42 protein-coding genes are annotated in these 56,843 nt (G+C 71.2%); 26 read left to right on the forward strand and 16 right to left on the reverse strand.

All coding sequences use genetic code 11. From position 1 onward, the window contains the following. The first annotated feature begins 224 nt into the window (after positions 1-224). Together ACTZWW_RS10675 and preA are read left to right on the forward strand one after the other, a co-directional pair. Positions 225-1,583, forward strand: coding sequence for an NAD(P)-dependent oxidoreductase (locus ACTZWW_RS10675; protein ID WP_444780938.1), 1,359 nt, complete (start codon positions 225-227; stop codon positions 1,581-1,583). Between the two features lie 14 nt (positions 1,584-1,597). Next, the gene (preA, locus tag ACTZWW_RS10680; RefSeq protein WP_444780939.1) at positions 1,598-2,938 is read left to right on the forward strand and encodes an NAD-dependent dihydropyrimidine dehydrogenase subunit PreA; all 1,341 of its coding nucleotides are present in this window, start codon (positions 1,598-1,600) and stop codon (positions 2,936-2,938) included. Between the two features lie 24 nt (positions 2,939-2,962). On the opposite strand, the gene rutR is transcribed toward preA, so the two are convergent. Beyond that, on the reverse strand, positions 2,963-3,628 hold the full coding sequence (rutR, locus tag ACTZWW_RS10685; RefSeq protein ID WP_444780940.1) for an HTH-type transcriptional regulator RutR: 666 nt from the start codon (positions 3,626-3,628) through the stop codon (positions 2,963-2,965). A gap of 524 nt (positions 3,629-4,152) precedes the next feature. Here rutR and ACTZWW_RS10690 point away from each other — a divergent pair. The 6 genes from ACTZWW_RS10690 to ACTZWW_RS10715 all read left to right on the forward strand — a co-directional run bounded on the left by ACTZWW_RS10690 (position 4,153) and on the right by ACTZWW_RS10715 (position 11,149). Next, the gene (locus tag ACTZWW_RS10690; protein WP_444780941.1) at positions 4,153-4,995 is read left to right on the forward strand and encodes an ABC transporter ATP-binding protein; all 843 of its coding nucleotides are present in this window, start codon (positions 4,153-4,155) and stop codon (positions 4,993-4,995) included. Between the two features lie 213 nt (positions 4,996-5,208). Then, positions 5,209-6,150: an ABC transporter permease gene (locus ACTZWW_RS10695; protein ID WP_444780942.1), complete on the forward strand. Its 942-nt coding sequence runs from the start codon at positions 5,209-5,211 to the stop codon at positions 6,148-6,150. Next, positions 6,147-7,130, forward strand: coding sequence for an ABC transporter permease (locus tag ACTZWW_RS10700; protein WP_444780943.1), 984 nt, complete (start codon positions 6,147-6,149; stop codon positions 7,128-7,130). Before ACTZWW_RS10695 ends, ACTZWW_RS10700 begins: the two co-directional genes overlap by 4 nt. 36 nt (positions 7,131-7,166) lie before the next feature. Then, positions 7,167-8,177, forward strand: a complete 1,011-nt coding sequence (locus ACTZWW_RS10705) for an ABC transporter substrate-binding protein (protein ID WP_444780944.1) — start codon at positions 7,167-7,169, stop codon at positions 8,175-8,177. 94 nt (positions 8,178-8,271) lie between these two features. Beyond that, positions 8,272-9,732, forward strand: a complete 1,461-nt coding sequence (gene hydA, locus ACTZWW_RS10710; RefSeq protein ID WP_444780945.1) for a dihydropyrimidinase — start codon at positions 8,272-8,274, stop codon at positions 9,730-9,732. Positions 9,733-9,910: 178 nt separating this feature from the next. Then, a complete protein-coding gene (locus ACTZWW_RS10715; protein WP_444780946.1) occupies positions 9,911-11,149 on the forward strand; it encodes a Zn-dependent hydrolase in 1,239 nt (412 codons plus the stop codon). Between the two features lie 4 nt (positions 11,150-11,153). Here the strand turns inward: ACTZWW_RS10715 and ACTZWW_RS10720 are convergent, their stop codons facing one another. From ACTZWW_RS10720 to uvrA, 4 genes are all read right to left on the reverse strand, one after another. Then, on the reverse strand, positions 11,154-11,531 hold the full coding sequence (locus ACTZWW_RS10720) for a helix-turn-helix domain-containing protein (protein ID WP_444780947.1): 378 nt from the start codon (positions 11,529-11,531) through the stop codon (positions 11,154-11,156). Then, a complete protein-coding gene (locus ACTZWW_RS10725) occupies positions 11,531-11,896 on the reverse strand; it encodes a type II toxin-antitoxin system RelE/ParE family toxin (protein ID WP_444780948.1) in 366 nt (121 codons plus the stop codon). Before ACTZWW_RS10725 ends, ACTZWW_RS10720 begins: the two co-directional genes overlap by 1 nt. Positions 11,897-12,013: 117 nt before the next feature. After that, complete coding sequence (locus ACTZWW_RS10730) at positions 12,014-12,229, reverse strand: hypothetical protein (RefSeq protein WP_444780949.1); 216 nt, start codon at positions 12,227-12,229, stop codon at positions 12,014-12,016. A 101-nt stretch (positions 12,230-12,330) separates the two neighbouring features. Further along, positions 12,331-15,381, reverse strand: coding sequence for an excinuclease ABC subunit UvrA (gene uvrA / locus ACTZWW_RS10735; protein ID WP_444780950.1), 3,051 nt, complete (start codon positions 15,379-15,381; stop codon positions 12,331-12,333). A 414-nt stretch (positions 15,382-15,795) separates the two neighbouring features. Between uvrA and ACTZWW_RS10740 the strand changes: the two genes are divergently transcribed. The 3 genes from ACTZWW_RS10740 (at position 15,796) to grpE (ending at position 20,626) form a co-directional block, all read left to right on the forward strand. Further along, positions 15,796-17,049, forward strand: coding sequence for a L,D-transpeptidase family protein (locus ACTZWW_RS10740; protein WP_444780951.1), 1,254 nt, complete (start codon positions 15,796-15,798; stop codon positions 17,047-17,049). Between the two features lie 95 nt (positions 17,050-17,144). After that, positions 17,145-19,916: a [protein-PII] uridylyltransferase gene (locus tag ACTZWW_RS10745; protein WP_444780952.1), complete on the forward strand. Its 2,772-nt coding sequence runs from the start codon at positions 17,145-17,147 to the stop codon at positions 19,914-19,916. A 68-nt stretch (positions 19,917-19,984) separates the two neighbouring features. Beyond that, complete coding sequence (grpE, locus tag ACTZWW_RS10750; protein ID WP_444780953.1) at positions 19,985-20,626, forward strand: nucleotide exchange factor GrpE; 642 nt, start codon at positions 19,985-19,987, stop codon at positions 20,624-20,626. Between the two features lie 156 nt (positions 20,627-20,782). Here the strand turns inward: grpE and ACTZWW_RS10755 are convergent, their stop codons facing one another. From ACTZWW_RS10755 to metZ, 5 genes are all read right to left on the reverse strand, one after another. Further along, complete coding sequence (locus ACTZWW_RS10755) at positions 20,783-22,555, reverse strand: SulP family inorganic anion transporter (RefSeq protein WP_444780954.1); 1,773 nt, start codon at positions 22,553-22,555, stop codon at positions 20,783-20,785. Continuing rightward, on the reverse strand, positions 22,552-23,019 hold the full coding sequence (locus ACTZWW_RS10760) for a DUF6691 family protein (RefSeq protein WP_444780955.1): 468 nt from the start codon (positions 23,017-23,019) through the stop codon (positions 22,552-22,554). The genes ACTZWW_RS10755 and ACTZWW_RS10760 overlap by 4 nt, the downstream gene beginning before the upstream one ends. A 12-nt stretch (positions 23,020-23,031) precedes the next feature. Continuing rightward, positions 23,032-23,475, reverse strand: a complete 444-nt coding sequence (locus tag ACTZWW_RS10765; RefSeq protein ID WP_444780956.1) for a YeeE/YedE family protein — start codon at positions 23,473-23,475, stop codon at positions 23,032-23,034. Between the two features lie 110 nt (positions 23,476-23,585). Beyond that, entirely contained in the window at positions 23,586-24,491 is a 906-nt protein-coding gene (locus ACTZWW_RS10770) for a methylated-DNA--[protein]-cysteine S-methyltransferase (RefSeq protein WP_444780957.1), read from the reverse strand. A gap of 85 nt (positions 24,492-24,576) precedes the next feature. Next, on the reverse strand, positions 24,577-25,785 hold the full coding sequence (metZ, locus tag ACTZWW_RS10775) for an O-succinylhomoserine sulfhydrylase (RefSeq protein ID WP_444780958.1): 1,209 nt from the start codon (positions 25,783-25,785) through the stop codon (positions 24,577-24,579). A 189-nt stretch (positions 25,786-25,974) separates the two neighbouring features. On the opposite strand from metZ, the gene ACTZWW_RS10780 reads away from it, so the two are divergent. The 9 genes from ACTZWW_RS10780 to hisS all read left to right on the forward strand — a co-directional run bounded on the left by ACTZWW_RS10780 (position 25,975) and on the right by hisS (position 47,000). Then, complete coding sequence (locus ACTZWW_RS10780) at positions 25,975-27,012, forward strand: Glu/Leu/Phe/Val dehydrogenase dimerization domain-containing protein (protein WP_444780959.1); 1,038 nt, start codon at positions 25,975-25,977, stop codon at positions 27,010-27,012. 277 nt (positions 27,013-27,289) lie between these two features. Continuing rightward, the gene (locus tag ACTZWW_RS10785) at positions 27,290-30,598 is read left to right on the forward strand and encodes a maltotransferase domain-containing protein (RefSeq protein WP_444780960.1); all 3,309 of its coding nucleotides are present in this window, start codon (positions 27,290-27,292) and stop codon (positions 30,596-30,598) included. 1 nt (position 30,599) lies between these two features. Beyond that, positions 30,600-33,878: a maltose alpha-D-glucosyltransferase gene (gene treS, locus ACTZWW_RS10790; protein ID WP_444780961.1), complete on the forward strand. Its 3,279-nt coding sequence runs from the start codon at positions 30,600-30,602 to the stop codon at positions 33,876-33,878. Continuing rightward, on the forward strand, positions 33,878-36,085 hold the full coding sequence (gene glgB, locus ACTZWW_RS10795; protein ID WP_444780962.1) for a 1,4-alpha-glucan branching protein GlgB: 2,208 nt from the start codon (positions 33,878-33,880) through the stop codon (positions 36,083-36,085). The genes treS and glgB overlap by 1 nt, the downstream gene beginning before the upstream one ends. A 7-nt stretch (positions 36,086-36,092) precedes the next feature. Continuing rightward, positions 36,093-38,201: a glycogen debranching protein GlgX gene (gene glgX / locus ACTZWW_RS10800; RefSeq protein ID WP_444780963.1), complete on the forward strand. Its 2,109-nt coding sequence runs from the start codon at positions 36,093-36,095 to the stop codon at positions 38,199-38,201. 359 nt (positions 38,202-38,560) lie between these two features. Beyond that, complete coding sequence (gene treZ / locus ACTZWW_RS10805) at positions 38,561-40,324, forward strand: malto-oligosyltrehalose trehalohydrolase (protein ID WP_444780964.1); 1,764 nt, start codon at positions 38,561-38,563, stop codon at positions 40,322-40,324. Then, the gene (malQ, locus tag ACTZWW_RS10810; protein WP_444780965.1) at positions 40,324-42,345 is read left to right on the forward strand and encodes a 4-alpha-glucanotransferase; all 2,022 of its coding nucleotides are present in this window, start codon (positions 40,324-40,326) and stop codon (positions 42,343-42,345) included. Before treZ ends, malQ begins: the two co-directional genes overlap by 1 nt. A 322-nt stretch (positions 42,346-42,667) precedes the next feature. Continuing rightward, positions 42,668-45,415 (forward strand): malto-oligosyltrehalose synthase, encoded by a 2,748-nt coding sequence (gene treY / locus ACTZWW_RS10815; protein ID WP_444780966.1) that lies wholly within the window; start codon positions 42,668-42,670, stop codon positions 45,413-45,415. A gap of 82 nt (positions 45,416-45,497) precedes the next feature. Continuing rightward, entirely contained in the window at positions 45,498-47,000 is a 1,503-nt protein-coding gene (gene hisS, locus ACTZWW_RS10820) for a histidine--tRNA ligase (protein WP_444780967.1), read from the forward strand. 27 nt (positions 47,001-47,027) lie between these two features. On the opposite strand, the gene ACTZWW_RS10825 is transcribed toward hisS, so the two are convergent. Further along, entirely contained in the window at positions 47,028-47,471 is a 444-nt protein-coding gene (locus ACTZWW_RS10825) for an iron-sulfur cluster assembly scaffold protein (RefSeq protein ID WP_444780968.1), read from the reverse strand. Positions 47,472-47,662: 191 nt separating this feature from the next. Between ACTZWW_RS10825 and folE the strand changes: the two genes are divergently transcribed. From folE to ACTZWW_RS10840, 3 genes are all read left to right on the forward strand, one after another. Then, a complete protein-coding gene (gene folE, locus ACTZWW_RS10830) occupies positions 47,663-48,301 on the forward strand; it encodes a GTP cyclohydrolase I FolE (protein WP_444780969.1) in 639 nt (212 codons plus the stop codon). 141 nt (positions 48,302-48,442) lie between these two features. Next, complete coding sequence (hisI, locus tag ACTZWW_RS10835) at positions 48,443-48,877, forward strand: phosphoribosyl-AMP cyclohydrolase (protein WP_444780970.1); 435 nt, start codon at positions 48,443-48,445, stop codon at positions 48,875-48,877. A gap of 244 nt (positions 48,878-49,121) precedes the next feature. Next, positions 49,122-50,147, forward strand: coding sequence for a patatin-like phospholipase family protein (locus ACTZWW_RS10840; RefSeq protein WP_444780977.1), 1,026 nt, complete (start codon positions 49,122-49,124; stop codon positions 50,145-50,147). Positions 50,148-50,166: 19 nt separating this feature from the next. Here the strand turns inward: ACTZWW_RS10840 and ACTZWW_RS10845 are convergent, their stop codons facing one another. The 3 genes from ACTZWW_RS10845 to ACTZWW_RS10855 form a co-directional block, all read right to left on the reverse strand. Beyond that, on the reverse strand, positions 50,167-50,469 hold the full coding sequence (locus ACTZWW_RS10845; RefSeq protein WP_444780971.1) for a hypothetical protein: 303 nt from the start codon (positions 50,467-50,469) through the stop codon (positions 50,167-50,169). Between the two features lie 57 nt (positions 50,470-50,526). Then, positions 50,527-51,018: a methyltransferase family protein gene (locus tag ACTZWW_RS10850; RefSeq protein WP_444780972.1), complete on the reverse strand. Its 492-nt coding sequence runs from the start codon at positions 51,016-51,018 to the stop codon at positions 50,527-50,529. A 103-nt stretch (positions 51,019-51,121) separates the two neighbouring features. Continuing rightward, positions 51,122-51,823 carry a PhoH family protein gene (locus ACTZWW_RS10855; RefSeq protein ID WP_444780978.1) on the reverse strand — a complete coding sequence of 234 codons (702 nt, stop codon included), beginning with the start codon at positions 51,821-51,823 and terminating at the stop codon, positions 51,122-51,124. Between the two features lie 466 nt (positions 51,824-52,289). Here ACTZWW_RS10855 and ACTZWW_RS10860 point away from each other — a divergent pair, with 466 nt between their 5' ends. After that, complete coding sequence (locus ACTZWW_RS10860; RefSeq protein WP_444780973.1) at positions 52,290-52,523, forward strand: hypothetical protein; 234 nt, start codon at positions 52,290-52,292, stop codon at positions 52,521-52,523. Between the two features lie 12 nt (positions 52,524-52,535). Here the strand turns inward: ACTZWW_RS10860 and ACTZWW_RS10865 are convergent, their stop codons facing one another. Together ACTZWW_RS10865 and crtD are read right to left on the reverse strand one after the other, a co-directional pair. Beyond that, positions 52,536-53,375, reverse strand: coding sequence for a carotenoid 1,2-hydratase (locus ACTZWW_RS10865; RefSeq protein ID WP_444780974.1), 840 nt, complete (start codon positions 53,373-53,375; stop codon positions 52,536-52,538). 47 nt (positions 53,376-53,422) lie between these two features. Continuing rightward, positions 53,423-55,006: a 1-hydroxycarotenoid 3,4-desaturase CrtD gene (gene crtD, locus ACTZWW_RS10870; RefSeq protein ID WP_444780975.1), complete on the reverse strand. Its 1,584-nt coding sequence runs from the start codon at positions 55,004-55,006 to the stop codon at positions 53,423-53,425. A 121-nt stretch (positions 55,007-55,127) separates the two neighbouring features. On the opposite strand from crtD, the gene ACTZWW_RS10875 reads away from it, so the two are divergent. Next, the gene (locus ACTZWW_RS10875; protein ID WP_444780979.1) at positions 55,128-55,997 is read left to right on the forward strand and encodes a polyprenyl synthetase family protein; all 870 of its coding nucleotides are present in this window, start codon (positions 55,128-55,130) and stop codon (positions 55,995-55,997) included. Positions 55,998-56,034: 37 nt separating this feature from the next. Further along, positions 56,035-56,843: methyltransferase (locus tag ACTZWW_RS10880; RefSeq protein ID WP_444780976.1), on the forward strand; the 809-nt coding region annotated here is incomplete at its 3' end.

Consider the following 56,843-nt stretch of genomic DNA (forward strand, 5'->3'; position numbering starts at 1 on the left):
CGTTGTGACAGGGGCCGGGCCTCTTCGGCATACCCTGCCCATCCCCACGCCACCCCCTGCCTCCCATTTCACCCTGCCGCGAAATTGACAGCCGCCCCGGCATTTGATCACATGGTCAAAACTAGAGCCGGTCCAAGAGAGACCGGCCGAGGGTGAACGTGTCCGACCACTTCGCGATCAGGCCCGCGCGTCGAGTATCCGCGCGGCCGAGGGAGGCTCATGCCGTGAGCACGCATCCTGACATCGGCGCCGGCCGGCTTCCGGCGGAGGCCCTGGAGGCCGGCTTCGCCGACCTGCATCCGGCCCTCGACCGGAACGAGGCACGCGTCGCCTCCGAGCGCTGCCTGTTCTGCTACGACGCGCCCTGCATCCAGGCCTGCCCGACGGGCATCGACATCCCGCTGTTCATCCGCCAGATCATGGCGGAGAACCCGCAGGGCGCGGCGAAGACCATCCTCGACGCGAACATTTTCGGCGGCATGTGCGCCCGCGTCTGCCCCACCGAGACGCTCTGCGAGGAAGCCTGCGTGCGCATGGCCGAGGGTAAGCCCGTGGAGATCGGGCGGCTCCAGCGCTACGCCACCGACGCGTTGTTCTCCGCCGGCCGCCAGCTCTACCGGCAGGGCCCGGCGACGGGCGCGCGGGTCGCGGTCGTCGGCGCCGGTCCGGCGGGCCTCTCCTGCGCCCACAAGCTCGCGACGCTCGGCCACGCGGTCGACGTCTACGAGGCGCGCGAGAAGGCGGGCGGGCTCAACGAGCACGGCATCGCCGCCTACAAGACCACCGACGGCTTCGCGCAGCGCGAGGTCGACTTCGTCCTCGGCGTCGGCGGCATCACCATCCATCACGGCAAGCGGCTCGGCCGCGACGTCACGCTGGCCGCCCTCGCGGCCGATTACGACGCGGTCTTCCTCGGGCTCGGCCTGCAGGCGGTGAACGCGCTCGGCATCGACGAGGCGGGCCTCGCCAACATCGAGGACGCGGTCGCCTTCATCGAGCGGCTGCGCCAGACGCCGGATCTCTCGACGCTGCCGATCGGCCGCAAGGTCATCGTGGTGGGCGGCGGCATGACGGCGATCGACGCCGCCGTGCAGGCCAAGAAGCTCGGCGCGGAGGAGGTCACCCTCGTCTATCGCCGCGGCGCCGACGCCATGCCGGCCTCGCGCTACGAGCAGGAGGTGGCGCTCACGAACGGCGTCGTCATCCGCCACTTCGCGCGGCCCTACGCGGTGAAGGGGGAGGGCGGCACGCTCGCCTCGGTGCTGTTCATGCGCACCGCCCTCGATGGCGGTACGCTCGTCGACACCGGCGAGACCTTCGCGCTTCCCGCCGACCAGCTGTTCAAGGCGATCGGCCAGGTCTTCCTGCCCACCGACGTCGCCGACGAGAGCGCCGTGCTCGAGATGGACGGCGCCAAGATCGAGGCGGATGCGGAGGGGCGCACCTCCCTGCCCAAGGTCTGGGCCGGCGGCGACTGCACCCGCGGCAAGGACCTCACCGTCGTCGCGGTGGAGGACGGCAAGCAGGCCGCCCTCTCCATCCACCGGGCGCTCGCCGCCAGCATGCCCATCGCGGCAGAGTGAGGGAGGACGAGACCATGGCCGACCTGTCCGTGAACTTCTGCGGCATCAAGGCGCCCAACCCCTTCTGGCTCGCCTCCGCGCCGCCCACCGACAAGGCCTACAACGTCGAGCGCGCCTTCCGCGCCGGCTGGGGCGGCGTCGTCTGGAAGACGCTCGGCGAGGACCCGCCGGTCGTCAACGTGTCCGGCCCGCGCTACGGCGCGATCCACGGCCCGGACCGGCGCGTCATCGGCTTCAACAACATCGAGCTGATCACCGACCGTCCGCTCGAGGTGAACCTGCGCGAGATCAAGGAGGTCAAGCGCAAGTGGCCCGACCGGGCGATGGTCGTCTCGCTGATGGTGCCCTGCACCGAGGAGAGCTGGAAGGCGATCCTCGCGCGCGTCGAGGAGACCGAGGCGGACGGCGTCGAGCTCAATTTCGGCTGCCCGCACGGCATGTCGGAGCGCGGCATGGGCTCGGCGGTGGGGCAGGTGCCCGAGTACGTCGAGATGGTCGCGCGCTGGTGCAAGCAGCACACGCGCATGCCGGTAATCGTGAAGCTCACGCCCAATGTCGGCGACATCCGCAAGCCCGCGGAAGCCGCCAAGCGCGGCGGGGCGGACGCGGTGTCGCTGATCAACACCGTCAACTCGATCATGCACGTCGACCTCGACGCGATGTCGCCCTGGCCGCACACGGACGGCAAGGGCACGCACGGTGGCATGTGCGGGCCGGCGGTGAAGCCCATCGCGCTCAACATGACCGCCGAGATCGCCCGCTCGGAGGCCACCCGCGGCCTGCCGATCTCCGGCATCGGCGGCATCGAGACCTGGTCGGACGCCGCCGAGTTCATGGCGCTCGGTGCAGGCACCGTGCAGGTCTGCACGGCGGCGATGGTCTACGGCTTCAAGATCGTCGAGGAGATGAAGTCGGGCCTGTCCGACTGGATGGACGCCAAGGGCTATTCGCGCGTCTCCGACTTCGTGGGCAAGGCGGTCCCCAACGTCACCGACTGGCAGTACCTGAACCTCGACTACGCCGTGAAGGCCCAGATCGACCAGGACGCCTGCATCAAGTGCGGGCGCTGCCACATCGCCTGCGAGGACACCTCCCACCAGGCGATCACCAACATGGTCGACGGCGTGCGCAAGTTCGAGGTGATCGAGGAGGAATGCGTCGGCTGCAATCTGTGCGCCGTCGTCTGCCCGGTGGAGAACTGCATCACCATGGTGCCGCTGGAGAACGCGGTCGACAAGCGCACCGGCCGCTTCGTCGACGGCTCCTACCGGAACTGGACGCAGCACCCCAACAACCCGATGGCGAAGCAGCCGGTGGTCTACGACACCGACGCCGCGCTGGAACCCGCGGAGTAGGGCGCGCGGCCCGCGCGGGGCGTCTCACCCGTGCGGCATCGCCCCGTCGAGCAGGAGGCGCACGAGGCCCGCGCGCGTCTCCTCGAAGAACCCCTCGTCCGCCAGCGTGCGGCCCGTCACGGCCGCGACCTGCGAGGAGAAATCGGCGTAATGCTGCGTCGTCGCCCAAATCGCGAAGATGAGCGTGTGCGGATCGACGGGCGCGAGCCGCCCGGCGGCGATCCAGCCGCGCAGGATCGCGGTCTTCTCGTCGACGAGCAGCTTCAGCGGACCGTCGAGGACGCGCCCGAGCAGCGGCGCGCCCTGCAGGATCTCGAGCGCGAACAGCTTCGAGGCGGCTGGCATGTCGCGGGAATAGGCGAGCTTGCGGGCGACATAGGCGGCGAGCGCCGCGCGCGGGTCGCGTCCTTCGTCGAGCTCGCGCAGCGGTTCGAGCCAGAGCTCGAGCGTGCGGCGCAGAACGGCGAGGTAGAGCGCGTCCTTGGTCTTGAAGTAGTAGAGCAGGTTCGGCTTGGAAAGTCCTGCGGCGGCTGCGATCGCGTCGATGCGCGCGCCGTGGAAGCCGCGGCTCGCGAAGGCGTCGAGCGCCGCGTCGAGGATGCGCTCCTCGTTGGCCTCGCCCGCCCGGGTGCGCAGCCCGTTGCGTCCCGTCGCCGTCTCGTCACCGTCCACGCGCACCGCCTCGTCCATCCCGCCCTCCCGGCTCGGCCCGACGGTATGGCGTGGATGCGGGGGGAGGCAAGCGCGGATGGTCGCGCTTTCGATGTGGTTTCCGATGTGGTTTCCCTGCCGCGCCGCGCGGCGGGATGCCGAAGGGATGGGCAGGGATGCGGCGCAGCCGGCCGAACGGAGCGAGGGAGGTCGATGCAGGCGCTCCCCTCTCCCTCGTGGAGAGGGGCCGGGGGTGTGGGGCGTGCAGGATGGTCTCGGCGTCGATGCCGTCCTGCATCGCCGCGGCGGCCGGTTCGGCGAGCCCGCCCGCTGCCCGACGCCCCACACCCCCACCCCTCTCCACGAGGGAGAGGGGAGTTCCGTCGCGCACGCCTTCGCGCGGCGAGAGCGACCTGCGACGTCGGGGCGGCTCCCGCGGCACGCGTCTTGCCGGGGAGGCGCGCCGTGACGAGCGGTGAACCGTACGGATCGCGCTCTTGCGCCGCCGGCCCGGGCGGACGAAGCTGAAGAGGTCACGCAGGGACATGCGTCTGGAGGAGTACATGGCCGGATCCGCCGCCCCGCTCGGCGCGCACGCGGTGGCGCCCGTCGCCGCCGCGGCGGGCGACGCGTCGGTGATCGACGTGCGCGGGCTGTCGCTCACCTTCCAGACGGCGGACGGGCCGGTCTACGCGCTCTCCGACGTCGACCTCCAGGTCGCCGAGGGTGAGTTCGTCTCGTTCATCGGCCCCTCCGGCTGCGGAAAGACCACGCTTCTGCGCGTCATCGCCGATCTCGAGCGCGCCACCGGCGGGTCGATCACGGTCAACGGCATGACGCCGGAAGAGGCCCGCCTGAAGCGCGCCTACGGCTTCGTCTTCCAGGCACCGGCGCTCTATCCGTGGCGGACGGTGGGCCGCAACGTCGAGCTTCCGCTGGAGATATTCGGGCTCCCGAAGGCGGAGCGGCGGGAGCGCGTGGCGCGGATGCTGGAGCTCGTCAACCTCGCGGGCTTCGCCAAGAAGTACCCCTGGCAGCTGTCGGGCGGCATGCAGCAACGCGCCTCGATCGCCCGCGCGCTCTCCTTCGACCCGCAGCTCCTCCTGATGGACGAGCCCTTCGGCGCGCTCGACGAGATCGTGCGCGATCACCTGAACGAGCAGCTGCTGCAGCTCTGGGCGAAGACGAGGAAGACGGTCGTCTTCGTCACGCATTCGATCCCCGAGGCGGTGTTCCTGTCGACCAAGATCGTGGTGATGTCCCCGCGCCCGGGCCGGATCATCGACGTGATCGACTGCGACCTCGGTCCCGACCGCCCCCTCGACATCCGCGAGACCCCGGAATTCCTGAAGATCGCCCACCGCGTGCGCGAGGGGCTGCGGGCGGGGCATTCGTACGATGATTGAGGGGATGCGCGCCGCTGTCATCCCGGGTCGCGAAGCGGGCCCGGGACCCAGAACCGCCGCGGCGTCCCGAGCGGCGTGCAACGCCGCGTCCCCGCACATCGATGCCGGCGCGAGCGTCGCGGGACGCGCGCGCTTCGCGCACGCCGAGGGAAACGTCGGAGGTTCTGGGTCCCGGACTTGCTTCGCAATCCGGGATGACAGGGGAGGGCGCCCATGACCGCCGGAACCAGCTCCTCCACCACCGTCCCCCTCGTCGGCGCCGCCCGTCCCGGCCTCCTCGGCAGGCTGTGGCGCGGCAATGCCGGGCCGGTTCTCGCCGTCGTCGCGGCGATCCTGGTGGTCTGGTACGTCGCGGCGATCCTGATGAACTGGACCGGCGTCTCCGAGCGCTTCGCACGGATGGGGCAGGAGGCGACGACGGGCACGGTCTTCTGGCAGACCATGGCCGAGGACCGGCCGATGCTGCCGGCACCGCACCAGATCCTGGTCGAGCTCGACAAGACCATCCTCGACGTGGCGCCGACCTCCCGGCGGAGCCTCGTCTACCACGCCACCGAGACCATCTCGGCGACGCTGGTCGGTTTCCTGATGGGCTCGGCGCTCGGCGTGCTGCTCGCGGTCGGCATCGTGCATCTGCGCACGCTCCAGAAGAGCCTGATGCCGTGGGTGATCTCCTCGCAGACCGTGCCGATCCTCGCCATCGCGCCGATCATCGTCGTGGTGCTGGGCTCGATCGGGCTGCGCGGGCTGATCCCCAAGGCGATCATCTCCGCCTATCTCTGCTTCTTCCCCGTCACGATCGGCATGGTGAAGGGGCTCGAGGCGCCCGACCGCATCCAGCGCGACCTGATGCGCACCTATTCCGCCTCTTCCTGGGAGATCTTCTGGAAGCTGCGGCTGCCGGCCTCGCTGCCCTACCTGTTCGCGAGCCTCAAGGTCGCGATCGCGATCTCGCTCGTGGGCGCCATCGTCGCCGAATTGCCGACGGGTGCGCAGGCCGGGCTCGGGGCGCGGCTGCTGGCGGGCTCCTACTATGGGCAGACGATCCAGATCTGGTCGGCGCTCGTCGTCGCCGCCGCCTGCGCGGCGCTCCTCGTCGTGGCGGTCGGGCTCCTCGAGAAGGCGGTCATGCGCGCCATGGGAGGCCGGCCGTGAGCGGCTTTCTCGCCCGCCGGCTGGCGAGCCCCGCCAAGGTCGCCTGGCTGATCGCGCTGACCTGGGTCGGCTGCGTCTACGCGGTCGGGCTCGTGCATCAGCCCGACGTCGCGGGGAACGCGGGCGGCGGCTTCTGGGCGCTGGTGATCGCGCTGTGGGCGACGGCGACGCTGTCGGTCTCCGGCCTCGCCGGGCTGAAGACGCGCTCGAAGACGGCGCAGGCGGCGATCGACCTCTTCACGCCGCTCCTGTTCGGCGCCTTCCTGTTCTTCCTGTGGGAGGTCGTGGTCGTCGGCCTCGGCGTGCCGGGCGCGCTGATGCCGCCGCCGTCGGCGATCTTCGCCCGCTTCATCGCTTCCGCCGACCTGCTCTGGGCCGATTTCCAGCAGACCTTCCTCAAGGGCGTGCTGATCGGCTACGCCATCGGCTGCCTGTCCGGCTTCGCGGTGGCGATTCTCGCCGACCGCGTGCCGTTCCTGCGCCGGGGCCTGCTGCCGGTGGGCAACTTCGTCGCCGCGCTCCCCATCATCGGCATCGCGCCGATCATGGTGATGTGGTTCGGCTTCGACTGGCCGTCCAAGGCGGCGGTCGTCGTGGTGATGACGTTCTTCCCCATGCTGGTCAACGTCGTCGCGGGCCTGGAGGAGGCCTCCCGGATGGAGCGCGACCTGATGCGCTCCTACGCGGCGGGCTACTGGGAGACGCTCGTCAAGCTGCGCATCCCCGCGGCGCTGCCCTTCGTCTTCAACGCGCTGAAGATCAACTCGACGCTGGCGCTGATCGGCGCGATCGTGGCCGAGTTCTTCGGCACGCCGATCGTGGGCATGGGCTTTCGCATCTCGGCCGAGGCGGCGCGCCTGGGCCTCGACATGGTCTGGGCCGTGATCGCGCTCGCCGCGATCGCCGGCTCCGCTTTCTATGGTCTCGTCGCGCTCGCCGAGCGCGCCGCGACGTTCTGGCATCCGTCGATCCGCAGATAACAGGGGCGCGGCGACGGCAGTGGAGGAGAGAGGACGATGCTGAAGAAGACGGTGCTCACCGGGGCCGCGGGTCTCGGGCTGCTCGTGGGCCTGACGGCCGGCGCGCAGGCGCAGATGACCGACATCACGCTCCAGCTGAAGTGGGTCACGCAGTCCCAGTTCGCGGGCTACTACGTGGCGCAGGACAAGGGGTTCTACGAGGAGGAGGGCCTCGACGTCACCATCAACCCGGGCGGCCCGGACATCGCGCCCCCGCAGCTGATCGCCGGCGGCGGCGCGGACGTGATCGTCGAGTGGATGCCCGCGGCGCTCGCCGCCCGCGAGCGCGGCGTGCCGCTCGTCAACATCGCCCAGCCCTTCGAGCGCTCGGGCATGATGCTGACCTGCCGCGAGGACACGGGCATCGAGAGCCCGGAGGACTTCCCCGGCAAGACGCTCGGCGTCTGGTTCGCGGGCAACGAGTATCCGTTCCTCGCCTGGATGGCGCGGCTCGGCCTCGCCACCGACGGCTCGGACGGCGGGGTGACTGTGCTGCGCCAGGGCTTCAACGTCGACCCGCTGATCCAGGGCCAGGCGGACTGCGTCTCGACCATGACCTACAACGAGTACTGGCAGGTCATCGACGCGGGGTTCACCCCCGAGCAGCTCGTCGTGTTCCCCTACGCGGACCAGGGCGTGGCGACGCTCGAGGACGGACTCTATGTCGACGAGAACCGGCTCGAGGATCCCGAGTTCGTCGAGGCCATGGGCAAGTTCGTGCGCGCCTCGATGAAGGGCTGGGAATACGCCCGTGAGAACCCCGAGGAGGCGGCCATGATCGTCCTCGAGAACGACGCCAGCGGCGCCCAGACCGAGGAGCACCAGGTGCGCATGATGGGCGAGATCGCCAAGCTGCTGGCTTCCGGCGACGGCGCGGGCCGTCTCGACCCGGCCGCCTACGAGCAGACGGTGGAGACGCTGCTCTCCTCGGGCGGCGACAGCCCGGTGATCTCGCAGGCCCCCGAGGGCGCCTGGACGCACGCGATCGTCGACGCCGCCGGCCTCTGATCGGCGCATGACACGGGGATCGGCCGGCGCAGGCGCGGCCGATCCCGCACCATCGGCAACGAGCACGAACAACGGGATTGCAGGGGAGGACGTCATGGCCTTCGTCATCAAGGGCGGAACCGTCGTCAACGCGGACATCTCCGAGCGCGCGGACGTGCTCGTGGAGGGGCAGACCATCGTCGCTGTCGGCCCGGACCTCGACGTGCCCGCGGGTGCGGAGGTGATCGACGCGACCGGCGCCTACGTCATGCCCGGCGGCATCGACCCGCACACGCACATGGAGTTCTCCTTCATGGGCACGGTGTCGGCCGACGACTTCGAGTGGGGCACGAAGGCCGCGCTCTCCGGCGGCACGACGATGATCGTCGACTTCTGCATTCCCGGCCCGGGCCAGAGCATGGTCGAGGCCTACCGCGACTGGCGGGCGAAGTCCGAGAAGGCCGCGGGCGACTATTCCTACCACCTCGCCGTCACGCACTGGGACGAGCAGGTGTTCGACGACATGGCGGCCATCGTCAACGAGCACGGGGTGAACACCTTCAAGCACTTCATGGCCTACAAGGGCGCGCTGATGGTGGAGGACGACGTGCTCTTCCATTCCTTCAAGCGCTGCGCCGATCTCGGCGCCATGGCGATGGTGCACGCCGAGAACGGCGAGGTCGTCGCGCAATTGCAGGAGGACTACATGGGCCGCGGCATGTCCGGGCCCGAGTTCCACGCCTATTCGCGCCCGCCCGAGGTCGAGGGCGAGGCGGCGAACCGCGCCATCATGATCGCCGACATGGCCGGCTGCCAGCTCTACATCGTGCACGTGTCGTGTAGGGAGGCGCACGAGGCCATCGCCCGTGCCCGCGCCGCCGGCAAGCGCGTCTACGGCGAGCCGCTGATCCAGCACCTCACGCTGGACGAGACCGACTACCACAACGTGGACTGGGACTACGCCGCGCGCCGCGTGATGTCGCCGCCCTTCCGCCCGAAGAAGCACCAGGAGAGCCTCTGGACCGGGCTGCAGGCGGGCTCGCTCCAGGTGGTGGCGACGGACCACTGCTCGTTCACCAGCGAGCAGAAGCGCATGGGGCTCGATGACTTCCGCAAGATCCCCAACGGGACGGGGGGGCTCGAGGACCGCATGCCGGTGCTGTGGACGAAGGGCGTCTCGACCGGCATCCTGACGCCCAACGAATTCGTGGCGGCGACCTCCACCAACTCGGCGAAGATCCTCAACTGCTATCCGCGAAAGGGCGCGATCAGGAAGGGCGCGGACGCCGACATCGTGATCTGGGATCCGGAGGCGACGAAGACGATCTCGGCGGCGACCCAGGTGTCGCGGATCGACTACAACGTCTTCGAGGGCGTCAAGCTGAAGGGCCTGCCGGCGAAGGTGTTCCTGCGCGGGCGGCTCGCCGCGCAGAACGGCGAGGTCCTGGCCGAGCGCGGCTGGGGCACGTTCATCGCCAGAAAGCCCTTCCCCGCGCCCGCCCGCGCGCTCGCCACGTTCAAGGCGCTCACCGCCCCGCGGCCGATCGCGCGCGAGCACGGCACGGTGGTGCCGTAGCTCCCTCCCTGTAGGGGAGGGGACGATCCGCGAAGCGGATCAGGGGTGGGGTCCGTCGCCTGCATCTCTTCCGCTTCGCGGAATGCGCCTTCGGCGCGCCCCATCCGTCTCGGCGCTGCGCGCCGATCCACCTTCCCCTGCAGGGAAGGGAAAGACGCATCCGAGTGAGAAACGTCCCATGCAGAACCTCACGATCGACGCCCAGCGCCTCTGGGACACCCTGATGGAGACCGCCAAGGTGGGCGGGACGCCCAAGGGCGGCATCAAGCGGCTCACCCTCACGGATCTCGACCGCGAGATCCGCGACTGGTTCAAGGTCGAGTGCGAGGCGCTCGGCTGCACCGTCGAGGTGGACGAGGTCGGCAACATGTTCGCGACCCGTCCCGGCAGGCGCTCGGACGTCGCGCCCATCGCCATCGGCTCGCATCTCGACACGCAGCCCACCGGCGGCAAGTTCGACGGCGTGCTCGGCGTGCTCGGCGGCCTCGAGGTGATGCGCACGCTCCATGCGCTCGGCTACGAGACCAACGCACCGCTGATGCTGGTGAACTGGACGAACGAGGAGGGCTCGCGCTTCGCCCCCGCCATGCTCGGCTCCGGCGTCTATGCCGGCGTGTTCGACACCGCATTCGCCGACTCGCGAGAGGACCGCCAGGGCGTCACCTTCAAGGAGGCGATCGAGGCGATCGGCTATCGCGGGACGAAGAAGCCCGGCGAGGTGAAGTTCTCCGCCATGCTCGAGCTCCACATCGAGCAGGGGCCGATCCTGGAGGCCGAGGGCAGGACCATCGGCGTCGTGCAGGGCGTGCAAGGCATGCGCTGGTACGAGGTGACGCTCACCGGCCGCGAGGCGCATACGGGCTCGACGCCGATGCGCCTGCGCAAGAACGCGCTCGTGGGCGCGGCGCGCCTCGTCGAGCGGATCGACGCCATCGCCCACGCGCACGCGCCCGACGCGGTCGGCACGGTGGGCCTGCTCGAGGTGACGCCGAACTCGCGCAACGTCATCCCCGGGCAGGTGTTCTTCACGGTCGACTTCCGCCACCCGGAGGATGCCGTCCTCGCGCGGATGGAGGCCGAGCTGTACGCCGCCATCGCCGAGGTCGCGGCCGAGATCGGGCTCGAGGTCGAGCACAAGAAGGTGTGGGACTCGCCGCCGGTGAAGTTCGACCCGGACCTGATCGCCGCCGTCCGCAACGGCGCCGAGAAGGCCGGCTTCCCCCACCGCGACATGATCTCCGGCGCCGGCCACGACGCCGCCTACACCGCCCGCGTCGCGCCCACGACGATGGTGTTCGTACCCTGCGAGGGCGGGCTCTCGCACAACGAGGCGGAATCGACGTCGATGGAGGAATGCGCCGCGGGGGCGCAGGTGCTGCTGAACGCGCTCCTGGAGTACGACGCGCGGTTCGCGTGAGGGGTCACCCCGCCTTCGGCCCGCGCTTCCTTCTGGGAGCGCGGGCGTCCGGCGCGTCGTCCTCGCCCCCGAGCGCTGCGAAGCCGGTGAGGATCACGTTCGGGCGGTCGGGAAAGCGCGCGACCAGCTCGAGCCGGCCGCCCATCGCCGCGACATACTCGGAGAGCGTGGAGAGCAGCAGGTCGGAGCGCTGCTCCAGCCGGGATACCGAGTCCTGGCCGATCTCGAGCAGCTCCGCCATCCGCGCCTGCGTCAGCTCCCGCGCCCGCCGCAAGTCGCGCAGGGTCATCTCCTCGCCGATCAGCTCCGCGGCGCGACGCTCGACCTCGGCGCGCTCGTTCGGTGGAAGGCGGTCGATGATCTCTTGCAGGGTCACGTACATCAGCGATCTCCCTCGGCGAGTCGGCCGTCCAGGTGGTCGGCGAAGCGTCGATCCGCCGTCGTGACGAGCCACCGGTAAAATCGGTTCTGAGCTTGCCCCGACTTGTCCCCACCGACCAGCAGAATTGCGTGTCGTTCCGGGTCGAACGCGAACGCAACGCGCCATACGCCACCACCCGCGTTGAAGCGCAATTCCTTCATGTTCCCGTAGCGTGATCCCACCAAGGTATCGACATGGGGTCGCTTCGCCAGCGGCCCGAACCGCTCCAGCCAGCGCGTCTGGGAGACGAGTTCGATGCGCACGCTCCGATCCATGCGCGCGATCTCTTCCGCAAACTCCGGATGAAAAACGACCCGCCAGCTCATGCAGTTTCTTCGCACGGCCGTTCTATGGAGTCAAATACATGTCCTAGTAGAAAGAAAAAGGGGACCTCCGGTTGGGAGGCCCCCATCGATCCGTCCCGCCGCTGCCGTACGCGCCGCTCACGCCTGCGCGAGATGGCTCTCGTCCACCGCGCGCATGTGCGGCTCGCGCTCGCTTTTGATGTGGTAGACGGCCTCGCCGTCGCGCTCGCCGGGGACGATGCGGATGATCTCGTAGGTCAGGGCCATCTGGTTGGGATGGATGCGGATCATCTGCCGCTCGTCCGCCACCAGCTTCACCTTGTCCCCGAGCGAGAACCGCGCCTGCTCCATCATGGTCGTGCCTCCTTGCATGCTGGGCAGACAACGCCTGAGCTTCGGGGAAGTTCGGAGCGGAGCGGGAAGATTCCTCTCCGCAGGAATTTCGGCCGCGCGTCCTACTCGGCCGCCTGGCGCGTCGCGCGCTTGCGTGCCGGCTTCTTCTCAGCGGCGGGCTTCGTCTCCCCGGACCCCGCTTTCTTCCCCACCGGCTTCGTCGCCGTCTTCCCCGCCGTCCCGGCCGCATCCTCGGTCACCCCCACCGTCTTCATCGGACGGCGCGAAAGAACCTCCGCCAGGAAGCGCCCCGTATGGCTTCCCTTCGCGCGGGCGATCTCCTCGGGCGTGCCCTCGGCGACGATGCGGCCGCCGCCGTCGCCGCCCTCGGGGCCGAGGTCGATCACCCAGTCGGCGGTCTTGATGACCTCGAGGTTGTGCTCGATGACGACGACCGTGTTGCCCTGGTCGGCGAGCTCGTGCAGCACCTCGAGCAGCTTGGCCACGTCGTGGAAATGCAGGCCCGTGGTCGGCTCGTCGAGGATGTAGAGCGTGCGGCCGGTGGCGCGCTTGGAGAGCTCTTTCGAGAGCTTCACCCGCTGCGCCTCGCCGCCTGACAGCGTGGTCGCCTGCTGGCCGACCTTGACGTAGCCGAGCCCGACGCGGGCGAGCGTCTCCATCTTCTCGCGGATCGAGGGCACGGCCTTGAACAGCTCGCGCGCCTCCTCGACCGTCATGTCGAGCACGTCGGCGATGGACCGGCCGCGATACTTCACCTCCAGCGTCTCGCGGTCGTAGCGCTTGCCCTTGCAGACGTCGCAGGTGACGTAGACGTCCGGCAGGAAGTGCATCTCGATCTTGATGACGCCGTCTCCCTGGCAGGCCTCGCAGCGCCCGCCCTTGACGTTGAAGGAGAAGCGCCCCGGCTGGTAGCCGCGGGCCTTCGCGTCCGGCAATTGCGCGAACCACTCGCGGATGGGCGTGAACGCGCCCGTGTAGGTCGCGGGATTGGAGCGCGGCGTGCGGCCGATGGGCGACTGGTCGATGTCGATGACCTTGTCGAGGTGCTCGAGCCCCTCGAGGCGATCGTGCGGGGCGGGGTGCTCCATGGCGCCGTTGAGCTTGCGCGCCACGGACTTGTAGAGCGTGTCGATGACGAGCGTCGACTTGCCGCCCCCGGAGACGCCGGTGACGCAGGTGAAGGTGCCGAGCGGGATCTCGACATCGACGTTCTTGAGGTTGTTACCCCGCGCGCCGACGACCTTGAGCGCGCGCCCCTTCTGCCCCTTGCGGCGCATCTTGGGCGTCGCCACCGCCATCGCGCCGGTGAGGTACTTGCCGGTGAGCGAGGCGGGGCTCGCCATCACCTGCGCGGGCGTGCCCTTGGCGATGATCTCGCCGCCGTGGATGCCGGCACCCGGCCCGACGTCGACGACGTAGTCCGCCTGGAGGATCGCGTCCTCGTCGTGCTCCACCACGATGACCGTGTTGCCGAGGTCGCGCAGGCGCTTGAGCGTGCCGAGCAGGCGCTCGTTGTCACGCTGGTGCAGGCCGATCGAGGGCTCGTCGAGCACGTAGAGCACGCCGGTGAGCCCAGAGCCGATCTGCGAGGCGAGGCGGATGCGCTGGCTCTCGCCGCCCGACAGGGTGCCGGAGGCCCGCGAGAGCGTCAGGTACTCGAGCCCGACGTCGAGCAGGAAGGTGAGCCGCTCGCGGATCTCCTTGAGGATGCGCCCGGCGATCTCCGTCTGCTTCGCGTCGAGCCGCGGCGGCAGGTCCTCGAACCAGGCGCCGGCGTCGCGCACGGACAGGCGCGTCACGTCGCCGATGTCGCAGCCGGCGATCTTCACCGCGAGCGCCTCGGGCTTGAGCCGCTTGCCGCCGCAGGCGGCGCAGGGCGTCTCGGACATGTAGCGCGAGATCTCCTCGCGCGCCCAGTCGCTCTCCGTCTCCTTGTAGCGCCGCTCCAGGTTCGGGATCACGCCCTCGAACGGCTTGCGCACCTCGTAGGCGCGCAGGCCGTCGTCGTAGGCCATCCTCACCGGCTCGCCGCCCGAGCCGTGCAGGATCACCTCGCGCGCCTTCGCCGGAAGGTCCCGCCACGCGACGTTCGTCTTGAAGCCGTAGTGCTTCGCGAGCGCGTCCAGCGTCTGGCCATAATAGGGCGAGGTCGACTTCGCCCAGGGCGCGATGGCGCCCTTCCTGAGGGTGGCGCTCTCGTCCGGGACGATCAGGTCCGGGTCGATGCGCATCTCGTGGCCGATGCCGTCGCAGGTCGGGCAGGCGCCGAACGGGTTGTTGAAGGAGAACAGCCGCGGCTCGATCTCGGGAATGGTGAAGCCGGAGACCGGGCAGGCGAACTTCTGCGAGAAGACGAGGCGCCGCGGCGCGCCGGTCTCGTCCTTCTCGTCCGCCCATTCGATCACGGCGATGCCGTCGGCGAGCTCGAGCGCGGTCTCGAGGCTCTCGGAGAGACGCGCGCCGATGTCGCCGCGCACGACGAGCCGGTCGACCACCACGTCGATGTCGTGCTTGAACTTCTTGTCGAGCGTCGGCGCATCCGGGATCTCGTAGTAGGCCCCGTCGATCTTGACGCGCTGGAAGCCCTTCTTCTGCCACTCGGCGAGCTCCTTGCGGTATTCGCCCTTGCGCCCGCGCACGACGGGGGCGAGGAGGTAGAGCCGCGTCTTCTCCGGCAGCGCCAGCGTCCTATCGACCATCTGCGAGATCGTCTGGCTCTCGATCGGCAGGCCCGTGGCGGGCGAGTAGGGCACGCCGACGCGCGCCCAGAGCAGGCGCATGTAGTCGTAGATCTCGGTGACGGTTCCCACCGTCGAGCGCGGGTTCTTCGAGGTGGTCTTCTGCTCGATGGAGATCGCCGGCGAGAGCCCGTCGATCTGGTCGACGTCGGGCTTCTGCATCATCTCCAGGAACTGGCGGGCGTAGGCCGAGAGGCTCTCGACATAGCGCCGCTGGCCCTCCGCGTAGATCGTGTCGAAGGCGAGAGAGCTCTTCCCCGAGCCCGACAGCCCCGTGAGCACGACGAGCCTGTCGCGCGGGATCATCAGGTCGACGTTCTTCAAGTTGTGCTCGCGCGCCCCGCGGACGGAAATCACGCGGGCGGTGGGGTCGCCGGCGCGGGCGCGGTCGAACAGATCGTCGAGATCGGACATGCGGACAGGCTCGTCGGGTGGGAGCGGGCGGGGACTGTGCGCCCCCGTGGACCGCGTCGATATAGTGCGTCGATGCGCGTGCGCCATCGGCCCGGGAGGCCCGTCCCTTCCGATTCTCGGACGCGCCGCCACACACCTTCGAGGACTAGAACGAAACGGATACGAATACAAGGCGGGGGGTTCGGCCGGATGCAAGGCGCGGCGCGCAGGACGCTCACCGTCGCCGGCTCCCGACCGTTGCCTCCGCGCCACAGCGGCGACGCGGCGCACCCGCCGTGCTCGCCAACCCGTGACTTGCCTTAATTCGGCCCGTCGATCATCGTTCGGTAACCGAGACGCAGCATCCTCGCGGGGCCGCGTGCGACGGTCCGCGTCGGCACGCGCCCCGCCCTGCACGAGAGACGACACCGCCCGATGATCACCCGCCGCGCTCTTCTCGCCAACGGCTCGCTCGCCCTCGCGTCCCTCCTCGCCGCCCGCACGGCCTCCGCCCAGGGGCTGCAATACGCGCAGTACCAGGCGGAGTGGGCCCAGAACTACGACGCCGCCACCCGCAGCCGCGTGGAGCGGATCGACACGCCGATCCTCTCGCCGCAGACGCTGGCGGCGACGGAGGAGATGATCGCGCGCTACGCCGACATCGTCGCCCGCGGCGGCTGGGGCCGCATCGGCGACGAGAGGCTCGGGCTCGGCTCTCGCTCACCCGGCGTCGTCGCCCTGCGACGGCGGCTCATCCAGTCCGGCGACCTCGATCCGGCGGCGGGCTCGGCCGACGCGTACGATTCCTTCGTCGAGGCGGCGGTGCGCCGCGTGCAGACCCGCCATGGCCTGACGCCGACCGGCGCGGTCAACGGCTCGACCATCGTGTCGCTGAACGTGCCGGCGGACGTGCGCCTTCAGCAGCTCGAGCTCAACGTCGTGCGCCTGCGCGCCTATTCCGGCAGCCTCGGCGATCGCTACGTGATCGTGAACATGCCGTCGGCCACCGTCGAGGCGGTGGAGAACGGCGTCGTCGCGAGCCGCCACGCCGCCGGCGTCGGCAAGATCGACCGGCCCTCGCCGATCTTCAACTCGCGCATCACAGAGATCAACTTCAACCCGACGTGGACGGTGCCGGCCTCGATCATCCGCCGCGACCTGATCCCGCTGATGCAGCAGAACCCGTCCTATCTGACGGACAACCGCATCCGCATCTTCACCCACCAGGGCCAGGAGATCGCGCCGGAGGCGGTGAACTGGTTCTCGGACGAGGGCACGCGCTACGTCTTCCGCCAGGACCCGGGCGGCGAGTTCAACTCTCTCGGCTTCGTGCGCATCAACATGCCGAACACCGAGCAGGTCTACATGCACGACACGCCGGCGCGCGGCATCTTCGGCGACGACTTCCGCTTCGTCTCCTCGGGCTGCGTGCGTATCCAGAGCGTGCGCGAGCTGGTGGTCTGGCTGCTGGCGCAGGAGCAGGGCTGGGATCGCGCGCGCATCGACGAGACGTTCCGCTCCGGCGAGCGGATCGACGTGCGTCTCTCGCAGAACATCAACAACTACTGGACCTACATCACCGCCTGGGCGACGCCGGACGGCACCGTCCAGTTCCGCGACGACATCTACGAGCGCGACGGCATCGCCGGCGTCCCGATCGCCCGCGCGCCGGGCTCCGAGGACGGCTGAGCGGTCCTGCCCGCCGGCCGCCGCACCGAGGCACCGCCGACGGGGGAGGGGACCTCCCCCGTTCCCCGCCCGTCGCGCCCGTGCTAACACGGGCCATGCCGCAGCCCGCCCTGCCAGAGCCCCTCTCCGCCATCCTCGCGGATCTCGCCGCCGACCCGCCCGACGGGTCCGGTGCTCTTCGGGCGCGCCTCGTACCCGCCCTGCGTGCGGCGATCGATGCGGGGCTCGCACGCGAGGACGAGCGGCTCGTGGCCGAGCGCAACGGCATCGCCTGCGCGGCGCGCATCTGCGCGCTGATGGACGGCGTGGTGCGCGTCGTCTTCGAGGCGGTGACGCGCCATCTCTACCCGCTCGAGAACCCCTCGCGGGCCGAGCGCCTGGCCATCGTGGCGACCGGCGGCTACGGCCGCGGCACGCTCGCGCCCGGCTCGGACGTCGATCTCCTGTTCCTCCTGCCCTACAAGCAGACGGCCTGGGGCGAGAGCATCGTCGAGGCGATGCTCTACGTGCTGTGGGACCTCAAGCTGAAGGTCGGCCACGCCACCCGCTCGGTCGACGAGTGCGTGCGCGAGGCGCGCGCCGACATGACGATCCGCACGGCGCTGCTCGAGACGCGGCTGCTGCTCGGCGAGGAGCCGCTCTACGAGGAGCTGACCCGACGCTTCGACGCGGAGGTGGTGGAGGGGACCGCGGCGGAATTCGTCGAGGCCAAGCTCAAGGAGCGCGACCGCCGCACCGGCCGCGCCGGCGCCTCGCGCTACCTCGTCGAGCCGAACGTCAAGGACGGCAAGGGGGGGCTACGCGACCTCAACACCCTGTTCTGGATCGGCAAGTACGTCTATCGCGTGCGGGACCCGAAGGAGCTCGTCGCCGCCGGGCTGTTCACAGCGGAGGAGTTCCGGCTCTTCGCCCGCTGCGAGGAGTTCCTGTGGCGCGTGCGCTGCCACATGCACTTCGTCACCGGCCGGGCGGAGGAGCGGCTCACCTTCGATCTCCAGCCGAAGGTCGCCGCGCGCATCGACTATTCCGACCGCGTCGGCCTCTCGCAGGTCGAGCGCTTCATGAAGGCCTACTTCCTGCGCGCCAAGGACGTGGGCGACCTCACCGCGATCGTCTGCGCGGCGCTCGAGGCGCGCCACGCCAAGCCCAAGCCGATGCTCGATCGCGTGATCGGCTCCTTCCGCCGGTCGAAGGCCAAGCGCCTGCAGTCGGGCGACTTCGTCGTCGAGAACGAGCGCATCACGGTCAAGGACGCGAGCGTCTTCACCCGCGACCCCGTGAACCTCGTGGCGCTGTTCTGGCATGCGGATCGCAACGACGTTGCGATCCACCCGGACGCGAGCCGGCTCGCCACCCGCTCGCTGAAGCTGATCGGCGCGGAGGTGCGCAAGGATCCGCGGGCCAACAAGCTCTTCCTCGAGATCCTCACCTCCCGCAACGCCCCCGAGAGCGTGCTGCGGCGGATGAACGAGGCGGGCGTGCTCGGCCGCTTCGTGCCGGATTTCGGGCGCATCGTGGCGATGATGCAGTTCAACATGTACCACCACTACACGGTGGACGAGCACCTGATCCGCTCGATCGGACGACTGGCGGATCTCGAGTCCGGCCGGCTCGACGCCGATCATCCGCTCTCCCACAGGATCATCCACACGATCCAGCATCGCCGCGCCCTCTACGTCGCGCTCTTCCTGCACGACGTCGCCAAGGGGCGCGAGGAGGACCACTCGATCGCCGGCGCGCGCATCGCCCGCAAGCTCGGCCCGCGGCTGGGGCTGACGCCGGCGGAGGTCGAGACCGTGGCCTGGCTCGTCGAGCACCACCTGTTGATGTCGACGGTCGCGCAGAGCCGCGACCTCTCCGATCCGCGCACGATCCAGGACTTCGCAGGCGTCGTGCAGACGATGGAGCGGCTCAAGTTGCTGCTCCTGCTCACCGTCTGTGACATCGGCGCAGTGGGGCCGGGCGTCTGGACCGGCTGGAAGGGCGAGCTCCTGCGGACGCTCTACTACGAGACCGAGATGGTGCTCGGCGGCGGGGCGGCGGAGGTGGAGCGCCCGCAGCGCATCCGCATGGCGGTCGAGCGCCTGCGCGCAGAGCTGGTGGGCTGGCCGGAGCCCGACTTCGAGGCCTACGCCGCGCGCCACTACCCGTCCTACTGGCTGAAGGTCGACCTGCGCTACCGGGTCAAGCACGCGAACTTCATCCGCGACGCGGAGGCGCGCGGCGAGACGGTCGCCGTCTCCTACGAGACGGACGCCTTCCGCGGCGTGACGGAGTTCACCGTGCTCTCGCCGGACCACCCGCGGCTCCTCGCCATCCTCACCGGCGCGTGCGCGGCGTCGGGGGGCAACATCGTCGACGCGGCGATCTTCACGACAGCCGACGGCATGGCGCTCGACACGATCTTCGTCTCGCGAGCCTTCGAGCACGACGAGGACGAGCTGCGGCGGGCCGAGCGGGTGGCCCGCTCGATCCAGCGCGCGCTCAAGGGCGAGGTGAAGATCGCCGACCTGGTCGACGGGCGCCGGCAGCCGCGCGAGCGGGTGCGCGTGTTCGACGTCGTGCCGGAGGTGATCATCGACAACGCGCTGTCCTCGCGCCACACGGTGCTCGAGGTGACCGGCCTCGACCGGCCCGGGCTCCTCTACGACCTGACGACGGCGCTCGGGAAGCTCAACCTCAACATCGCCTCGGCCCACATCGCGACCTTCGGCGAGAAGGTGGTGGACGTGTTCTACGTCACCGACCTGACAGGAGGTAAGGTGCTCCAGGCGGCACGCCAGAGCGCCATCCGCAAGGCGGTTATGGACGTGCTCGCCCGCGACCGCGCCGCCCGCCCCAAGGAGCCCGCGCTCGCCCGCGCTTGATTCACGGCGCGTCCGGCCTGATATGAGGGTCGACTGCGCCCACCGGTTGACGAAACGAAGCGGATCCCATGACTCAGCAGACTTCCCGTCCCGAGAATCCCGAGACCGCCGCCGAGGCCGCCTCCGACGAGCACGCCCGCGTCGACGCGACGGCCGCCGCCGCTCACCCCCTCGACGCCGCCGCGCCGGTGCACGCCGTCGAGGGAGGCTCCGAGGGAGGCCGGATCGCCGAGCTCGAGGCCGAGCGCGACGCGCTCAAGGACAAGCTCCTGCGGGCGCTCGCCGACGTCGAGAACATCCGGCGCCGGGCCGAGCGCGAGGTGGCCGACGCGCGCATCTACGCCAAGACGAACTTCGCCCGCGACATGCTCAGCACCGCCGACAACGTGCGCCGCGCCCTGGAGAGCCTGGGCGACGCCCGTGAGGGGCTGGAGGGGCCGGCGAAGACGCTCGTCGAGGGGATCGAGCTCACCGAGCGCGACCTGCTCCACACGCTCGAGCGACACGGCGTGAAGAAGCTCGACCCCGTGGGCGAGCGGTTCGACCCAAACCTCCACCAGGCCATGTTCGAGATCCCCGACGAGAGCAAGCCCTCCGGCACCGTGGTCCAGGTGGTCCAGACCGGCTACGTCATCGGCGAGCGCTGCCTGCGCCCCGCGATGGTCGGCGTCTCAAAGGGCGGCCCGAAGGCGACGAACGGGGAGGGGTGAGGGGGGGCGGCGGTTCCTCCCCGGAGGGGAGGAGTCCGCGCGGAACGCGCGGGCGGTGGGGCCGTTCGACAGCGAGGCGAGCGGCATCGCCACCCTCCCCACCCTCCGGCCTTCGGCCCTCGTCCTCCCCTGCGGGGAGGTTGCGGGTGCCGACCCTCACGCCGCCGCGCTCTCCCCGCGCGTGGCGGCGCGCGTGAGCTCGGGAGCGAGCGCCAGCATCGCCTGATGCTGGGTGAGGAAGACGCGCCCCGTCAGGCCCTCCAGGAAATGGCTGCGGGCGAGGCGGTCCATCACCGGGCCCTTGACCTCGGAGAGGTGGAGCGCGATGCCCTGCGCCTCCAGGCGGTGCATGATCAGCTCGAGGCTCTCGAGCGCGCTCATGTCGATCTCGTTGATCGCCGTGCACTGCAGGACGACGTGGGCGAGCGCCGGGCGCGCCGCGACCTCCTCGAGCACGAACTCCTCGGTGGCGCGGGCGTTGGCGAAGTTGAGGCTCTCGTCGATGCGCAGCGAGAGCACCCGCTCGTCGGTGACGACCGCGTGGCGCTTCACGTTGCGGAAATGCTCCGTGCCCGGCACCTGGCCGACGATGGCGATGTGCGGGCGCGAGGTGCGCCAGAGCAGCAGCGCGATCGAGAGCGCGACGCCCGTCACGATCCCCGCCTCGACGCCGAAGCCGAGCGTGACGAGAATCGTCGCGAGCATGGGCGCGAAGTCGTGGCGCGAGTAGGTCCACGCCCGCTTCAGCGCGCCGAGGTCGACGAGGCTGAGCACGGCGACGACGATCGTCGCGGCGAGCGTGGCGATCGGGAGATAGTGGAGGAGCGGCGTCAGGAACAGTGAGGCGAGGGCGATGCCCACGGCGGTGAAGGCGCCGGCGGCCGGGGTCTCGGCGCCGGCGTCGAAGTTCACCACCGAGCGGGCGAAGCCGCCGGTCACCGGGTACCCGCCGGAGAAGGCGGAGGCGACGTTCGCGGCGCCGAGCCCGATCAGCTCCTGGTTCGGCACGATCGACTGGCGGCGCTTGGCGGCGAGCGTCTGCGCCACCGAGACCGATTCGACGAAGCCGATCACCGAGATGAGCAGGGCCGGGGCGAGCAGCGATACGAACAGGCCCGCCTCCACCATCGGCACGGAGAGCGGCGGCAGGCCCGCCGGGATCGCGCCGACGACGGCGACGCCCTTCGCGTCGAGGTCGAGGACGACGACGGCGAGGATGCTCGCCGCCACCGCGATCACCGGCCCGCCTCGGGCGACGAGGCCGGCCGCGTAGTCCGACAGGCCGAGGCGGCGCAGGGCCGGCTTCAGCCCAGAGCGCACCCAGAACAGGAAGGCGGTCGCGGTGACGCCGATGGCGAGCGTCCACGGGTTCGTCTGCGGCAGCGCTGCGGCGAGCGAGGCGCCGACCTCGACGAGCGTGTGGCCGCCGGCCTGGACGCCGAGGATGTGCTTGAGCTGCGCGGCAGCGATGATCAGCCCCGAGGCCGTGATGAAGCCCGAGATCACCGGGTGCGAGAGCAGGTTGGCGATGAAGCCGAGCCGGAAGACGCCGAGCAGCACCAGCATCACGCCCGACATCAGCGCCAGCGCCGCCGCCGCCACGACGTAGTCCGCGGAGCCCGGCGTCGCCACCTCCGACACGGCGGCGGCGGTGAGGAGCGAGATCACCGCGACCGGCCCGACCGCCAGCGCCCGGCTCGTGCCGAAGATCGCGTAGGCGACGAGCGGCAGGATCGAGGCCCAGAGCCCCACGACCGGCGGCAGGCCCGCGAGCAGCGCGTAGGCGAGCGACTGCGGGATCAGCATGATCGTCACGATCAGAGCCGCCACGAGATCGCTCGTGAAGGTGCGCGCGTCGTATCGCCGGCCCCAGTCGAGGATCGGCAGGTAGCGCGAGGCTTCGGCTCGGAGCCTGCGGGGCGCGGTCATGACTGGCTCGCGCCCGAGGCCTCGCCGCCGGTGCGATCCGCGTTGGAGGGGGCGCGGGATTCGCGGACCTTCACCCCGGCCCACAGGCCGACGAGCATGGCCGGCACGAAGACGAGCGTGCCCGGCGCCATCAGAGGCAGCGCGGCGATGGCGGGCCCGGGGCAGAAACCGCCGATGCCCCAGCCGATGCCGAACACGACCGCGCCCGTCAGAAGCCGCCCGTCGATCAGTCTCGTGCCGGGCAGGTCGAAGCGCTCCATCAGCACGGGCGCCGTGCGGCGCAGGACGATGCGGAAGCCGAGGAAGGTGACAAGCACCGCGCCGCCCATGACGAAGGCGAGGCTCGGGTCGAAGCCTCCGAAGAGATCGAGGAAGCTGAGCACCTTGGCGGGGTCCGCCATGCCCGAGACGACGAGGCCGATCCCGAAGAGGAGGCCCGCGAGGAAGCCGACGAGGCTGCGCATGATCCCTCTCCCTCAGCCGATCACGTGACGCAGGACGAAGACCGTGGCGATCGCGGCGGCCATGAAGGTCACGACCGAAACGAGCGAGCGGGGCGACAGCCGCGCGAGGCCGCACACGCCGTGTCCCGACGTGCAGCCGGAGCCGAGCGCCGAGCCGAAGCCGACGAGGAGGCCGGCGAGCGCCATCACGGGAAGGTCGTCGGAGACGGTCTGGCGGACCGGCTCGCCGGTCGCGAGCCACACGAGCGGCGCGGCGGCCACGAGCCCGGCGAGGAAGGCGAAGCGCCAGTTCCGGTCGACGGCCGGGACCGAGACCGCGCTCAACGCGCGCGCGGCCACGCCGATGATGCCGGCGATGCGCCCGAGGAAGAGCATGAGGAGGACGGAGGACAGGCCGATCAGCCCGCCGCCGATCAAGGCGGCGAGGGGGGTGAACTCGGTCGGGGGAAGTGGCACGGGGGATCTCTCCGGAAGGCACGACGCGTTTGAAAGGGCGCCCGCGAGAGGCGCGCCCGTGCCGACCATCTATGAGATAAATCTAATTTAGTCAAATCTAAACAACAAGCTCACGCCATCCGGGCCGCCTCCCAGCCGAGGATCGCTCGCTTGCGTGTGAGGCCCCAATGGTAGCCCGTCAGCGCGCCCGATCGGCCGACGACACGGTGGCAGGGGACGACGAATGAGATGGGGTTGCGACCCACGGCCGCGCCGACCGCGCGGGCCGCCGAGGGCTTGCCGATCGTCTGCGCCACGTCGGAATAGGTCGTGGCGCGCCCGAAGGGAATGCCGAGCAGGGTGCGCCAGACGCGAACCTCGAAGTCGGTGCCGATCAGCACGACGTCGAGGGGCTGGTCCGGCCGCCAGCGGCCCGAATCGAACACGCGCGCGGCGTAGGGCGCGGTGGTCTCCTGGTCGGCGACCCAGGTCGCCCGGGGCCAGCGTCCGCGCATGTCGGAGAGGGCCGCGCACCGATTGCCGTCGTCGACGAAGCCGAGCCCGGCGAGGCCGCGGGGCGTCGCCACGACGATCACCTCGCCGAAGGGGGAGGGGTGATAGCCGTAGGAGAGCGTGAGCCCCGCGCCCTTGGCCTTGTAGTCGCCCGGCGTCATCGCCTCGTGATTGACGAAGAGGTCGTGCAACCGGCCCGGCCCCGACAGGCCGAGCTCCAGCGTCGTGTCGAGCACGCTCGCCGAGGCATCGAGCAGGCGCTTGGCGTTGTCGAGCGTGATCGCCTGGAGGAAGGCCTTGGGCGAGAGCCCGGCCCAGCGACGGAAGAGATGGTGCACGTGGCTGGTCGAGAGCCCGACGTGATCCGCGATCGTCTCGAGCGAGGGCTGGTCGCGCCAGTTCTCGGAAATGAAGGCGATGACGCGGCGCACGACGTCGTAGTCGGCGCACAGGACGGCGGGCGTGGCCGGATCGCTGGACGTGCGGTCGAGGTCGGTGTCGATGGCGCGGGCGATGTCGAGCATGGCGGATGGGCTCCTTGCACGTGCGAACCCTACGACCGCGCCCTCCGGCGCGACACCCGAAAACGCCGGAGCCCGCGCCTCGTCCTCACGTCGCCGCCACGACCGCGGCCGCCTGCGCGGCGCGCAGGACGTCGGCGACCAGATCCTCGGGGTGCTCCAGCCCGGCGGAGAGGCGCAGCATGCCCTCGCCGATGCCCATCGCGGTCCGCTCCTCCGGCGTGAAGCGCTCGTGAGTCGTGGTGGCCGGGTGGGTGACGAGGCTCTTCGCGTCGCCGAAATTGTTCGACACCTTGATCACCTCGAGCGCCCGGCCGAAGGCGAAGGCGCCGCGCTTGCCGCCGGCGACGTCGAGCGCGAGCACGGTCCCGCCGCAGGTCATCTGGCGGCGGCAGAGATCGTATTGGGGCGAGGAGCGCAGGCCAGGATAGCGCACCCGCTCGATCCCCGGCGCGTTCTCCAGCGCCTCGGCGATCGCGAGAGCGTTCGACGCCTGCTGGCGCACCCGCAGGGAGAGCGTCTCGAGGCTCTTGAGCATGACCCAGGCGTTGAAGGGCGAGAGCGCCGGCCCGGTGTGCCGCAGCCAGGGCTGGATGCGCTCCTCGATGAAGGCCTTCGATCCGAGCACGACGCCGCCCAGACATCGTCCCTGCCCGTCGATGTGCTTGGTCGCCGAGTAGGTGACGACGTCCGCGCCGAGCGCGAGCGGGTTCGAGACGGTGGGGATGCCGAGCGCGTTGTCGACGACGAGGATCGCGGCCGCCTCCCGCGCGATCCCCGCGATCGCCGCGATGTCGACGAGGTCCATCGTCGGGTTGGCGGGGCTCTCGAGGAAGATCGCCGCCGTCTCCGGCCGCACCGCCGCGCGCCAGGCGGCGGGGTCGGTGCCGTCGACGAAGGTCGTGGTGATGCCGAACTTCGGCAGGATCTCCGCCAGGACGAAGCGGCACGAGCCGAACAGGACCGAGCCCGAGACCACGTGGTCGCCCGTCTTCAGCGGCCCCATCAGCGCCGCTGCGACGGCGGCCATGCCCGAGCCCGTGGCGCGGGCGGCCTCGGCGCCCTCGAGCGCCGCCATGCGCTCCTCGAACATCGCGACCGTCGGGTTGCCGAAGCGCGAGTAGACGAACCCCTGCGCGCCCTTGGCTTTGAACCGCGCCTCCGCCGTCTCCATGTCCGGATAGACGAAGCCCTGGGTCAGGAACAGCGCTTCGGACGTCTCGCCGAACGGCGAGCGATGCGCTGCGGCATGAACTGCGAGGGTTTCCGGGCGGAGCGGCGAACGTTGATCGGTCATCGGACGGTCATCTCGTTCTGTATAACGAACGCTCCAACGTTTGCAGGAACCCGCGCCCGAGCGCAAGCCCGAATCAGGGTGTTTCGTTTCCCCCGTACGATTGCGTCGAGCGACCCTCGGCAAGCTTGTGCGTGCGTCGGAACGGGGGCACGGTCCCGGCGGTTTCGCACAGCGAGGAGGACCCGACGCGTGCCCCTATTCGCCCACCCCGAGTTCGACGGCCACGAGCGCGTGCTGTTCGCGCACGACGTCGAGACCGGCCTGAAGGCCATCATCGCCGTGCATTCCACCCGCCTCGGCCGCGCCGCCGGCGGCTGCCGCATGTGGCCCTACGCCAGCGAGGAGGAGGCGCTCGCGGACGCGCTGCGGCTCTCGCGCGGCATGACCTACAAGAACGCGGTGGCGGGGCTCGACCTCGGGGGCGGCAAGTCCGTCATCATCGCCGACCCGCGCAGGGACAAGACGCCTTCGCTGCTGCGGGCCTTCGGGCGCGCGGTCGACGCGCTCGGCGGCCTCTACACCACCGCCGAGGACGTGGGGGTCGGCGTCGCGGACATGGAGATCGTGCGCGAGACGACCGCGCACGTCGCCGGGCTCTCGAGCGGGCCGCACGCGTCGGGCGATCCCTCGCCGGTGACCGCGCGCGGCGTATTCGAGGGCCTGCGCCGGGCGCTCGCGGTGGCGACGGGCTCGGACGCCCTCGCCGGGCGCACCGTCGCGGTGCAGGGGCTCGGCCATGTCGGCCGGCACCTGTGCGCGCTCCTCCACGGCGCCGGCGCACGTCTCGTCGTGGCCGACATCGACGCCGCGCGCCTCGCGGATGCGCAGCGCAGCTTCGACGCCCGCGTCGTGGCGCCCGAGGAGATCGTCGCGGTGGAAGCCGACGTCTTCGCGCCCTGCGCGCTCGGCGGCGTGCTCGACGACTCGACGATCCCGCGGCTGAAGGCGCGGATCGTGGCGGGCGCGGCGAACAACCAGCTGGCGCGACCCGAGCACGCCGAGGCGCTGCACGCGCGCGGCATCCTCTACGTCCCGGATTTCGCGCTCAACGCCGGCGGCATCATCAACGTCGCCCGCGAGATCGAGGGGCGCACGGACGCCGGCTGGCTGGAGGAGCGGCTGGCCGCGATGGTCGCCAACATCGAGGCGATCCTGCGCGAAGCGAAGGCCGAGAACGTCTCGCCCAACGGCGTCGCCGAGGCCTTCGCCCGCCGGCGCCTCGGGTGAGCGGGCGCGGCGCGGCGGGCCGCCGCGGGGTTGCGCTGCGGGCGTCGTCTTGCTTAGCTTGCGCCGAGCCCGTGGGAACCCGCGCCTAGGCGGGGTGTTGACCCGCCATCGGAAGAGCCCGCACCCGCCGGGCTCGAGACGCGCGAAACGAGATTTCGACCTCCCGGGCGGCGCGGCCGCCCGATCCCATTGCGCGCGCGGTCCTCGCGTGCGCCGAGAATCCGACAACGACGCCGACGACGCCACCGACACGAGACGAGTCAACACGCGAGGGACGATGGCCGAGACCCCCATCCTGAAAGCGCCACGCATCTATTACATGCACCACCGGCTCGTCGGGTCGCTCGGGCGCTTCGTCGATCATTTCGAGCGGGTGCGCCGCCTGGGCTTCGACCACGTTCTCGTCTCGCCGATCTACGCCCCCGGGCGCGCGGGCGACGTCTTCTTCCCCGCCGACCACGATGCGGCCCATCCCGGCCTCGAGACCGAATACGGCGCCGCCGACGTGATTCGCTGGCTCGTCGACAAGGCGGGCGAGCGCGGCCTCTCGCTGATGCTCGACATCGCGCCGCAGAGCTTCGCGCTGGAGCACCCCTTCGTCGAGGCGGCGCCGGACTGCTTCACCGTGCGCCGCGAGACGCCGATGGGCATCATCGACCCACGCCATCCGGCGAGCCCCCAGGGCACCGCGATGTCGCGCATCGCGGACGCGTGCGGCGATCGGCTCGCGCGGTTCTGGACGCCGCGGCTCGCCGCATACGCCGAGATCGGGGTGGCGGGCTATCGCGCGCTCAAGCCGGCGGCGCCGACGGCCGATCTCTGGGGTCGGCTGATGGCGGCGGCGCGGGACGTGAAGCGCGACACGCTCTTCGTCGCCGACACGACGGGCGTGCCCCGCCCCGACGTCTGCGGCCTGCGCGGCGTCGGCTTCGATCACACGCTGACCTCGCTCGCCTGGTGGGACTACCGCGCCGGTTGGTACCTCGAGGAGCACGACGCGCTCGCCTCCATCGCGCCGCCGATCGCGACCGTGGAGGCGCCCTTCGCCACGCGGCTGGCGGAGCGGGTGCGCGACAATCGCGGGCTTCGCCCCGCCTACGACCGCGCGCTCCACGCCGCCGCCGCGCTCGGCTGCGGCCTGCTCGCGCCGATGGGCGTCGAGGTCGCCGCGCGCCGGCCGATGGACGCCGTGGTGTCGACGCCGGAGGACTACGACCGTGCCGCCGCGGAGGCGCCCTTCGACCTCGGCGAGATGGTCGAGCGGGTGAACCGGCTCGTCGCGAAGACGCCGCTCCTGCGCGAGCGGCCGATGCTGCGTCCGCTCACCGGCCCCTCCGCCCGCGTCACGGGCTTCCTGCGCACGGCGCGCGACCCGCGCATCGCGGAGGAGGCGCTCCTCGTCGCCATCAATCCGGACCTGTACGAGCCCAACGACGTCTTCGCGGCGAAGCTGCGCGGGCAGATGGGCGGCACGTTCGGCGCCTTCGCGCCGGTGGAGGCGGGCGCCTCGGATCCGACCGCGTCGGCGGGGGACCTGATCGCGCTCCATCCCGGCGAGGCCTTCGTCGCCCGCGCGCCTCGCGCGGCGCCGGTGAAGGTCGGCCGGCAGCCGGGCAAGCGGGCGGTAACGACGGCGGCCACCAAGTGGCCACGCATCCTCGTCGACAACCTCGCGCCCTCCGTCGACGAGGGGCGCTACGCGGTCAAGCGCGTCGTCGGCGACGCGATGGTGGTCGAGGCCGACGCGCTGATGGACGGGCACGAGGTGCTCGGCGTCGCGCTGATGTGGCGCGCCGTCGACGAGGAGACGTGGCGCAGCGCGCCGATGGAGCCGATCGGCAACGATCGCTTCCAGGGCACGCTCTTCCTCGAGCGCATGGGCCGGCACGAGTACGTGATCGAGGCCTGGCACGACGTCTACCAGACCTTCTGCCGCGACCTGACGAAGAAGTTCGATGCCAAGGTCGACTACCAGCTCGACCTGATCGAGGGCCGCCAGCACCTCGATGCGGCCCGCAAGCGCGCCTCGGGCGAGCTCGCCGCCGGGCTCGAGGAGATTCTCGCGCGGTTCGATCGAACCGAAGGAGACGAGCGCGTGCACGTGCTCCTCGCCCCGCAGGCGCGGGCGCTGATGCGCGAGGCGGACGACCGCCCGTTCGCGTCCCGCTCGTTCGTGCAGCCGATCGAGGCCGACAGGACGCAGGCCCATTTCGCGAGCTGGTACGAGCTCTTCCCGCGCTCGATGAGTGGCGACGTCCATCGCCACGGGACGCTGCGGGACGTGATCCCGCACCTGCCGCGGGTCCGCGACATGGGCTTCGACGTGCTCTACTTCCCGCCGATCCACCCGATCGGCAGGAAGAACCGCAAGGGCAAGAACAACACCCTCACGCCCGGCCCGGACGATCCCGGCTCGCCCTACGCGATCGGCGCGCCGGACGGCGGGCACGATGCGCTGCATCGCGAGCTCGGCACCTTCGAGGACTTCCGTGCGCTGCGCGAGGCGGCCGAGGAGCACGGGCTCGAGATCGCGCTCGACTTCGCCATCCAGTGCTCGCCGGACCACCCGTGGCTGAAGGAGAATCCGGGCTGGTTCGACTACCGCCCGGACGGATCGATCAAGTACGCGGAGAACCCGCCCAAGAAGTACGAGGACATCGTCAACGTCGACTTCTACAAGCCCGACGCCGTTCCGGACCTGTGGACAACCTTGCGCGACATCGTCCTCTTCTGGTGCAAGGAGGGCGTTCGCACCTTCCGCGTCGACAATCCGCACACCAAGCCGCTGCCGTTCTGGCAGTGGATGATCGCCGACGTGAAGGCGCAGTATCCGGACGCGATCTTCCTGTCGGAGGCGTTCACGCGGCCGAAGATGATGTACGGGCTGGCCAAGCTCGGCTTCACCCAGTCATATACCTACTTCACCTGGCGCAACACGAAGTGGGAGCTGCGTTCCTACTTCGAGGAGCTGGCGAACGAGGCGCCCAAGGACTTCTTCCGCCCGAACCTCTTCGTCAACACGCCGGACATCAACCCCTACTACCTCCAGAGCTCCGGGCGCGCCGGCTTCCTCGTTCGCGCCTGCCTCGCCGCGACACTCGGGGGGCTGTGGGGCGTGTATTCCGGCTACGAAGTGCTCGAGGGCGAGCCGGTGCCGGGCAAGGAGGAGTACAAGGATTCGGAGAAGTACGAGATCAAGGCGCGCGATTTCTCGATGCCCGGGAACATCGTCGCCGACATCACGCGGCTCAACCGCATCCGGCGCGCCAACCCGGCGCTGCACACGCACACCAACACGCGCTTCTACAACGCCTACCACGACGAGATCCTGTACTGGGGCAAGCCCTCCCGCGAGGGCGACGACATGATCCTCGTCATGGTCAACCTCAATCCGCACGTGGCGAACGCCTGCGACTTCGAGATCCCGCTCTGGGAGTTCGGCCTGCCCGACGACGGCGCCGTGATGGTCGAGGACCTGATCGCCGACCGCGCCTTCGTCTGGCACGGCAAGACGCAGCACATCCGCCTCGACCCGTTCGAGTATCCCTTCGTCATCTGGCGTATCCGACCGCATCAGGGGGCCTGACTTGCCGCGCAAGAAGTCGCTCATAACGAACACCGATCCGCTCTGGTACAAGGACGCGGTGATCTATCAGCTGCACGTGAAGTCGTTTTTCGATTCCAACAACGACGGGATCGGCGACTTCGAGGGGCTGCTGCAGAAGCTCGACTACATCACCGAGCTCGGTGTCACCTGCATCTGGTTGTTGCCGTTCTACCCGTCGCCCCGGCGCGACGACGGCTACGACATCGCGGACTACCGCAACGTCCATCCGGAGTACGGCAAGGCGCGCGACTTCAAGCGCTTCGTCGAGGAGGCGCACGCGCGCGGCCTGCGCGTGGTGACCGAGCTCGTGATCAACCACACCTCGGACCAGCACCCCTGGTTCCAGAAGGCGCGGCGGGCCAAGCCCGGCTCGGCGGCGCGCGACTTCTACGTCTGGTCCGACGACGACAAGAAATATTCCGGCACGCGGATCATCTTCCTCGACACCGAGAAGTCGAACTGGACCTGGGACCCGGTGGCGAACCAGTACTTCTGGCACCGCTTCTACAGCCACCAGCCGGACCTGAACTTCGACAACCCGCGAGTGTTGAAGGAGGTGTTCTCGATCATGCGCTTCTGGCTCGACATGGGCGTCGACGGGCTGCGGCTCGACGCGGTGCCCTATCTCGTCGAGCGCGAGGGCACGAACAACGAGAACCTGCCCGAGACGCACGGCGTCCTCAAGCAGATCCGCGCCGAGCTCGACGCTACCTACCCGGACCGCATGCTGCTCGCCGAGGCGAACCAGTGGCCGGAGGACACGCAGGACTACTTCGGACAGGGCGACGAATGCCACATGGCGTTCCACTTTCCCTTGATGCCGCGCATGTACATGGCGATCGCGCAGGAGGACCGCTTCCCGATCACCGACATCATGCGCCAGACGCCGGAGATCCCCGAGAACTGCCAATGGGCGATCTTCCTGCGCAACCATGACGAGCTCACGCTCGAGATGGTGACCGACAAGGAGCGCGACTACCTCTGGAACACCTACGCGTCGGAGACGCGCGCGCGCATCAACCTCGGCATCCGTCGCCGCCTCGCGCCCCTGCTGCAGCGCGACCGCCGCCGCATCGAGCTGATGAACTCGCTGCTGCTCACCATGCCCGGCACGCCCGTGATCTACTACGGCGACGAGATCGGCATGGGCGACAACATCTTCCTCGGCGACCGCGACGGCGTGCGCACGCCGATGCAATGGTCGCCGGACCGCAACGGCGGCTTCTCGCGCGCGGACCCCGCGCGGCTGACGCTGCCCCCGATTCAGGACCCGCTCTACGGCTACGACCGCGTCAACGTCGAGAGCCAGGAGCGCGACCCGTCCTCGCTGCTCAACTGGACGCGCCGCATGCTCGCGGTGCGCAAGCAGCATCCGTCCTTCGGGCGCGGCACGATCCGCTTCCTGCGGCCCGCCAACCGCAAGATCCTGGCCTACCTGCGCGAGCTCGACGGCGACACGATCCTGTGCGTCGCCAACGTCTCGCGCCAGGCTCAAGCCGTGGAGCTCAACCTCGCGGAGTTCGCCGGGCGCATCCCGGTCGAGCTCTCCGGCGGGGCCTCCTTCCCGCAGGTCGGGCAATTGCCGTACCTGCTGACGCTGCCGCCCTACGGCTTCTACTGGTTCCAGCTCTCCGAGACGGTCGAGCCGCCGCAATGGTCGACCGCGACGGCGGGCATCGAGCCCGAGCACCTCACCTTCGTGGTGCGCCGGGGCGTCTCCGAGGTGGTCGACGGCAAGGCCCGCGACACGCTCCTGCGCGACGTGCTCCCGGGCTATGCGCCGCACCGGCGCTGGTTCCAGCGCAAGGACCAGGCGATCGAGGCGGTCGAGCTGATCGGCGCGATGCCGCTGCCCGGTGCGGGCAAGGACATCCTGATGGCGCTCGTCGAGATCACCACGCAGGCGGGCCCGGAGCGCTACGCGCTGCCGCTCGCGATCTCCTGGGACGACGAGCAGCCGGCGCCCTTCGCGCCTCAGCTCGCGATGGCGCGGGTGCGCATGGGCCGACGCGTGGGCTATCTCACCGACGGTTTCGCCATGCCGGGCTTCGCCCGCGCGCTCACCCAGGGGCTCGCGGAGGAGAGCGTGCTGCGGACGGAGACGGGCGAGATCCGCTTCCGGGCGACGTCGCACTTCGCCGAGCACGCGCCGGACGCCGATTCCGAGATCGAGTGGCTCACGGCCGAGCAGTCGAACTCGACCCTCATCGTCGGCCGCCGGGCGGTGCTCAAGCTCCTGCGCAAGCTCACGCCGGGCGTCCATCCGGAAGCGGAGATGAGCCGCTACCTCACCGAGCACGGTTTCGCGAACGCGCCGCCGCTGCTGGGCGAGGCGGTCCACGTCGCCGCCGACGGCACGCCGACGACGCTCGCCATCGTCCAGGGCTTCGTCCTCAATCAGGGCGACGGCTGGCAGTGGACGCTGAACTACCTCGATCGCACGATCGACGAGCTCTCCGCTCACACGGAGGAGGACGAGGAGGAGAACGGCCACCGCTTCGAGACCTACGCCGCCTTCGCCGGCAATCTCGGACGCCGGCTCGCAGAGATGCACGCGATCCTCGGTCGCGAGACCGACGATCCCGACTTCAGCCCCGAGGCCGCCGACGCGGCGGAGGCGGAGCGCGTGCGCGCCGGCGTGCGCGCCCAGCTCGAAGCGGCCTTCGCCGCCATCGAGGCCTACGGCGCGTGGGAGAACGAGGAAGACGCCGCGCAGGCGCGCACCCTGCTCGGCAACCGCGCGCGGTTGCTCGCGCTCGTCGACGAGAAGGCCGCCGCGCTCGCCGGTACGCGGCGCATCCGCGTCCATGGGGACCTGCATCTCGGGCAGGTGCTGGTGGCCGGCAGCGACGTGATGATCATCGACTTCGAGGGCGAGCCGGCCAAGCCCATCGCGGAGCGCCGCGCCAAGGCGAGCCCGCTGCGCGACGTCGCGGGCGTCATCCGCTCGTTCGACTACGCGGCCTCGAACCTGAAGAAGCATCGCCATACCCCGCAGGGGCCGATGACGGAGGCGCGCGGCGCGCAGCTGCGCTCGCTCTTCCGCCAGGTCGCGGAGGACGCCTTCCTCGCGGCCTACGCCGAGGTCGACCCGGACGGCATCCCCAACCCGGCCCTTCTCGACCTGTTCGTGCTCGAGAAGGCGGCCTACGAGATCACCTACGAGGCGGCCAACCGGCCGGCGTGGCTGGACGTCCCGCTCAACGGGTTCGCCCACGTGGCCGAGCGCCTGCTCAACGCCAACGAGGAGCCATCCTGATGACCCAAGCCACGCACGCACCGGAGATCGAGGGCGTCGAGGCCGCGGCGATGGAGGCGCTCGCCGGGCGCCTCACCGATCCGTTCGCCTTCCTGGGCATGCACGACACGGGGCAGGGCCCCGCCGTGCGCGCCTTCCTTCCCGGTGCCGAGGCGGTCGAGGTCGTCTCGCGCGAGAACGGCGAGGTTCTCGGGCGCCTGAACCAGGTGCGCGAGGGCCTCCATGCCGGGCTCGTCAGCCGTCGCGAGCGCTACAGGCTGCGCATCAGCTGGCCGGGCACGGTCCAGGAGACGGAGGACCCCTATTCCTTCGGCATGGTGCTCGGAGACCTCGACCTGCACCTCTTCTCCGAGGGTGCCCATTGGGACCTCGCCGAGCGCTTCGGCGCGCAGCCGATGACACACGAGGGTGTCGAGGGCGTCGCCTTCTCGGTCTGGGCGCCCAACGCACGGCGCGTCTCGGTGATCGGCGACTTCAACTCCTGGGACGGGCGGCGCCACCCGATGCGGCTGCGCCATTCCGCCGGCGTGTGGGAGCTGTTCGTGCCGCGCATCGGCCCGGGCGAGCGCTACAAGTACGAGATCGTCGGCAAGCACGGCGAGACGCTGCCGCCCAAGGCGGACCCGCTGGCGCGCCGCACCGAGACGCCGCCGGCGAACGCCTCCATCGTCGCCGCCCCCCACGCCTTCCGCTGGACGGACGAGGAGTGGATGGCCAAGCGTGGCGCGCGCCAGGCGCCGACGCAGCCGATGGCGGTCTACGAGGTGCACCCCGCCTCCTGGCTGCGGCCGGAGGGCGAGCCGCAGGGCACGCTCGACTGGGACCAGCTCATCGACACGCTGATCCCCTACGTCGCCGACCTCGGCTTCACGCACATCGAGCTGATGCCGATCATGGAGCACCCGTTCGGCGGCTCGTGGGGCTACCAGCCGCTGTCGCTGTTCGCGCCGTCGGCCCGCTATGGCACGCCGGAGGGCTTCGCGCGCTTCGTCGACGCGTGCCACCGGGCCGATCTCGGCGTCATCCTCGACTGGGTGCCCGCCCACTTCCCCACGGACCCGCACGGGCTCGCCCGGTTCGACGGCACGGCGCTCTACGAGCACGAGGACCCGCGGGAGGGCTATCACCAGGACTGGAACACGTACATCTACAACATGGGCCGCAAGGAGGTGCAGGGCTTCCTCGTCGCGTCCGCGCTGTGGTGGACGGAGACCTTCCACATCGACGCGCTGCGCGTCGACGCGGTCGCCTCGATGCTCTACCGAGACTACTCGCGGGAACACGACCAGTGGATCCCCAACCGCTTCGGCGGGCGCGAGAACCTCGAGTCGATCGACTTCCTCAAGCGCATGAATCAGATCGTGCAGGAGCGCGCCCCCGGCGCGATCACGATCGCCGAGGAATCGACCGCCTTCCCGGGCGTCTCGCAGCCGGTCTCGCAGGGGGGGCTCGGCTTCTCCTACAAGTGGAACATGGGCTGGATGCACGATACGCTGCACTACATCCAGCGCGAGCCGCTGTATCGCTCCTATCATCACAACGAGCTGACCTTCGGGCTCGTCTACGCCTTCTCCGAGAAGTTCGTGCTGCCGATCTCCCACGACGAGGTCGTGCACGGCAAGGGCTCGCTCATCGGCAAGATGCCGGGTGACGAGTGGCAGAAGCTCGCCAACCTGCGTGCCTATTTCGGCTTCATGTGGACCCATCCCGGCAAGAAGCTGCTCTTCATGGGCTGCGAGATCGGCCAGCACCGCGAGTGGAACCACGACGGGGAGATCGAGTGGGCGCTCCTGAAGAACCAGAGCCACGCGGGCCTGCAGATGCTGGTGCGCGACCTCAACAAGCTCTACGCCCGCGAGCCGGCGCTGTTCACGACGGATGCCGAGCCCTCCGGTTTCGAGTGGATCGTGGGCGACGACACGCAGAACTCGGTCTTCGCCTATCTCCGGCGCGGGACGGGGGACGCCAAGCCGCTGCTGGTCGTGCTCAACATGACCCCGGTGCCGCGCCACGAGTACCGCATCGGCGTTCCCGAGGGCGGTACCTGGAGCGAGATCCTCAACACGGACGCGCAGATCTACGGCGGCACCAATCTCGGTAATGCCGGGGCGGTGCGCACGGAGGCGATTCCGGCGCACGGGCGGAGCCATTCGGTCGGTATCACGTTACCCCCGCTCGCGGCGGTCGTCTTCCGCCATCAGGCCTGAGGAATCCATGCCCCTTCTCCCCGACCGGCTCTCTCCCGGCTCCGCCTATCCCCTCGGCGCGACCTGGGACGGGCTCGGCGTGAACTTCGCCGTGTTCTCGGCGCATGCCGAGCGCATCGAGCTGTGCATCTTCGATCCCACGGGCCGACGGGAGATCGCGCGCTACGACCTTCCGGAATGGACCGACGAGGTCTGGCACGGCTACCTGCCGCACGTGAAGCCGGGGCTGCTCTACGGCTTCCGGGCGCACGGGCCCTACGAGCCCCAGCGCGGCCACCGCTTCAACCCCAACAAGCTCCTCGTGGATCCCTACGCCAAGGCGCTGCACGGGGAGACGCGCTGGACGGACGCGCTGTTCGGATACCGCGTGCTGTCCCCGCGCGGCGATCTCTCCTTCGACCGGCGCGACAGCGCGCCGGCGGTGCCCAAGGCCGTCGTCGTCGACGACTCGTTCTCCTGGGGCGACGACCGGGCGCCGAACGTGCCCTGGTCGGAGACGGTGATCTACGAGGCGCACGTGAAGGGGCTCACCAAGCTCCTCGACGACGTGCGCATTCCCGAGCGCGGCACCTATTCCGCGCTCGCGCACCCCGCGGTGATCGAGCATCTCAAGCGGCTCGGCGTCACGTCGATCGAGCTCCTGCCGATCCACGCCTTCCTTCAGGACCGCTTCCTGCAGGAGAAGGGGCTGACGAACTACTGGGGCTACAACACGCTCTCGTTCTTCGCCCCCGAGCCACGCTACATCATGCCGGGCGGGGACAACAACGACCTGCGCATCGCCATCCGCCGCCTGCACGCGGCCGGGATCGAGGTGATCCTCGACGTTGTCTACAACCACACCTGCGAGGGCGGCGAGCTCGGGCCGACGCTCTCCTGGCGCGGGCTCGACAACGCGAGCTACTATCGGCTTCTGCCGGACGACCCGCGCCACTGCATCAACGACACGGGCACCGGCAACACGATGAACCTGTCCAACGCCCGCGTCCTTCAGATGGTTATGGACAGCCTGCGCTATTGGGCGACCTCCTACCGCGTCGACGGCTTCCGCTTCGACCTCGGCGTCACGCTCGGGCGCGAGCCGCACGGCTTCGACCCCGGCGCGGGCTTCTTCGACGCGCTGCGGCAGGACCCGATCCTCTCGCGCAAGAAGCTGATCTCGGAGCCCTGGGACATCGGCCCCGGCGGCTACCAGCTCGGCCACCATCCGCCGTCCTTCGCGGAGTGGAACGACCGCTTCCGCGACGGTGTGCGACGCTACTGGAAGGGCGACGGCGGCCTGCGCTCGGACCTCGCGGCGCGGCTCTCCGGCTCGGGCGACCTCTTCGACCGGCGCGCGCGGCGGCCGTGGGCGTCGGTGAACTTCATCGCCGCCCACGACGGCTACACGCTCGCCGACATCGTCGCCTACGAGGAGAAGCACAACGAGGCCAACGGCGAGGACAACCGCGACGGCCATTCGGACAACCACTCCCGCAATTGGGGCGTGGAGGGGCCGACGGACGATCCCGACATCCTCGCCGTTCGCACCCGCGTGATGCGCTCGCTGCTCACGACGGTCTTCGCGGCGCTGGGCACGCCGATGATCCTCGCGGGCGACGAGTTCGGGCGCACGCAGGGCGGCAACAACAACGCCTACGCGCAGGACAACGAGATCTCCTGGCTCGACTGGAGCGTGGCGCGCTCGGACGCCGGCGAGGCGCTCACCGCGTTCACGGCGCGGCTCGCGGCGATCCGGCGCGAGCACCCGATCATCCGCTGCCGGCGCTTCCTCTACGGCCAGGAGATCGCGGACGGCATCCGCGACCTCGACTGGTTCGACGAGAACGGCGGCACGCCCTCGCCGGAGGATTGGAACGACCACGAGAAGCGCGCGCTCGTCATGCGCCGGGCCATGCGCCGCGACGACGGCGCGATCGAGATCGTCGCCTTCCTGCTCAACGGCTCGGACGAGACGATCCGCTTCACGCTCCCCGGTCCCGCCGACGGCTGGCGGCTCCTGATCGACTCCGCCGACCCGGATCGCCCCGAGGAGAGCCTCGGCGAGCCCGCCTACGACGTGCTCGACCGCGCCGCCGTGCTCGTCGCCGCGACGCTCGCGCCGGAGGGAGGGTGATGAGCGCGCCGGCACGGGGGTACTGCTTCCTCCCCGGAGGGGAGGAGTTCGTGCGAAGCACGGACGGTGGGGCCGTACTCCCAAGCACGCGAACCGCGTCGCCGTCCTCCCCACCCTCCGGCCTTCGGCCTCCGTCCTCCCCTGCGGGGAGGATCCGGTCGGCGGCCTTCATCCGCCGTTTGCGACACACGCGACCTCGCTTCCTCCCCGCAGGGGAGGAGTCCGCGCGCAGCGCGGGCGGTGGGGCCGTTCGGCGCGACGAGCGAGCCGCCCTCCCCATGCCGCGCCCCCCCGTGGGTCGCAGGCGTGCACGGCATGTGCATAGCGGCTGACCCGAACTCCCGACGAGGACACCTCCGATGGCCCGCCATTCCCACCCCACCCTCTGGGGCGCGAGCCTGGTCTCACCGGGCCGCACGCGCTTTCGCCTCTGGGCGCCGATACAGCGGCAGCCGCATCTCGTGATCGAGGGGCGCGCACCCGTTCCCATGGAGAAAGAGGACGCCGGCTGGTTCGCCGTCGAGGTCGATTGTGGCGTGGGCACGCCCTACCGCTACCGGCTCGACGACGGCGTCGCCGTGCCCGATCCCGCCTCGAAGGCGCAGCGGGGCGACGTGCACGACCCCTCGCTCGTGGTCGACCCGCACGCCTACACGTGGAAGAACGACGCCTGGATGGGCCGGCCGCTCGGGGAGCTCGTGCTCTACGAGCTGCACCCGGGCCTGCTCGGCGGCTTCGACGGGGTGCGCGCGCATCTCGCTGCGCTCGCCGACCTCGGCGTCACCGCGCTCCAGCTGATGCCGATCGGCGAGTTTCCCGGCGCGCGCAACTGGGGCTACGACGGCGTGCTGCCCTATGCGCCCGATGCCGCCTACGGCTCGCCCCACGACCTCAAGCGCCTCGTCGACGAGGCGCACGGGCTCGGGCTGCAGGTCTTCCTCGATGTCGTCTACAACCATTTCGGGCCGGAGGGGAACTACCTCCACGCCTTCGCGGAGCCCTTCTTCCGCAACGACGTCCAGACGCCCTGGGGCGCCGCGATCGATTTCCGCCGCCGGGAGGTCCGCCGCTACTTCGCCGACAACGTCCTGATGTGGCTGATGGAGTACCGGGTCGACGGCCTGCGCTTCGACGCCGTCCATCAGATCCGCGAGAAGGACTGGCTCGACGAGATGGCGGCCGAGGTCCGGCGCACGATCGAACCCGGGCGCCACGTGCATCTCGTGCTCGAGAACGAGGAGAACGACCCCGGCTATCTCGGCCGCGAGATCGATGCGCAGTGGAACGACGACTTCCACCATTGCGTCCACGTGATGCTCACAGGCGAGGACCAGTCCTACTACGGCAACTACAGCCGCGACACCGCGGGCAAGCTCGCGCGCGCGCTGAAGGAGGGCTTCGTCTACCAGGGGCAGCCGCCGGAGAACGGGGAGGGCGGGCCGCGCGGGGCGCCGTCGGGGCATCTGCCGCCGACCGCGTTCGTCAGCCACATCCAGAACCACGATCAGGTCGGCAACCGCGCCTTCGGCGACCGCCTCGCCGCGCTCGTCGAGCGGGAGGCCCTCAACGCGGCGGTCGCGCTCCACCTGCTCTGCCCGCAACTGCCGATGATCTTCATGGGCGAGGAAACCGGGGCGAAGGAGCCGTTCCTGTTCTTCACGGACTACCACGACGCCCTCGCCGACGCCGTGCGCGAGGGGCGTCGGCGCGAATTCGAGGCGTTCCCCGAGTTCGCGGACCCGCAGACCCGCGCGCGCATTCCCGACCCGAACGCGCCCGCCACCTTCGAGCGATCGCGCCCGAAGGTGGCGGGGGAGGGCGGCGATGAGGCGGTCCTCGCCCTCTACCGCCGTCTCCTCTCCGCCCGCGCGGAGGAGATCGCCCCGCGTCTCGCGGGCGCGCGGGCGGAGAGCGCGGTGGTCGTCGACGAGAAGGCCGTCCTCGGTCGCTGGCGGATGGGCGACGGCGCGCGGCTGACGCTGCTCGCGAACCTCGGGGCGATCCCCGCGCCGCTCGGGGGGGTGTCCGTGCCCGAGGCCGAGCCCTTCGTCGTCGTCGGCGCGCCGCTCGCCGATGGCGGCGTTCCCGCCCACACCACCATCGCCTGGCTGGAGGCCGCCTGATGGCCGACGCGCTCCACGCGCTCGCCGAGGAGGCGGGCCTGCACATCCACTGGGAGGACTTCAAGGGCCGCCCGCAGCAGGTCTCGCCGGAGACGCTGCGGCGGGTGCTCGCCGCGATGGGCCTCTCCGCCGAGAGCGACGGCGAGGTCGCGGACAGCCGCGCGCGCCTGCGCGAGGAGGCCGGCGCGGGGCTCGCCTGCCTCACGACCGAGGTCGGCCAGCCGACGCCGTTGCCGCCCGCGTTCGCGCAGAGCGCCGTCGCCGTGCTGCGCCACGAGCACGGCGGGCGTCGCGAGATGCGCCTCGCCCCCTCCGCCGGCGGCATGAGCCTGCCGCCGGTGCTGGAGCCCGGCTATCACGGCCTCGAGATCGGCGATCACCACCTCACCCTCGCCGTCGCCCCCGCGCACGGCGTGCGCGTGGAGGACGCCACAGGGGGGCGGCCGATCTTCGGCGTCGCCGCGCAGATCTATTCGCTCCCGCCGCGGGCGGGGGAGGAGTTCGGCGACTTCGGCTCGCTCGCCAAATTCTGCGAGGCCGCCGGACGCGGCGGGGCGGACGTGGTGGCGATGAGCCCGTCGCACGCGGGCTTCGCCGCGGACGCGTCGCGCTTCAGCCCCTATTCGCCCTCGACGCGCCTGTTCCACAACGTCCTCTACGCCGACCCGACCGCCGTGTTCGGCGCGCTCGATCTCCCCGGCGAGGCGCCGCCGCTCGGCGACCTCGTCGACTGGGAGGCCGGCGCGCGCATCAAGCTCGCGCGGCTGCGCGCGGTCTACGAGCGCTTCGCCGCCTCCGGCGATGCCCGACACCGCGCCGACTTCGCCGCCTTCCGCGCGGCGGGCGGCACGCTCCTCGAGAACCACGCCCGCTACGAGGCGCTGCACGCGCATCTCGGCGGGGCGGGCTTCCACGACTGGCCGGAGCCCTACCGCGACCCCGGGAGCGCCGCGGTCGACGCCTTCTGCCACGAGCACGTGGACGAGGTCGTCTTCCACGCCTTCCTGCAATGGCTCGCCGAGCGCTCCCTGTCCGACGCGCAGGCGCGGGCGAAGGCCGCGGGCATGGCGATCGGCCTCGTCGCGGACCTGGCGGTGGGTATGGACGGCGGGGGCAGCCACGTCTGGTCGCGGCGCGAGGACGTGCTCGACGGCCTCTCCATCGGCGCGCCGCCGGACCTGCTCGGGCCGACGGGCCAGGACTGGGGGCTCACCAACTTCTCGCCCCGCGCGCTCCAGGCGACGGGCTTCGCGCCCTTCCTCGCGACCCTGCGCGCGGCGCTGCGCTGCGCCGGCGGCGTGCGCATCGACCACGCGATGGGCCTTCGCCGCCTGTGGGTGGTGCCGCAGGGCATGACACCGCACGAGGGCTGCTACATCTCCTACCCCGAGGAGGACATGCTGCGGCTCGTCGCGCTCGAGTCGCACCGCTCCGGCGGGCTCGTGATCGGCGAGGACCTCGGCACGGTGCCCCCCGGCTTCCGGCCGAGGCTCGATCGCGCGGGCGTGCTCGGCATGCGGGTGCTCTGGTTCGAGCGCGAGTGGGACGGCGGCTATACCCCGCCCGCCGCCTACGCCCGCCACGCCGCCTCGATGACCACGACGCACGACCTGCCCACCGTGGCCGGCTGGTGGCGCGGCAACGACGTCGCCTGGCGTGAGCGCGTCGGCCACGGCGACGCGTCCTTCCACGAGACACAGCTGGCCGAGCGCGACGCCGATCGCGGGAAGCTGTGGGACGCCTTCGTCGCCGCCGGCACCGCGCAGGGCGATCCGCCGCCGGTGGAGGAGACGGACCCGGTCGTCGACGCCGCGCTCGGCTTCGTGGCACGCACGGAATCGACCCTCGCGATCCTGCCGGCGGAGGACCTGCACGGCCTCGTCGAGCAGCCCAACCTGCCCGGAACCCTCGACGAGCATCCGAATTGGCGCAGGCGGCTTCCGTTCCAGGGCCTCGACGACACGCCGGCCCGCCGCCGCATGGCGCTGCTGGCGCAGGCCCGGCCGCGGGGGGAGAGATGAGCCGGGTCGGAGGTCATGAGCGACGCCGACGTACCGCGTCCGCTCCGGCGGACCGGGACGCGAGGCGAGGCGAGACCGTCGCGAAGGCCGCGACGCGGTCCCCCTCTCCCTCGTGGAGAGGGGCTAGGGGTGTGGGGCGTGAACTGCTCTGGGGCGGCCGATGCCGTCCTCCGAGACCGGCCGCCATGGACGGCTTCCGAGGACGGCATCGACCGAGGCGCGCAGTCCTGCACGCCCCCCACCCCCGGCCCCTCCCCACGAGGGGGAGGGGAGACCGTCGGCGTCCTGCATCCGCGGCGCGGCCGCGAGGAAGGCTCGAGCAATGACGCACGACACCCCGAACGCCCCGGCGACGGCCCCGCGCGTTCCGCGCGCCACCTACCGGCTGCAGCTGCGCCGGGAGTTCCCGTTCGCGGCGGCGGAGCGGGTCGTGCCCTACCTCGCGGCGCTCGGCATCAGCCACCTCTACCTCTCGCCGATCCTCGCCTCGCGGCGGGGCTCCGTGCACGGCTACGACGGCGTCGACTTCACCGACGTCGATCCCGAGATCGGCGGCGAGGAGGGCCTGCGCGCGCTCGTCGCCGCTGCGCGCCGGCACGGGATGGGGCTCATCGCCGACATCGTGCCCAACCACATGGCGGTGGGCGGGGCGGACAACCGGTTCTGGCTCGACGTGCTGGAGAACGGGCAGGCGAGCCGCTACGCCCACTATTTCGACATCGACTGGAACACGCCCGACCCCGTGCTGGAGGGGAAGGTCGCGGCCCCCTTCCTCGGCGCGCCCTACGGCGAGGTGCTGGCGAACGGCGAGATCACGATCGTCTTCGATCCACGGATGCGTCGGCTCTGCGCGGCCTACTACCATCACCGCTTCCCGCTGAACCCCGGCGACTACGGCGAGATCCTGCGTGCCGGCGACCCCGCGCTCGTGCCGCTGGCGGAGCGCTTCGACGAGGCGCGCACGCCCGAGGCCTTCAAGGAGGCGCGCCTCGCGCTCGCCGAGATGGCCGGCGAGACGCTGGAGGCGGCGCTCGCGCGGGTGTCCGAGCCCGCGACGCTGCACCCGCTCCTCGAGCGCCAGAACTGGCGCCTCGCCTGGTGGCGCACGGCGGGCGACGAGATCAACTGGCGGCGCTTCTTCGACATCACCGAGCTCGCGGGGCTCAGGGTCGAGGAGGAGGACGTGTTCGAGGGCGTGCACGCCGAGATCTTCCGCCTCTACGCCGAGGGCCTGATCGACGGCCTGCGGATCGACCACGTCGACGGCCTCGCCGACCCCGCCGGCTACGGAAGGCGCCTGCGCGAGCGGCTCTCCGAGATCGCGCCGCAGCGCCCGCCCGAGGCGCCGGAGGGGCCGGCGATCGTGCTCGTCGAGAAGATCCTCGCCCACGACGAGACGCTCGCGACCGACTGGGCGGTGGACGGCACCACCGGCTACGAGTTCATGGACGCCGTCGGCGGGCTCCTGCACGATCCCGACGGCGAGGAGATGTTCACCGACCTGTGGAGCGAGGTCTCCGGCCGCTATCCGGATTTCGCCTCCGAGGAGCTCGATGCGCGCAACGAGATGCTGGTGCGCAACTTCGCCGGCCAGCTCGACGCCGTGGCGCACGCCTTCCACGACCTCGCCCGGCGCGACCTCGAGACCCGCGACGTCACCTACCACGCGCTGCGCCGCGCGCTGGTCGCCCTCGTCGCCGCCTTCCCCGCCTACCGCACCTACGCCACCGCCGGTGCGGCGCCGGGCGCGGACGCGCCGATCCTGGAGCGTGCCGTCGCCGCAGCCAAGGACATGGCGGGCCCCGGCGAGGCGCCGATCGTCGATCTCGTCGCGGGCTGGATCTCGGGCGTCGGCGTCGCCGACCAGGAGATCCGCGCGCGCGCCGTCGTCGCCTTCCAGCAGCTCTGCGCGCCGGTCGCGGCGAAGTCGGTCGAGGACACGGCGTTCTACCGCTACGGCCGGCTCGTCTCGCGCAACGAGGTCGGCTCGGACCCCGGTCGCTTCGCCGTGTCGCGCGACGCCTTCCATGCGCAGTCGCTGGAGCGCGCCGAGCTGTTCCCGCACGGGATGATTGCCACGGCGACCCACGACCACAAGCGCGGCGAGGACGTGCGCGCCCGCCTCGCGGCGCTCTCCGAGGTTCCCGCGGAGTGGGCGGATCGGGTGGGCTCCTGGCTCGACATCAACAAGCGCCACACGCGCGACGCCGTCGATCCGGCGGACGAGTACGTCCTCTACCAGATGCTGCTCGGCGCCTGGCCCTACGGCCTCGCGCCGGACGACGCGGAGGGCGTGAAGCGGCTCGGCGCGCGGCTCGTGCGCTGGCAGGAGAAGGCGCTGCGCGAGGCCAAGCTCAACTCGTCCTGGACGGAGCCGGACGCCGACTACGAGGCCGCCTGCGCCCGCTTCGTCGAGGCAATCACCGATCCGGCGGTGGCACCGGCCTTCCTCGCCTCCGTGCACGCCTTCGTCGAGGCACTGGCGCCGGCGGGCGCGGCGAACGGGCTCGTGCAGGTCTTCCTGCGCTCGACGGCGCCCGGCGTGCCGGACTGCTACCAGGGCCGCGAGTTCTGGGACTTCTCCCTCGTCGACCCGGACAACCGTGACCCGGTGGACTACGAAGCCCGCGAGGCGGCGCTGGCGGAGGGCGCGCCGTTGGCCGATCTCGCAGCGCGGTTCCGCGACGGGCGGATCAAGCAGCGGGTGATCGCGCGCTGCCTCGCGGCGCGACTGGCGCTGCCGGATCTCTTCGCGAACGGGGAGTACGTCCCGCTCGGCGTGCGCGGGCGGCGGGCCTCGCACGTCGTCGCCTTCGCGCGGCGGCATTCCTCCTCGCTCGCGATCGCGGTGGCCGGGCGGCTGATGGGCGGGGCGCTGATCGGCGGCGACGCGATCGCCCCGCCGGCCGAGTGGTGGGGCGACACGCGCCTCGTCGTGCCCGACGACCTGGTCGACACGCGGCTGGAGGAGGCGCTCGGCGAGCGGGCGAGCGCGCGGACCTTCGGCGTCGAGACGCCGGTGGCGGAGCTGCTCGTCCCGCTTCCCGTGAGCCTCTGGACCGCGGCCTGAGCGACGCGCGCCGTCGGCGCGGGTTGCCCCCCGGGCGCGCGCGCGCTATCGCGTGGCGCTCGGATCACGGGCGGGACGCATCATGGCCAAGCAGGGCAAATCGGACGACGCGAAGGCGAACCGGCTGAAGGCGCGGGTGCCGCGAGGCTTCGTCGACCGCGGCCCGGGCGAGCTCGCCGCCGCCGAGCGGATGCTCGCCGAGATCCGCGCGGTGTACGAGCTCTACGGCTTCGAGGCGGTGGAGACGCCCCTCGTCGAGTACACCGACGCGCTCGGGAAGTTCCTGCCCGACCAGGACCGCCCGAACGAGGGCGTGTTCTCGTTCCAGGACGAGGACGAGCAGTGGCTGTCGCTGCGCTACGACCTCACCGCGCCGCTCGCCCGCTACGTGTCGGAGAACTTCGAGTCGCTGGCGAAGCCCTACCGCTCCTATCGCGCGGGCTGGGTCTTCCGCAACGAGAAGCCCGGGCCGGGGCGCTTCCGGCAGTTCATGCAGTTCGACGCCGACACGGTCGGCGCCGCCTCCGTCGCGGCGGACGCCGAGATGTGCATGATGGCGGCCGACACGCTCGACCGGCTGGGGCTCGCCGGCCAGTACGTCGTCAAGGTGAACAACCGCAAGGTCCTCGACGGGGTGATGGAAGCAATCGGGCTCGCCGGCGAGGAGCAGGCCGGGCGGCGCCTCGTCGTGCTGCGGGCGATCGACAAGCTCGACAAGGTCGGAGTGGACGGCGTGCGCGCGCTGCTCGGCGAGGGGCGGATGGACCCGAGCGGGGACTACACGAAGGGGGCCGGGCTCGATGCGGGCCAGGCCGAGAGGGTCGTCGCGTTCACCGAGGCGGCGCGCGCCACGCTCGAGGAGACCTTCGCGGCGCTGGACGCCGTCGTCGCCGGCTCGGAACGGGGCGCGCAGGGCGTCGGGGAGCTGCGCGACATCGCAGCTCAGATCGCAGCGTCGGGCTACGCGGACCGCGTGAAGGTCGACCCCTCCGTCGTCCGCGGCCTCGAGTACTATACCGGCCCCGTCTTCGAGGCCGAGCTGACCTTCCCCGTCACCAACGAGGACGGCGTGCCCGTGCGCTTCGGCTCGATCGGCGGGGGAGGGCGCTACGACGGGCTCGTCGGGCGCTTCCGGGCCGAGCCCGTGCCGGCGACGGGGTTCTCCATCGGCGTCTCGCGGCTCCTCTCGGCGCTGCGGCTCGTGAACAGCCCCATCGTCGCCGGCGCCGAGCCGCAGGCGCCCGTCGTGGTGCTGGTGATGGACAAGGACCGTGTCGTCGACTATCAGCGCCTCGTCGCCACCCTGCGGGGCGAAGGCATCCGCGCCGAGATGTATCTCGGCTCGGCCGGGATGAAGGCGCAGATGAAGTACGCCGACCGCCGCCGCAGTCCCTGCGTGATCATCCAGGGTTCGGAGGAGCGTGACCGCGGCGAGGTCCAGATCAAGGATCTCGTCGAGGGTTCCAAGGCGTCGGCGACGATCGAGACCAACGAGGAGTGGAAGGCCGCCCGGCCCGCCCAGGTCTCCGTCCCGGAAGCGACGATGGTCGACGCCGTACGCGCGATCCTCGCTCGGCACCGGTGAGGCTCGGGCCACGGCTCAGGCCAAGGCTCAGGCGACTTGCGCGGCCGTCCTCTCGATCTCGTCGAGCGCCTTCACCACGGCGTCGAAGGTCAAGAGCGTCGAGGCGTGGCGGGCCTTGAAGGCGCGCACCGGACCGAGCACGGCGCAATCGGCCCAGGCGCCGGCGGGTGGCGGGCCGTCGTGCTCGAGCATCGCCCGCATCGTCTCGCGCAGGGCCCGCAGCGCCTGCGGCGTCTCGCCGACGACGTGGCGCGCCATGATCGAGGACGCCGCCTGCCCGAGCGCGCACGCCTTCACCTCGTGGCCGAAGTCCACGACGTGTCCGTCCGCGACGACGAGGTCGACGGTCACGGTCGAGCCGCACAGCTTCGAGCGCACGGTGGCGCTCGCCTGCGGCGCGGCGAGCCGGCCCAGCCGCGGGATGTCCGCGGCGAGCTCCAGGATCCGCGCGTTGTAGATGTCGTCGAGCATGGCAACGTCCGGCTCGTAATTTCCCCGTCGAGGCACAATATAGGCCGTGGAGCCTCGGAGGGCGAGGGACACGGCGCGTCGGACCGAGCGCGTGCCGCGCGACCTTCGCTGCGGCCATGTGCCGCGAAGCGCCATCCGAGGCGCGAGCCGGCGCGTAAGCGTGGGCGTTATGTGAAGCGGGAGGCGCCACAATGGATGCCGTGGTTAAGACCTTGTCCGCGCGTGTGGATGCGCACGACGCCGGCGAGAAGACGATCATCAGGCCGAGCCGGGAGGAGGCGGAGGCGGCGGTACGCACGCTGATCGCCTATGCGGGCGACGACCCGGATCGCGAGGGCCTGAAGGAGACGCCCAAGCGCGTCGCCAAGGCCTATCGCGAGCTCTTCGGCGGCTACGAGGAGGACGCGGGCGCTGTGCTCGCCAAGGTCTTCGAGGACGTCGAGGTCTACGGCGACATGGTGCTGGTGCGGGACATCCCGTTCCATTCGCATTGCGAGCACCACATGGTGCCGTTCCACGGCTCGGCGCACATCGCCTACTTCCCGTCGAAGGGCGTGGTGGGGCTCTCCAAGCTCGCCCGCGTCGTCGACGTCTTCGCCAAGCGCCTGCAGACGCAGGAGACCATGACCCAGCAGATCGCCGACGCCATCGACGACGCCCTGCGTCCGCGCGGCATCGCCATCCTGATCGAGGCCGAGCACATGTGCATGTCCATGCGCGGCGTGCGCAAGGCCGGCGCCTCGACGGTGACGACGGTCTTCACCGGCGTCTTCCGCGAGGAGCCCGCCGAGCAGGCCCGGTTCTTCACGCAGGTGCGCCTGGGGAAGTGACGGGTAGCGGGCTTCCTCGGGCGGGGTCGGGACCCCGCCCGGGCGGCTTCCGCGCGCGCATGAACCCGGGCGAGCCCTTGACGCGCCGCGCCCGCGCACGCCACCTATCGGCCCGGCCTCCGCCACCGAGATCCGAGCCCGATGACGCACGCGACCTTCCCCGCCGCCCCTGACAAGCACGCCCTCGAGGAGGGCGAGATCCTCGCGCCGCGGTTCGGGGCGGACGGGCTCGTCAGCGCCATCGCGGTGGATGCCGACACGGGCGAGATCCTGATGCTCGCCCACATGAACGCGGACGCGCTGGCGATGACGCTCGAGACCGGCGAGGCCTGGTACTGGTCGCGCTCGCGCGGGGCGCTCTGGCACAAGGGCGCGACCTCCGGGCAGGTGCAGACGCTCGTCGAGATGCGGGTCGATTGCGACCAGGACGCGCTCCTGCTGCGGGTGCGGGTGGGCGGCGACGGCGGCTGCTGCCATACCGGACGGCGGGCGTGCTTCTATCGCCGGGTCGTGACGGGGGACGGCGGGCCGCGGCTCGCGGCGGTTCCTGCGGTGCACGAGCGCAACGATCCCTGAGATACGCTTTTTTCGCGATCTCCCGCATCGATCCACGATCGCGATACGTTGTTCAGATCTCCTTCATCGATCGAAGGAGACGATGGGCGACGGCTCGGGAGAGTGCGGCATGCTTTTGGGTGATCTGGCGCGGAGAGCCTTCGGAGGGTCCGGCGTGGCCGGTGCGGGTCTCGCCGAGACGGCGCTCGGTCTCGCCGCCGCGCCCGCGCCGTCTCCGGCACCCGTCTCACTTCCCGCGTCCCCCGTGCCGCACGCGTCGCCTCCCGCCCCGACGCTCGGCACGAAGCCCGGCGCGAAGCCGCAGCGCAGCTCCCGCCACCGCCTCAAGATCGGCATCGCGCTCGGCGGCGGCGCGGCGCGGGGCTGGTCGCACATCGGCGTGCTGCGGGTGCTCTCGGAGGCCGGCATCGAGCCCGACGTGATCGCCGGCTCCTCCATCGGCGCCGTCGTCGGCGGCTGCTACGCCGCGGGAAAGCTCGACGACGTCGAGGCCTTCGCGCGCGGCCTGACCAAGCGCCGGGTTCTGGGCCTGCTCGACTTCCACATCGGCGCCTCGGGGCTGATCGCGGGGCACCGGCTCAAGCGGCTGCTCGAGGTCGACCTCGGCGCGTTGCGCATCGAGGAGCTGCCGCGCACCTTCGCGGCGATCGCGACCGAGCTCGGCACCGGCCACGAGGTCTGGCTGACCAGGGGCCCGCTCGTCCAGGCGGTGAACGCCTCCTACGCCTTGCCGGGCATCATCGACCCGGTGCGCATCGGCGGGCGCCTGCTGATGGACGGCGCGCTGATCAACCCCGTGCCGGTCACGACGGCCCGCGCGCTGGGCGCGGATCTCGTCGTGTGCGTCAACCTCAACGGCGACCTAAAGCTGCGTGGTACGACCATCCAGTCGCTCGAGCCGCACCCCCAGGGCGAAGAGGAGGACGAGGTGGTCGAGGCGGTGATCGAGGAGCCGCGGCGCTGGGGCCTGTTCGGCCCCGTGCGCGGCGCCGCCGACCGCGTGCGTAATCGCCCGGCGCGCCCACGCATAGGGCCGGGCGTCGCCAGCGTGATGATCGACGCCTTCAACATAACCCAGGACCGCATCTCGCGATCGCGGCTCGCGGGGGACCCGCCGGACCTGATGGTCTCGCCGAAGCTCGGTGCCGTCGGCCTGTTCGAGTTCCATCGGGCGGCCGAGGTCATCGACCTCGGCGCGCAGGCGGCGCGGCGGATGCTGCCCGATCTCCAGGAGCTCCTCGCCGAGGCCGAGCGCCAGACCGGGCGCTGAGCCGGGTCGAGTGCTCCGCTCACGTCTGCGGGCAGGCCTCGCCCGTGGGGCGCCAGTTCATCACGTTGATCGCGATCGTGCATTCCGCGAGCCGGCCCGAGAGGCAGACCCGCTCGCCGGGTTCGAAGGCCCGCCCGAAGGCGCGGCACATGCAGGCGTGCGGGCCGAGCAGGGGCTGCGCGAGGCTCGTCGCCGCGGGCGCGGGGACCGCCGCGGGACGCTCCTGCCCGATCGCGGGGGCCGCGAGCGCGGCGAGGACCAGGCCCGCGGCGCTGGCGTGGGAGAGGCGGCAGGCCAGCCGGCGGTCGGCGAGACGGGTCATCGGGCGGCTCCCTCGTCGGGGACGACGCGCCATGGTCCCGCCGCGGGTCTGCGCCTGTCAAGCGCGCGAGACGTTCGCCCAGCGCCGGCGCGGCAATCCGATCCAGCGCGGCGTGCGCCGCGCCCAGATCTCGAACTCGGCGCCGAAAGCCTCCGCGAGCGCGCGCTCCTCCGGCCGCACGACGAGAACCGTCATGGCTGCGAGGTAGAGCGCCATGCCCGCCCCGGCCGCGAGGGGCGACCAGAGCGCGAAGCCGGCGAGCGGGATCAGGAAGGCGAGGTAGATGGGGTTGCGGCTCACCGCGAAGCTCCCGCTCGTCACCAGCCGGCACGGCTCGCCGAAGCTCGCGGCGCGCAGGGCGAGGCCCATCTCGCGCTGAAGGTAGGCGACGAGGCCGATGAACAGGGCGCCCGTGCCCGCGAGCACCAGGAGCCGCGGCGAGGGCGCCGCGAGGTCCGCCGCGAGGCGCGGGGCGAGGGCGAGCGCGATCACGAAGGTCGCCGCCCAGGAAACGCCGGCGACGACCGCGCTGCGATGGGGCAGGGTCATGGGTTCGTCCTTCCGCGGACCGGGAGCCGGGCCACGTCCCATGCTAGCGCCAGAGCCCTGAAGGAAGGGTGGACGCGCACCCGCTCGCGGGCGCGCGTCCGGGTCACACGGCGGCGTGCGCGCCCTCCAGCGCCCCGAAGGCGCGCACCCACATGGCGCATACGCCCGAGCGGACGATGTCGTCGGCATCGAACTCGACGATCGGCACCGGCAGACCCTGCGCGCGGATCATGGCGATCACCTGCGCGAGGCCGGACGTCTCCTTGAGGTCGCACTGCGAGACGTCGCCGTTGATCACCGCCGTGCAATCCTCGCCGAGCCGGGTGAGGAAGGTCTTCATCTCCTGGAGCGTCGCGTTCTGCGCCTCGTCGAGGAGCACGAACGTGTCCGACCAGGAGCGCCCGCGCATCACCTCGAAGGGCACCATCTCGATCTCGCCGTTCTTCAGCGCGATGTCGAAGGCCCCGCGCCCGATGCGCTCGCGGATCGTCTCGACGACCGGCGCGGCCCAGGGCGCGAACTTCTCCTCGAGCGAGCCCGGGAAGAAGCCGAGCGAGCGGCCGGCGGGGACGTTGGGGCGGGTGAGGACGATGCGGCCGATGCGCCTCTGGCGGAAGAGATCGGCGGCATGGGCGGCGGCGATCCAGGTCTTGCCGGTGCCGGCGGGCCCCAGCACGATCGTCTGAGGGTTGGCCTTGAGGGCCGCGAGGTAGGCGGCCTGCGTCGCGTTGAGGGGCTTGATGGGAGCGAGCGCCCGCTCGTGCTCGAATTTTCCGCTGGCGGGGCCTCCGTGGAGCTCGACGATCTCACCGGATTCGAAGGAGCGACGGGTGCGGCGCTTCTGCTTGTCGTAACGCTTGCTCAACGGCCTGTCTCCTTGGCGGCGACGCGGGACCACCGTCCCGGGCGCCGCGTCGGAGCGTCCGGAACGTCTCGCGAGGAGAGGGGGGTGGCGGAACGGAGCAGGTGCGGTCGAAGGGCAGAACGCCGGGGCGAGCCGAGGGGTTTCGGCGTCTGCCGTGATCGTCGAGAGGAAGGTCTGTGCGACGCTTCACACGATCCTCGTCGGTTCGTGGGCCTCGTCTGTGCGACGGACCCGCTCCGCAAAGCAAGGTGACCGATTCGTGTGACAGTTTAGTTCACGCCGCGCGGAGGTGGCGAGTCCGTCCGCGCCATTCGGACGCGGGCATGGATCACGGCGCGCCCGTCGTCGTTGCCCCGGACGACGCCCGCACCGGCGGGCTCCGCAACGCATTGGTGGAGAACTTCCGATGGACTGGGCGAATTTCCTCGAAGCGCAGAACGTGATGACGATCGGGCTCGTCCTCGTCCTCGCGATCGGCCTGTTCGCGTTCTTCCTGCGCCGCAAGTCGAACCGCACCGCCGCCGCGAACGCCTTCTCGGGCGATCCCGAGCGCTCGGCACTCGCCCGCAAGGCGGAGCGCAGCGAGCGGGAGCCGGGCCCGGCCGACGGCGCGAGCGACACGGCACGGCCGCCGCGGTAGCAAGAGCGGCGATCACCAAACCGTCCGCGGCATCCTGAACGGCAGCAGCATCTGCACCCACCCGCGCGTGAACCGCGGCATCGACAGGCTCTCGTGCATGGCGCGCACGTCCTCGCCGAGGAGGCGCGTGGCGATCTCCGAGCGGGTGTAGAACGGCGTGTCCTCGAAGGTCTTCAGCACCCGGGGCGGGGCGCCGCCGGGCTCGGCGCGGGTCTCGCGGGGCATGCGCCAGATCGCGCCGGGCGGCAGGGCGGCGAGCGGCGGCGTCGCGAGGTCGCGCACCGTGCCGTCGCGGCCGATGTCGAGGGCGAGCACCTGGCGCGAGCCGTCGAGCCGGATCACATCGTAGAGCACGCAGGCGCCGCGAGAGGTCGGCGCGCGCGACCAGTTCCACCAGTCGAAGTCCGCCTCGAGCGGGCGTGCGCCGAAGTTCATGTCGAAATACGCGTCGCCCGAGAAGGTTACGCCCGGATGCTCCAGCGTCACCTCCGCCCGCGAGGCCGGCGCGATCGGCCACCACATGTGCCGCGCCCCGGCGTCGAGGCCGAAGATCTGCGGCGTGAGGCCGGACGGCGAGAGCCGCACGCGGCCCTTCAGTCGCCCGGGGACGGGCATCGTGCGCTCGTCGAACTCGACCACGAGCGCGCCGCCCTCCCAGCGCATCTGCGAGGGGCCGATCGACAGCGTCGTCGTGTCCCGCGAGAGCGCGCCGCGGCGGCGCTCGGTGAGCGCCCAGCGCTTGTGGCCCCGGCCGTAGAGCACGACGTTCATGGCGGGAAAGTCGTGCGGGTCCGCGGGGCGGCCGGCCTTCGCGCCCTTGCGGCGCGCGAAGGCGTAGTAGGGCGAGAACACGTTGCCGATGAAGGCGATGATGGTGAGCCCTAATGTGCCGTCGTCGCTCAGGACGTCGACGTACCACCAGCAATACCCGTCGTCCGCGACCGTGCGGTCGAAGCGGAATCGCGGGATATCAGATGCGCCGCCGTCCAGCCCGAGAGGGCCGCCATCGGCACGCCCGCTCCCGGATGCACGCTCCCCCCCGCCAGGTAGAGCCCCGGCAGCCTCGTGCGCACGCTCGGGCGCTCGAAGCTCGCGTTCCAGCCGTGGCTCGCCCGCCCGTATAGGGCGCCCCCCGTCCCCGGGAACAGCCGCTCGAAGTCGCTCGGCGTCGTGATCCGCGTGGCCTCCCGGGTGCGCTCCACCGACAGGCCGAGGCGGTTCAGATGTCGAAAGGTCGCCGTCTCGCATGTGGCGATCTCCTCTTCGCTGAAGGGGCGGGTGTCGCCGGTGGCCGGCGCGTTGACGATCATGAACAGCCGCTCGGGCGCGTCCTCGGCTGCGCCGTCGATCCGCACGCCCCGGTCGTCCCGATCCTGCGCGCAGACGTAGACGGTCGGCTCGTCCGGCAGACGTCCGCGGCGGAAGATCGCCTCGAACTCCGCCGGGTAGTCGCGCGAGAAGAACACCGTGTGGCGGGTGATCGGGAAACCCCGCGTGCGGGCCCGGAGCGAGACGGTCAGCGCCGAGAGCGAGCGCTGCGCGGTGCCCATGGACGGCACCGCGCGGGCGGCCTCGCGCCCGAGGATGCCGGCGGCGATCGCGCCCGAATCGGCGTTGGCGACCACCCGGGCGGCGGGGATGCGCTCGCCCTGCGCCGTCACGACGCCGGCGGCCCGCCCACCCTCGACCAGAACCTCGCGGACCTCGCAGCCGAAGCGGAACGCGGCGCCCTTCTCCGCCGCGAGCGCCCGGAGCGCGTCGGCCAGGCGCTGCATGCCGCCCTCGACGAGCCACACGCCCGCCTGCTCGACATGGGCGATCAGCATCAGCGTGGCCGGGGCCAGATACGGGGAGGAGCCGGTGTAGGTGGCGTAGCGCCCGAACAGCTGGGCGAGGCGCGGATCGCGGAAGTAGCCCTCGAGCGCCGGCATCAGTGTGGTGAAGGGGCGGATCGCCAGGAGCTCGTGGGCGCCCATCATCCCGCGGCTCGCCATCAGCTTGGGCAGCGAGGGCTCGGGCGCGCGGATGAAGGGCTCGTCGAGCATGGCGAAGACCCGCGCCGAGGCCGCGCAGAACTCCCGGAAGCCTTTCGCCTCCCGCGCGCCGGCGAAGGCGCCGATCGCGTCCGCCGAGCGCTCGACGTCGGCGAAGAGGTCGAGCCGCGCGTCCCCCTCCCAGGCGTGGCGGGCGAGGATCTCCGCCTGCCGCAGGCCCACCCGCTCGTCGAGCCGCGCACCGGCGGCCTCGAAGATCGCGTCGAAGACGCCGCGGAGGGTCAGCACGGTGGGCCCCGAATCGACACGTGCGCCGTCGACGACCACCTCGCGCATCTTGCCGCCAGGGGCGGCGCCGCGCTCGAGCACCGTCACTGGGCGCCCGGACGCGGCGACCAGGACGGCGCAGACCAGGCCGGCGATGCCGGCGCCGATCACGACGGTTCCATCTTGTCCGAAGTCTGCCACGGGGGCGGGTCCGAAGTTCACCGAAGCATCCTGGCCGTTGACACCAGCGAAAGCTATGTCAATCTGACTTGACAGTCCATACAGACAAAACCGGTTGACACGCCGGAACGCGACATCCGGGGAGGCTTGCATGAAGGTCCGTATCGACGCCGGGACCCGGATCGAGAGAGCGATGGAGGCGGCGCTCGCCCGCGCCGGCGGGGCGGACGCGCCGCCGCTGCTCGCCTCGGCCATGCGCTACGCCGTGTTCCCCGGCGGCGCGCGCATCCGCCCGCGCCTCGCACTCGGCGTCGCCGCCGCCTGCGGGGACGGCGAGCCGGGCCTCGCGGAGGCGGCGGCGATCGCCATCGAGTTCCTGCACTGCGCCTCGCTCGTGCACGACGATCTGCCCTGCTTCGACGACGCCTCGACCCGGCGCGGCAAGATCTCCGTCCATTGCGCCTTCGGCGAGCCGCTCGCGGTGCTCGCCGGCGACGGGCTGATCGTGCTCGCCTTCGAGACGCTGGCGCACGCCGGCGCCGCCGCGCCGCGGCGCCTCGCGCCCCTCGTCTCCACCATCGCCGCCTCGACGGGCATGCCCTACGGGATCGTGGCGGGCCAGGCCTGGGAGAGCGAGCCGGCGATCGACCTCTCCCTCTATCATCGCGCCAAGACCGGCGCGCTCTTCTCCGCCGCGACCCGCGCGGGCGCGCTCGCCGCGGGCGGTGATCCGGAAGCCTGGCGGGCGCTCGGCGAGCTGCTCGGTGAGGCCTACCAGGTCGCCGACGACCTCCACGACATCGCCTCATCGGCGGAAGAGATCGGCAAGCCGACCGGGCAGGACGCCGCCCACGGCCGCGCCAGCGCGCCGGCCCTGCTCGGCGTCGAGGGCGCGATCGACCGGCTCGAGGGCCTCGTCGCCGACGCCATCGCCGCGATCCCGCCCTGCGACGGCGCCACGGAGCTCAAGGCGGTGATCCACCACGCCGCCAAGCGCTTCGTGCCCAAGAGCCTCGCGCGCGTGGCCGCCTGAGGCGGCGCACGCACCCGAGACAGCGGACCCGAGGGCCATGCGCCTGCCCGACCTCGTCCTTTCCTGGCGCGACAGGCTCGTCTCCAGCGAGCGCTTCCAGGCCTTCGCCGAGCGCTTCCCGCTCACCCGCCCCATCGCGCGGCGCCGGGCGGCAGCGCTCTTCGATATCGTCGCGGGCTTCGTCTACACGCAGACGCTGCTCGCCTGCGTGCGACTCGACCTGTTCGAGATGCTGCGCGAGACGCCGCTCGCCCCCGCCGCGATCGCCGCGCGCACCGGGTTGCCGGATGAGGGGGCCAAGCGCCTCCTCGACGCCGCCTGCGCCATCGGCCTGCTGCAGGCGCGCGCGGGCGGGCGAATCGGGCTCGGGCCGCACGGCGCCGCGGTGCTCGGCAACCCCGCCGTCGCGCCTATGGCGCTGCACCACCCGCTCCTCTACGACGACCTCGCCGACCCCGTCGCCTGCCTCGCCCGCGGGCCCGGCGGCGGCGCGCTGGCGCGCTACTGGGCCTATGCCCGCAACGCGGAGCCCGGCGCACTCGCGGACGAGGCGGTGGGCGCCTACACCGACCTGATGGCGGCCTCGCAGCCGATGGTCGCCCGCCAGATCCTCGAGGCGCACGACGTCTCCCGCCATCGGCGGCTGATGGACGTCGGCGGCGGCGCCGGCGCCTTCCTGCGCGCGGCGGCGGCGCGGGCGCCGAGGACCGAGCTCGTCCTGTTCGACCTGCCGCCGGTCGCCCGCGCCGCCGCCGCGCGATTAGCCGCCGACGGGCTCGGCGCCCGAATAGGGACGGTGGGCGGCCGCGTCTTAGGCGATACGCTGCCCAAGGGCGCCCCCGCGAT

The organism is Salinarimonas sp. NSM (genome assembly GCF_052380005.1).
In the GTDB taxonomy this organism is placed as follows: domain Bacteria; phylum Pseudomonadota; class Alphaproteobacteria; order Rhizobiales; family Beijerinckiaceae; genus Salinarimonas.

What these genes read in the sequence shown, in the direction of transcription:
- preA (WP_444780939.1), top strand. Translation starts at nt 1,598, where the DNA reads ATGGCCGACCTGTCCGTGAACTTCTGCGGCATCAAGGCGCCCAACCCC.
- rutR (WP_444780940.1), bottom strand. Translation starts at nt 3,628, where the DNA reads ATGGACGAGGCGGTGCGCGTGGACGGTGACGAGACGGCGACGGGACGC.
- ACTZWW_RS10690 (WP_444780941.1), top strand. Translation starts at nt 4,153, where the DNA reads ATGGCCGGATCCGCCGCCCCGCTCGGCGCGCACGCGGTGGCGCCCGTC.
- ACTZWW_RS10695 (WP_444780942.1), top strand. Translation starts at nt 5,209, where the DNA reads ATGACCGCCGGAACCAGCTCCTCCACCACCGTCCCCCTCGTCGGCGCC.
- ACTZWW_RS10705 (WP_444780944.1), top strand. Translation starts at nt 7,167, where the DNA reads ATGCTGAAGAAGACGGTGCTCACCGGGGCCGCGGGTCTCGGGCTGCTC.
- hydA (WP_444780945.1), top strand. Translation starts at nt 8,272, where the DNA reads ATGGCCTTCGTCATCAAGGGCGGAACCGTCGTCAACGCGGACATCTCC.
- ACTZWW_RS10715 (WP_444780946.1), top strand. Translation starts at nt 9,911, where the DNA reads ATGCAGAACCTCACGATCGACGCCCAGCGCCTCTGGGACACCCTGATG.
- ACTZWW_RS10720 (WP_444780947.1), bottom strand. Translation starts at nt 11,531, where the DNA reads ATGTACGTGACCCTGCAAGAGATCATCGACCGCCTTCCACCGAACGAG.
- ACTZWW_RS10725 (WP_444780948.1), bottom strand. Translation starts at nt 11,896, where the DNA reads ATGAGCTGGCGGGTCGTTTTTCATCCGGAGTTTGCGGAAGAGATCGCG.
- ACTZWW_RS10730 (WP_444780949.1), bottom strand. Translation starts at nt 12,229, where the DNA reads ATGATGGAGCAGGCGCGGTTCTCGCTCGGGGACAAGGTGAAGCTGGTG.
- uvrA (WP_444780950.1), bottom strand. Translation starts at nt 15,381, where the DNA reads ATGTCCGATCTCGACGATCTGTTCGACCGCGCCCGCGCCGGCGACCCC.
- ACTZWW_RS10740 (WP_444780951.1), top strand. Translation starts at nt 15,796, where the DNA reads ATGATCACCCGCCGCGCTCTTCTCGCCAACGGCTCGCTCGCCCTCGCG.
- ACTZWW_RS10745 (WP_444780952.1), top strand. Translation starts at nt 17,145, where the DNA reads ATGCCGCAGCCCGCCCTGCCAGAGCCCCTCTCCGCCATCCTCGCGGAT.
- grpE (WP_444780953.1), top strand. Translation starts at nt 19,985, where the DNA reads ATGACTCAGCAGACTTCCCGTCCCGAGAATCCCGAGACCGCCGCCGAG.
- ACTZWW_RS10755 (WP_444780954.1), bottom strand. Translation starts at nt 22,555, where the DNA reads ATGACCGCGCCCCGCAGGCTCCGAGCCGAAGCCTCGCGCTACCTGCCG.
- ACTZWW_RS10760 (WP_444780955.1), bottom strand. Translation starts at nt 23,019, where the DNA reads ATGCGCAGCCTCGTCGGCTTCCTCGCGGGCCTCCTCTTCGGGATCGGC.
- ACTZWW_RS10770 (WP_444780957.1), bottom strand. Translation starts at nt 24,491, where the DNA reads ATGCTCGACATCGCCCGCGCCATCGACACCGACCTCGACCGCACGTCC.
- metZ (WP_444780958.1), bottom strand. Translation starts at nt 25,785, where the DNA reads ATGACCGATCAACGTTCGCCGCTCCGCCCGGAAACCCTCGCAGTTCAT.
- ACTZWW_RS10785 (WP_444780960.1), top strand. Translation starts at nt 27,290, where the DNA reads ATGGCCGAGACCCCCATCCTGAAAGCGCCACGCATCTATTACATGCAC.
- glgB (WP_444780962.1), top strand. Translation starts at nt 33,878, where the DNA reads ATGACCCAAGCCACGCACGCACCGGAGATCGAGGGCGTCGAGGCCGCG.
- glgX (WP_444780963.1), top strand. Translation starts at nt 36,093, where the DNA reads ATGCCCCTTCTCCCCGACCGGCTCTCTCCCGGCTCCGCCTATCCCCTC.
- treZ (WP_444780964.1), top strand. Translation starts at nt 38,561, where the DNA reads ATGGCCCGCCATTCCCACCCCACCCTCTGGGGCGCGAGCCTGGTCTCA.
- malQ (WP_444780965.1), top strand. Translation starts at nt 40,324, where the DNA reads ATGGCCGACGCGCTCCACGCGCTCGCCGAGGAGGCGGGCCTGCACATC.
- treY (WP_444780966.1), top strand. Translation starts at nt 42,668, where the DNA reads ATGACGCACGACACCCCGAACGCCCCGGCGACGGCCCCGCGCGTTCCG.
- hisS (WP_444780967.1), top strand. Translation starts at nt 45,498, where the DNA reads ATGGCCAAGCAGGGCAAATCGGACGACGCGAAGGCGAACCGGCTGAAG.
- ACTZWW_RS10825 (WP_444780968.1), bottom strand. Translation starts at nt 47,471, where the DNA reads ATGCTCGACGACATCTACAACGCGCGGATCCTGGAGCTCGCCGCGGAC.
- folE (WP_444780969.1), top strand. Translation starts at nt 47,663, where the DNA reads ATGGATGCCGTGGTTAAGACCTTGTCCGCGCGTGTGGATGCGCACGAC.
- hisI (WP_444780970.1), top strand. Translation starts at nt 48,443, where the DNA reads ATGACGCACGCGACCTTCCCCGCCGCCCCTGACAAGCACGCCCTCGAG.
- ACTZWW_RS10845 (WP_444780971.1), bottom strand. Translation starts at nt 50,469, where the DNA reads ATGACCCGTCTCGCCGACCGCCGGCTGGCCTGCCGCCTCTCCCACGCC.
- ACTZWW_RS10850 (WP_444780972.1), bottom strand. Translation starts at nt 51,018, where the DNA reads ATGACCCTGCCCCATCGCAGCGCGGTCGTCGCCGGCGTTTCCTGGGCG.
- ACTZWW_RS10860 (WP_444780973.1), top strand. Translation starts at nt 52,290, where the DNA reads ATGGACTGGGCGAATTTCCTCGAAGCGCAGAACGTGATGACGATCGGG.